This window comes from Billgrantia zhangzhouensis (genome assembly GCF_021404465.1).
Classification (GTDB): Bacteria; Pseudomonadota; Gammaproteobacteria; order Pseudomonadales; family Halomonadaceae; genus Halomonas; species Halomonas zhangzhouensis.
The window spans coordinates 57,672-98,495 of record NZ_JABFTT010000017.1 but is presented as its reverse complement, the minus strand read 5'-3'; the positions used below and the strand labels follow the sequence as shown (position 1 = coordinate 98,495).

At 62.8% G+C, this 40,824-nt stretch carries 31 protein-coding genes (1 of these 31 cut by a window edge); 16 read left to right on the top strand and 15 right to left on the bottom strand.

Going from position 1 to position 40,824, the window contains the following annotated elements; all coding sequences use genetic code 11:
• On the bottom strand, positions 1–1,801 hold a 1,801-nt coding region (locus HOP51_RS19110), incomplete at its 3' end, for a retention module-containing protein (protein ID WP_234275472.1).
• 243 nt (positions 1,802–2,044) lie between these two features.
• On the opposite strand from HOP51_RS19110, the gene HOP51_RS19105 reads away from it, so the two are divergent.
• Together HOP51_RS19105 and HOP51_RS19100 are read left to right on the top strand one after the other, a co-directional pair.
• A complete protein-coding gene (locus tag HOP51_RS19105; RefSeq protein ID WP_234275471.1) occupies positions 2,045–2,380 on the top strand; it encodes a type II toxin-antitoxin system PrlF family antitoxin in 336 nt (111 codons plus the stop codon).
• The gene (locus HOP51_RS19100; protein WP_234275470.1) at positions 2,377–2,874 is read left to right on the top strand and encodes a type II toxin-antitoxin system YhaV family toxin; all 498 of its coding nucleotides are present in this window, start codon (positions 2,377–2,379) and stop codon (positions 2,872–2,874) included. The genes HOP51_RS19105 and HOP51_RS19100 overlap by 4 nt, the downstream gene beginning before the upstream one ends.
• Positions 2,875–2,971: 97 nt before the next feature.
• On the opposite strand, the gene HOP51_RS19095 is transcribed toward HOP51_RS19100, so the two are convergent.
• The 4 genes from HOP51_RS19095 to HOP51_RS19080 form a co-directional block, all read right to left on the bottom strand.
• A complete protein-coding gene (locus tag HOP51_RS19095; RefSeq protein WP_234275469.1) occupies positions 2,972–3,598 on the bottom strand; it encodes a LuxR family transcriptional regulator in 627 nt (208 codons plus the stop codon).
• Positions 3,598–5,040: an HlyD family type I secretion periplasmic adaptor subunit gene (locus tag HOP51_RS19090; protein ID WP_234275468.1), complete on the bottom strand. Its 1,443-nt coding sequence runs from the start codon at positions 5,038–5,040 to the stop codon at positions 3,598–3,600. Before HOP51_RS19090 ends, HOP51_RS19095 begins: the two co-directional genes overlap by 1 nt.
• Positions 5,040–7,211 carry a type I secretion system permease/ATPase gene (locus HOP51_RS19085; protein WP_234275467.1) on the bottom strand — a complete coding sequence of 724 codons (2,172 nt, stop codon included), beginning with the start codon at positions 7,209–7,211 and terminating at the stop codon, positions 5,040–5,042. The genes HOP51_RS19090 and HOP51_RS19085 overlap by 1 nt, the downstream gene beginning before the upstream one ends.
• Before the next feature lie 111 nt (positions 7,212–7,322).
• The gene (locus HOP51_RS19080) at positions 7,323–9,587 is read right to left on the bottom strand and encodes a TolC family outer membrane protein (protein WP_234275466.1); all 2,265 of its coding nucleotides are present in this window, start codon (positions 9,585–9,587) and stop codon (positions 7,323–7,325) included.
• Positions 9,588–10,115: 528 nt separating this feature from the next.
• On the opposite strand from HOP51_RS19080, the gene HOP51_RS19075 reads away from it, so the two are divergent.
• The 3 genes from HOP51_RS19075 (at position 10,116) to HOP51_RS19065 (ending at position 15,322) form a co-directional block, all read left to right on the top strand.
• Positions 10,116–10,400 carry a hypothetical protein gene (locus HOP51_RS19075; RefSeq protein WP_234275465.1) on the top strand — a complete coding sequence of 95 codons (285 nt, stop codon included), beginning with the start codon at positions 10,116–10,118 and terminating at the stop codon, positions 10,398–10,400.
• Positions 10,401–10,508: 108 nt separating this feature from the next.
• The gene (gene thiI, locus HOP51_RS19070; protein WP_234275464.1) at positions 10,509–11,993 is read left to right on the top strand and encodes a tRNA uracil 4-sulfurtransferase ThiI; all 1,485 of its coding nucleotides are present in this window, start codon (positions 10,509–10,511) and stop codon (positions 11,991–11,993) included.
• A gap of 149 nt (positions 11,994–12,142) precedes the next feature.
• Positions 12,143–15,322 carry a transglycosylase domain-containing protein gene (locus HOP51_RS19065; RefSeq protein WP_234275463.1) on the top strand — a complete coding sequence of 1,060 codons (3,180 nt, stop codon included), beginning with the start codon at positions 12,143–12,145 and terminating at the stop codon, positions 15,320–15,322.
• Here the strand turns inward: HOP51_RS19065 and HOP51_RS19060 are convergent.
• The 6 genes from HOP51_RS19060 to HOP51_RS19035 all read right to left on the bottom strand — a co-directional run bounded on the left by HOP51_RS19060 (position 15,319) and on the right by HOP51_RS19035 (position 24,711).
• A complete protein-coding gene (locus HOP51_RS19060) occupies positions 15,319–18,375 on the bottom strand; it encodes an efflux RND transporter permease subunit (protein WP_234275462.1) in 3,057 nt (1,018 codons plus the stop codon). The genes HOP51_RS19065 and HOP51_RS19060 overlap by 4 nt on opposite strands.
• 14 nt (positions 18,376–18,389) lie before the next feature.
• A complete protein-coding gene (locus HOP51_RS19055) occupies positions 18,390–19,430 on the bottom strand; it encodes an efflux RND transporter periplasmic adaptor subunit (protein WP_234275461.1) in 1,041 nt (346 codons plus the stop codon).
• 228 nt (positions 19,431–19,658) lie between these two features.
• Positions 19,659–22,031, bottom strand: a complete 2,373-nt coding sequence (locus HOP51_RS19050; protein WP_234275460.1) for a DNA polymerase II — start codon at positions 22,029–22,031, stop codon at positions 19,659–19,661.
• Between the two features lie 111 nt (positions 22,032–22,142).
• On the bottom strand, positions 22,143–23,000 hold the full coding sequence (gene mepA, locus HOP51_RS19045; protein ID WP_234275459.1) for a penicillin-insensitive murein endopeptidase: 858 nt from the start codon (positions 22,998–23,000) through the stop codon (positions 22,143–22,145).
• A 33-nt stretch (positions 23,001–23,033) separates the two neighbouring features.
• The gene (locus HOP51_RS19040; RefSeq protein ID WP_234275458.1) at positions 23,034–24,269 is read right to left on the bottom strand and encodes an alpha/beta hydrolase family protein; all 1,236 of its coding nucleotides are present in this window, start codon (positions 24,267–24,269) and stop codon (positions 23,034–23,036) included.
• A 172-nt stretch (positions 24,270–24,441) separates the two neighbouring features.
• Positions 24,442–24,711 (bottom strand): hypothetical protein, encoded by a 270-nt coding sequence (locus HOP51_RS19035; protein ID WP_234275457.1) that lies wholly within the window; start codon positions 24,709–24,711, stop codon positions 24,442–24,444.
• A 233-nt stretch (positions 24,712–24,944) separates the two neighbouring features.
• Between HOP51_RS19035 and metG the strand changes: the two genes are divergently transcribed.
• The 5 genes from metG (at position 24,945) to HOP51_RS19010 (ending at position 30,492) form a co-directional block, all read left to right on the top strand.
• On the top strand, positions 24,945–26,987 hold the full coding sequence (gene metG / locus HOP51_RS19030) for a methionine--tRNA ligase (protein ID WP_234275456.1): 2,043 nt from the start codon (positions 24,945–24,947) through the stop codon (positions 26,985–26,987).
• A gap of 152 nt (positions 26,988–27,139) precedes the next feature.
• A complete protein-coding gene (locus tag HOP51_RS19025) occupies positions 27,140–27,925 on the top strand; it encodes an RnfABCDGE type electron transport complex subunit B (protein WP_234275455.1) in 786 nt (261 codons plus the stop codon).
• A 25-nt stretch (positions 27,926–27,950) separates the two neighbouring features.
• The gene (nth, locus tag HOP51_RS19020) at positions 27,951–28,589 is read left to right on the top strand and encodes an endonuclease III (protein ID WP_234275454.1); all 639 of its coding nucleotides are present in this window, start codon (positions 27,951–27,953) and stop codon (positions 28,587–28,589) included.
• An 85-nt stretch (positions 28,590–28,674) separates the two neighbouring features.
• Entirely contained in the window at positions 28,675–29,736 is a 1,062-nt protein-coding gene (locus HOP51_RS19015; RefSeq protein ID WP_234275453.1) for a carboxysome shell carbonic anhydrase, read from the top strand.
• Positions 29,737–29,748: 12 nt separating this feature from the next.
• Complete coding sequence (locus tag HOP51_RS19010) at positions 29,749–30,492, top strand: YdcF family protein (protein ID WP_234275452.1); 744 nt, start codon at positions 29,749–29,751, stop codon at positions 30,490–30,492.
• Between the two features lie 55 nt (positions 30,493–30,547).
• Here the strand turns inward: HOP51_RS19010 and HOP51_RS19005 are convergent, their stop codons facing one another.
• From HOP51_RS19005 to HOP51_RS18990, 4 genes are all read right to left on the bottom strand, one after another.
• Positions 30,548–30,958: a ketosteroid isomerase-related protein gene (locus HOP51_RS19005; RefSeq protein WP_234275451.1), complete on the bottom strand. Its 411-nt coding sequence runs from the start codon at positions 30,956–30,958 to the stop codon at positions 30,548–30,550.
• A gap of 116 nt (positions 30,959–31,074) precedes the next feature.
• The gene (locus HOP51_RS19000) at positions 31,075–32,082 is read right to left on the bottom strand and encodes an ArsA family ATPase (RefSeq protein ID WP_234275450.1); all 1,008 of its coding nucleotides are present in this window, start codon (positions 32,080–32,082) and stop codon (positions 31,075–31,077) included.
• 155 nt (positions 32,083–32,237) lie between these two features.
• A complete protein-coding gene (locus HOP51_RS18995) occupies positions 32,238–32,540 on the bottom strand; it encodes a cory-CC-star protein (RefSeq protein WP_234275449.1) in 303 nt (100 codons plus the stop codon).
• A 14-nt stretch (positions 32,541–32,554) separates the two neighbouring features.
• Entirely contained in the window at positions 32,555–34,228 is a 1,674-nt protein-coding gene (locus tag HOP51_RS18990) for a carbon starvation CstA family protein (protein ID WP_234275448.1), read from the bottom strand.
• 282 nt (positions 34,229–34,510) lie between these two features.
• Here HOP51_RS18990 and HOP51_RS18985 point away from each other — a divergent pair, with 282 nt between their 5' ends.
• From HOP51_RS18985 to HOP51_RS18960, 6 genes are all read left to right on the top strand, one after another.
• Positions 34,511–34,798, top strand: coding sequence for a hypothetical protein (locus HOP51_RS18985; RefSeq protein ID WP_234275447.1), 288 nt, complete (start codon positions 34,511–34,513; stop codon positions 34,796–34,798).
• Positions 34,799–34,903: 105 nt separating this feature from the next.
• Complete coding sequence (locus HOP51_RS18980; protein ID WP_234275446.1) at positions 34,904–35,275, top strand: response regulator transcription factor; 372 nt, start codon at positions 34,904–34,906, stop codon at positions 35,273–35,275.
• A complete protein-coding gene (locus tag HOP51_RS18975; protein ID WP_234275445.1) occupies positions 35,275–37,338 on the top strand; it encodes a 3'-5' exonuclease in 2,064 nt (687 codons plus the stop codon). Before HOP51_RS18980 ends, HOP51_RS18975 begins: the two co-directional genes overlap by 1 nt.
• On the top strand, positions 37,335–37,535 hold the full coding sequence (locus tag HOP51_RS18970) for a hypothetical protein (RefSeq protein WP_201296890.1): 201 nt from the start codon (positions 37,335–37,337) through the stop codon (positions 37,533–37,535). The genes HOP51_RS18975 and HOP51_RS18970 overlap by 4 nt, the downstream gene beginning before the upstream one ends.
• A gap of 4 nt (positions 37,536–37,539) precedes the next feature.
• A complete protein-coding gene (locus HOP51_RS18965) occupies positions 37,540–40,275 on the top strand; it encodes a sensor histidine kinase (RefSeq protein ID WP_234275444.1) in 2,736 nt (911 codons plus the stop codon).
• Positions 40,276–40,493: 218 nt separating this feature from the next.
• Positions 40,494–40,824, top strand: the 5' end (the start) of a protein-coding gene (locus tag HOP51_RS18960; protein ID WP_234275443.1) for an EAL and HDOD domain-containing protein. Its footprint extends 902 nt past the window's final position; 331 of the gene's 1,233 nt are visible here — the first part of the coding sequence; its start codon is at positions 40,494–40,496; the stop codon falls past the right edge of the window.

Sequence of the window (40,824 nt, the reverse complement as noted above, 5' to 3'; positions counted from 1 at the left end):
CGGTGCTGCCGATGATGACGCCGTCCACCTCAGTGAAGGCGATGGCTTCGCCGCCACTGGTCAGGCCGTGCTCGAGAGCGGTATCCACGCTCAGGGCGTAGGCGATGTCGATGCTGCCCGCGCCGTCGGCGCCGTAGCTCGACGTTACGGCATCCTCGAAAGCCGCCGCTACGTTGCCGGTGGCCTTCGAGGTGCCACCATCGGTCTGCTTGTCGTAGAGCTTGAAGGTCACGTCGTCCAGGTCGACCGCGTCCAGTTCCAGCGTCGGGCCGTCGTCGACAAAATTAACCATCTCACCCACATTAATGACGTCACTGGCACTAGCAGTGTTACCGTTGACATCGACAACGGTAACCGTACCATGCAGTTCGACCAAGCCGGCCAGAGTCTCGATGTCGTTGGGGTCATTCGGGTCGCCATGATCGATCGGCAAGTGCTTGGTCAGCGTCAGGCTGTCGCCATCGATCTCAAGCACAAATACTGTTTCACCACCTGCAAGACCGGTCAGGGTATGACCGTCCTCGCTCAAAACCAGCTCGATCGACTGGCCACCACTGCTCAGGCCATGCTGGCCTTGTCCTGCTTCAGTCAAGGCTAGGGCGAAGCTCCAATCCTGAATGCTGCCGTTGGTGGGAGTCGCACTGAAGGCGTCACTAAGCGCCGCATCGTCTTGGCTAACACCCTCCAGAGTCTCGGCATCGTATACCGTAAGGGAGATGGCTTCGGTCACAAGCTCGACGCTGGGCAGCGTATAACCGCTGTCGGCGGTATCGGGTGAGCTGGTGTTGCCGTTGCCGTCGCGGGCGATGACTTCGACGCTGTAGTCACCTTCCGGCAGCTCGAGGTCGGACAGATCGACCGTCCAGTTGCCGTTGGCATCCACCGGCACGTTGCCTACGAAGATCGTCTCGCCGTTGGGGCCGGTCACCGTGACGTCGACGCTTTCGGCGTTCTCGGCGGTGCCGGTCAGTTCGCTGCTGACTTCGTTGTTGGCAGAGCTGACATCGAACTCGGTGATCTCGACCGAAGGCAGGGTGTAGCTGGAGCTGTCTTCCGCCGTGGCAGTGTTGCCGTCGGGAGAGGTGGCGGTCACGTCGACGCTGTATTCGACGCCATCCTGGAAGTCGATACCGGAGAGGTCGATACTCCAGGTGCCGTCGCTCTCGGGGGTGACGGTGAAGGTCTCGTTGAGGCCGCCGCCGGTCAGCACCACGGTGATGGTAGCGGCATTGGTGGAAGTGCCGGTCAGGATCGCCTGGAGCACGTTGTCGCTGGAAACGAGCGTAAAATCGACATCGACAGTGGGAATGATGGACGCAATGCCACCAATGCCATCACCCAAGATTTCCGGTACCTCACTCGCCGATCCTACGCCGAAATCGAACGCCAGCGGGTTGAGTTCCTCGGCGATGCGCGCCAGGCGCACGAAGCTGTGACCACCGTCAGCGGCACCACCGGGACCGGCACCGGCGGCGGTGGCATCGAGCACATCGAGCAGATCGATGCTGTCGTCGTCGAGTGCCGCCAGCAGGGCTTCCAGATCTTCATCCAGTGCACTGAATTCGCCCACGTCCACAGGCTGATCGGCATCCAGCTCAGGCGTCATCGCAACGACCTGACCGCCTTCGATGACGGTGGGGTCGAGATTGTCGGCGAAGTCGAGCTCTACACGCCCGTTATCGGACGTTACGAGCGACTCGCCTTCGAGCAGGGTGTCACCCACACGAAGCTCACGCATGTTGCCATCGGCATCACGCGCCCAGGCCTGACCGGTAATGGAAACGACTGTTGCAATGCTCATGTTGTGACTCCCTGCGTGGGGTGTAGTAATCGATGCCTCGCCGAGTCGCTGCTACACATGAGCAGCCCAGACCCATTGTCGGCTTATGCCGCCACGTTAAGTTACAAGCAGAAACATGGATATTGGACCGATGGACAGGTAGCCGGAGACCTATTGGTTGCTTTCCCTGCCATTGACAATGGCAATGCGATTGCATTACCTTGAGTGCATTACTCTTGCATTACCATTGCGCGGAGGCCAATCATGAACACGGCCGTTGAGGATGACTCCACCCTGACGGATCGCTACCAGACGACCATTCCGGCATCGGTCCGTCGTGCGCTGAAGCTGAAGCGCCGCGATCGGATTCACTACATGATTCGCCCCAATGGGGAAGTGGTGCTCACTCGCGCCCGCGATGCGTCCAGCCAAGACCCCGTGATGACCAGCTTCCTGGCCTTCCTGGAGCGCGATCTGCAGGAGCACCCGGAAAACATTCGCCCTGTCACTGCCAGCACCTTCGCCGAGGCCGAATGCCTGACGGCAGGCATTGAGGTAGACCTTGATGAAGAGCTGCCAGAGGACGACGACGACACATGAGCCCTCTGGAAATAAACGGATGGACGATCTACGCACATCCACTATTTCTGGAACAGGTCGATGCGCTCATCAGTAAGGTGAAGCGTCTTGGGGAAAGGGATCCGCTCGGATATCGCAGCAAACCGGCCACCAAGCGTCTGGCGGCGATTGTGAAGCTGGCCAAGAACGACATTCCACAGGACCCGGCAGGCCCTCAGTATCGCCAAGGAAGCACCCTCGGGGCTGAGCACACCCATTGGTGCCGAGCAAAGTTCTACCAGCAGTACCGGCTGTTCTTTCGCTACGACCTTGCGAGCAAGATCCTCATCTACGCTTGGGTCAACGACGAATCCACCAAACGCGCCTATGACAGCAAACAGGACGCTTACGCTGTCTTCCGCAAGATGCTCAAGAACGGTAATCCACCGGATAGCTGGAATGACTTGTGGAGAGCGGCCAGCAGTGATGGCGAACGCATCAAAGCGCTTCTGGGGGCAGAGGATGATGAGTCTTAATTTCGATATACCGGGGTCGGCCGCCATGCGGCATGGCTGTCGATGCCAAGGCATCGTAGATGTGGTCCCAGGTGATTAGTCACCCGGGACCCGACACCTAACGACCGTTGTCGGCCATATCGACTTCCCGCTGCGAAAGATGCAAGACCAGTTGCATGCGGTCGCGAATGCCCAGCTTGCGGAACACCGCGCCAAGGTGAGCCTTGACGGTACGCTCGGTGATATCGAGTTCCCGGGCGACTTCCTTGTTGGTCTGCCCCTCTGCCACCGCCAGGGCAACGACACGCTCCCTTTCGGTGAGCGCGCCCAACCCATCTTCCGCCTGGTTGCGCGGCCTGCCCCCCAGCGCCTTGAAGGCGCTCCCGGCCACCCAGCTCATCAGTTCCGGCAATACCCAGATTCCCTGGTTGGTCACCACCAGTTCGACCTGCCGCATCAGGGCTGCGGGAGACAGGGCGTGCGTGTAGCCGCGGGCGCCGGCGCTCAACGCCTGGGAGGCCTCCTGCATGCTGGGGAGATAGCTCAACACGACGAGCATGGCACCCCGCTCGGCCAGCTCCCGAACCAGGGCCTCCCAGTCGGTGAGGTTGCTCATCACCCATGCCCGGTCGTCGCGACCGACTCTTGCCAAGGCCTGTTCTGGCCCCACCCAGTGGGCATCGGGGAAGGCCATACGCCAGCGCGGGATCTCACCCTGCCCCTGACCAACGAAGAAATGTGCCATCAACGTTCCCCCATCGAATCACGCCAGGCCCGCAGTACAGGCTTGAGCATAAACTGCATCACGGTGCGCTTGCCGGTCAGGATGTCGACTTGGGCCGTCATGCCCGGAATGACCGAGAGGTCGTTGTCGATCCCCTCGCCCTCAATGGTTCTCACACGCACCAGATAGAAGGTGTTGCCGTCGTCATCGGTAATGGTGTCGGCGCTGATATGATCGAGCTCGGCCATCAGGCCGCCATATATCGTGAAGTCGTATGCCGTCAGCTTGATGGTCGCCGGTTGCCCAGGGCGCAGGAAGGCGATGTCCTGCGGGGCGATACGCGCCTCGACCAGGAGTTGATCGTCGCTGGGTATGATGTCCACCACTTCCTGGCCGGGCTGAACGACACCGCCAAGCGTGGTAATACCCAGACGCTGCACGACGCCGGTAACCGGCGAGCGTACCTCGGCGAGGCGCACGCGGTCCTGCAGGCCGGCACTCGACTCATCGAGCGCACCGAGATCGCCGATGGTTTGTGCCAGATCGTTGCGCCAGTCGCTGCGCCGTTCAGCGCCGAGCTCGCGTAGCTGCGTACGCGCCTCCTCCACGGCAGCCTCGAGTCGAGCGACCGAGGCTGCCGCCTGGTTGCGCTCGCCGGTCGCGCGCGAGACTTCGCGCTCGAGCCGTAGGATGTCGACTTCGGAAACCGCTCCGGACTGCAATAGCGGGCGCGTCAGATTCAGTTCCTGGCTAGCCATGTTGGCCTCGCGCTGGGCGGTATCCCGCCGTGCCTTGGCCTCGTTGAGCTCTTCTTCGCGCTGACGGATGCGGTCGCTCAGAATACTCTCTTGCTCGCGCAACTCCTCGCGCCGGCTCTCGTAGACCTCCCGCTCCTGGAGCACGATGTCCGGCGCTTCGGCGCGCAGCTCATCATCGGGATTGAAGGGCGTGTCGGTGGCCAGGGCACGCAGCCTTTCGGCACGAGCACGCAGCGCCAGCGCCTGGGCCCGGTTTTCGCGGAAGTTGGCAATGAAACGAGTGGGATCGATGCGCATCAGCGCCTGCCCCGCCTCGACCAGCTCGCCTTCGCGGATCAGAATCTCCTGCACCACACCGCCATCGAAAGATTGCACCTTCTGCAGTTGGCTGGAGGGGATCACACGTCCCGTGCCACGGGTGACTTCGTCGATCGAGGCGAAGTAAGACCACACGAGCAATGCGATGACGGCGAGCACAGCGGTATACAGGAATACTCTCGCCCGGATGGGGTCCTGCTGCATGCGCGCCCAGTCGGCATCGCTGGCCCAGTCGCGATTGAGATGGGCAGCCGTGACACGCTTGGAGAACAGGCGGTCAATGAAGGGGCGAAACGGCTTGCCGCCCACTTCGGAAAAGCGCCCGATCGCCTCGAAGCCTTGCTGCTCGGCGCTCTTGCCCTTGGCCTTGGGAGACATGACGGTCATCAGTTGGCCCTCCCGATCTGACCCTTGCGCAGGGCCTCGACCACTTTGTCGCGGGGGCCGTCGGCGACGACCTTGCCGACATCGAGGACGATGATGCGGTCGACCAATGACAATAGCGAGGTACGGTGGGTCACCACGATCAGCGTCTTGCCCTCGCCGTACTGCTTCAGATTGGTCTTGAAGGCTTCTTCGCTGGCGTGATCCATCGAGCTGGTCGGCTCGTCGAGCAGCAGGATCTGCGGGTCGTGGACCATGGCTCGGGCAATGGCCACGGCCTGACGCTGGCCACCGGAGAGCATCTGCCCGCGCTCGCCCACCTGGAGGTCGACACCATGAGGGTGCCCGTTCACCAGGTTCTCCAGCCCGCTGAGCTTGATGGCACGCAGCAGCGAGTCGTCATCGACGCCGTCGCTGCCGCCACCGGCGACGATGTTTTCGCGCAGCGAACCGAAGAACAGGCTCACGTCCTGGGGCACGTAGCCGATATGGCGGCGCAGTTGGATGGGGTCGAACTGGCGCAGATCGACACCATCGAGCATGACCGCCCCCGCCGTGGGCGCATACAGGCCCAGCAACAGCTTGTTGAGCGAGGTCTTGCCACAGCCGACACGCCCCAGCAGCGCCACTTTTTCGCCGGGCTCGATCTTGAGCGAGACATCGCGCAGCGCATCGCGCTCCTCGTCGGGATAGCGCAACGACGCCTTGTCGAAACGGATCTCGCCGCGGACCACCGGGCGCGAGATGAACGATTTCCCATCGGGTCGCTCCACCGGTCGCTGCATGACATCTTCGAGCGACTTGAGCGCGGTGGAAGACTGATGATATTGGGCCAGCAACGCCGCCGCCTGACTGATGGGGGCCATGGCCCGGGACGACAGCATGTAGGCCGCAATGAGCCCACCCTGACTCAGATTGCCGTCGATGATCAGATAGACTCCGATCAGGATGACGCCCACGGCTACGGTGTGCTGGGCCCACATGGCGACGTTGGAGACGGAGGTGCTGACCAGACGCAGTTGGGCGGAAGTGCGCGAGAGAAAGGCGGTCGCCTTCTCCCAGATCGATTGAATACGGCTCTCGGCCCGCAGAGACTTGACCGTTTCCAGGCTCGACAACGATTCCACCAGCGTGGCGTTGCGCTGAGCACTGACCCGCCAAGTGGTTTCAGAAAGTTCATGCAGTTTGCCCTGGGCGGCCAAGGCATAGAGCAACACCAAGACGATACCGGCCAGGACCGGCAAGGCTAGCGGCGCCCCTATCAAGGCAATCACGCCCACGAACAGCAGCACGAAGGGCAAGTCGACCAGCGCCACCACCGTAGCCGAGCCGATGAACGAGCGCACCGACTCGAAGGACTGCAAGGTCGAGGCGAACGACCCGGTAGAGGCAGGTTTGGCCTCCATGCGTAGCCCCAGTACCTGGGACATGATACGCGATGAAAGCTTGACGTCGGCCCGGCTTGCCGCCAGATCGACGAAAGCGCTGCGCATCAAGCGCAGCGCGAGATCGAAACAGAGCACGACGAATATACCCGCGGCAAGCACCCACAGGGTCTCGGTCGCATGGTTGGGCACCACACGGTCATAGACGTTGAGTACGAACAGCGGCATCGCCACCGCGAACAGATTGATGAGCACGGAGCCGGCGATCACGTCGCGATAGAGGCGCCGGTTCTCGCGGATGACGCCCCAGAACCAGTGCCGGGAGCGCTGCTTGCCGACTTCCGGCCCCCGCGTATCGAAGCGGAAGCGTGGGCGCACGTAGATGGCCTGACCGCTGTAACTTTCGGCGAGACCGTCGAGATCGACTTCGGTAACGGCATCGCCGAGTTCGGGAAAGATCACCCGAGCGCGGCGCGCCTTGAGATCCAGCGCGACGAGCACGCAGGCACGCCCCGGTTCCAGCAGCAGCACGGCGGGGAAAAGTGCCGGATTCAGCTGTACCAGGCGGCTCTTGGCGATGCGTGCCGTCATGCCGGCGCGAGTAGCGGCCCGGGGAAAGACCCCGGGAGTGAGACGCCCCTCTTCCAACGGCAGACCTGCCGTCAACGCATCGGGCGTCACCGCATGGTCGTGAGCCAGGGCGATGGATTGCAGGCACTCGAGCAGCTCGTCACGAACTGCCGAGCGCGGTGCTTCCTGAGAGGAATACAATACTTCTTGCTGCGTCACGGGGACCTCGGGGATGAGGCCCGCCCGACTGTCCCGGGCGGGTTGATGCTAGATGACGATCACGGCGTTGTCCGCACAAACGCAGCACGGACAACTTTCACCCCGGGTCGTTCAGCCCTGTACCACATAGCTGTCGGCGTAGCCCAGGTGCTTCAGCTCGCCACGCAGCGCCGCCAGTTCGCCCGGATCGCCGATGGGGCCGAGCTGGATCCGATGCAGTGCGGCAGAGCTGACCAGACGCATCGGCTTGGCCAAGGCATCGCTGAGCTGGCTGCCGAGCTGTTGGGCACGCTGAGCATCGCTCAACGCCGCTACCTGCAGGTAGGCGCCCTGCTCGACACCCACCGCCTGCGGCTCTGCCTGAGCGGCAGCTGACAGCTCGCCAAGGGCCACCTCACCATGAACCTCGACCTGAACTTCGCGATAGACGCTGGCGACGGGGCGCTGCGCCGCCCAGACATCAGCCACGCTGGGCTCCACTGCCTGGGTCGCTTCCTGATGAGCGTCGGCCGGCCACTGCTGCACCGAGGTCATGTCGAGGTTCTCGCCTACCCGCTCGAGCGTGACTTCCACACGACGGTTCTGGCGACGTCCTTCCACGGTATCGTTGCTGGCCACCGGCTGACGCGAGCCGTAGCCGCGAGTCTCGATCAAGTCGCGATCCACTCCCTGGCTGGCCAGATAGTCGCCCACGCTGTCGGCCCGGCGCTGCGACAGTGGATCGTTGATGGCATCGCTGCCGGTACTGTCGGCGTGACCGGCGATGAACACCCGTGCCAGGTCGGTTCGACTGCGGATCTGCTCCGCCAGGCTCGCGAGCTCCTGACGCGAATCGGGCCCCAGCTCGGCGCTATTGACCGCGAACAGGGCGTCGGCGGAGAGCGTCACATCGGGCGCGCGCTCAGGCTCACCGATGCCGCCGGTGAAGTCGGCCAGCGTGAAACCTGCGGGCCCCTCCACCGGACAGAGTGCCTGGGGGTCGAGCGCCACGCCGTCGCTGCCGAGTTCCGCCAGGGTCGGCATGTCGTCGCGCATCACGCCCAGGCTCTGCATCAGTTGCCCCATCGCCGCCAGGGTGCGCGCATCGGCTAGCATGATGTCGTATTCGGCATTGACGTAGGCGCGGCTGGCCTCGAAGTATTCGTTCTCGCTGTCGAGCACGTCGAGCAGGGTGCGCTGGCCGATGTCGAACTGCTGCTGGTAGGCGCCGCGTACCCGATCGATCGACTGGCGGTGTTCATTGAGATAGCGGATCTGCTCGCGCAAGCGCTGGGTGTCGTTGAAGGCGATCTGGGTGGTCTGGCGTACATCGGTACACGCCTTGTCACGCAGGTTGACCGCCTGCTCGACACGGTCGCTGGCGGCGCGGAACGAGGCCAGGTCGCTGCCGCCGCGATAGAGGTTCATGCTGGCCACCAGCTCGATGCTGTGGCGGTCACGACGGCCATAGTCATCGTAGCCGTTATCGTTGTTGTTGGTGCCGGTGCGGCCGCGCAGGTCCAGACGCGGCTGGAAGCCTGCCCGGGTGCCAGCCTGCTCGGCCCTGGCTGCCTCGATGTTCTCGATGGCGGCGTGGAACTCGGGGTTGCCCTGGAACGCCAGGTTGACCGCCTCGGCCACGGAGGGCGGCAGGCGGTCGTCGAGCTGGGGCGCCGGCGCCAGATGCTCTGCCGGCAAGCCACCGACGATACGCTGATAGCGCGCCGTGACGTCATGGAGGTTCGACGCCTCGGTCATCAGATTGGACTCGGCCAGGGCCAGACGGCCACTGATCTGCTCGAGATCAACACCACGCCCGGCGCCGCTGCGCACACGATCCTCGATCTGGTTGAACACGCGCATGTGGTCGCCGTAGTTTTCCTGGGCCAGGCGCACCAGTTCACGGTAGCGGCTGACGTCGAGGTAGGCGCGCGCGGCTTCCAGTGCTACGTTCTCGCTGGCACCGAGCAGTTCGTAGTAGCGCACCAGCTTGGCACGGTCGAGCCGCTCGACTTCGCTGCGTGTGGCAAAGCCGTCGTAGATCATCTGATTAAGGCTGAGTTCAGCGAAATCGGTGCCGTAGCTGCCGCGTGAGTCCCCTTCGCGCGCCTCACGCCCGATGCCTGCAGTCACGTCGATACTGGGCAAATAGTTGCCGCGTGCCACGCTTACGTCATTGCCTGCCGCGTTCAATCCGTTCCATGCCGCCAGCACTTCGGGATTGGTGGCAAGCGCCTGACGCACCACCTGTTGGATGTCGGAGGAGCCCGGTGACGCAAGGCCTGGCGGCAATGCCTGGGCTACGGCAGCGTTAAGCGGCAACAATGCCAGGGAGGCTCCCAGCACAGTGGCTTGAGCCAGGCGATGGGTACGCGAAAGTTCGGTAGCGAGTTTCATGGGATTCCCTTTTCATGAGATCGGATGCACCGTATCGGTTTGGCGACGCAACCGATCAGGAGGTTAAGGCGTTTTTTCTTGTTCTTGCGGGGCGCATCCGGCCTGGGCCGGATGGTGCATCCATTCCCGATTCCCTGTTCAAGGAAACGCTGCATAAATAACTGTGCGGGCGCTTGTCGCGCCCACCGCTCCATTCAGCGCTTCCTTGGCAGCATGGCGCCGTGGTATCGGCTCATGCTTTTTGGCGACTACCTCGCCATGTCTCTTTCGGCTGATCCTCCCGCTTTGTAACCGAAAGAGAAGTATAGAAACCCAACTTTATCATGAGTACCAATGTGTAATCTATTGTAAGCGAGATCGTGACATTATCCAACCGGATTTCCATCGACTTTTGTCGCTTTTCCGACATCGCCCCGTTCCATCGAGTCCACTTTCCTCACGCATCACACTCGGACCTCCCGAACGACGCCAAACATGCTATCGTCGCCCCATCATCGACATGGGCCATCAGCAACAGGGAGAGACGTCATGTCAGCCTCATCCGAAATTCAGAAAACGCGTGTCATCAACGAATTGCGCGGTTTCATCAAGAAGCTGCTTCAGGACCCCCGCATTCTCGAGCAGTCGCTCGATATCGCACGCCGACACTCCGGCGAAGGCAGCCCCGAAGACGTCCTGACTCGTATCGCCAACGAGATCTCGGACACCACGAGCGTGCATATCCCCGAAGACCCGCAGGAACACTCCGAAGCCGACAAACTGTTCCTGGAACTGCTCAAGGAAGTGGTCAGTGAGGAGCAGGCGCTCTACTAAGCCGTATCCCCGGGCGCCCTTGGCGCCCTCCTTTCCCCCGCATGCCTGGGTGTCCTCTGGTATAATGGCAAGCAGTTGTTTTTCAAATTTTTTACAAGTGCGTTGCCAATGTATTACTTGCTGAAGCTATTCCCCGAGATCACCATCAAGTCACGCTCCGTACGGCGCCAGATGACACGCTGCCTGGTCGGCAACATTCGCAACGTGCTACGCCCGCTAGGCGATATGCTTCACGTTCAAGGGGGCTGGGATGAGTTGAAGGTTCGCATTGCGGACGATGTGGCTTCCGAATGGCGCCATCGGTTGGAAGAGATGCTGTGCCGTATTCCAGGTATCCACGAGATACAGTGTGTCGAGGAGATTCCCTTCATCTCCTTCGAGGACACCGCCGAACGTTTGCTGCCGGTATGGCGGGATGCGATCGCTGGACGTTCCTTTCGCATAACGGCGAAACGCCGCGGTGAGCACGAATTCTCTTCCGAACAGCTCGAGCGTTACCTTGGCCAGATACTGCTCGACGCCGCTCCCGGCGCCCGGGTTCGGCTCAAGGCTCCTGACGTGGACGTTCGAGTCGAGGTGATAGAGGACCGCCTGCGTCTCGTGCGCCAGCGCTGGAGTGGGCTCGGCGGTTATCCCATGGGACTGCAGGGTCAGGCCCTGACGCTGATCTCGGGTGGCTACGACTCCCCCGTTGCGGCGTGGAAGATGATGCGTCGCGGAATCAAGTCCCACTTTTTGTTTTTCGAACTGGGTGGCGCCGGCCACGAGGCAGCCGTGCGCGAGGTGGCATACCATCTGTGGGAGACTTACTCACGCTCCCATCGGGTCAGATTCATCTCGGTGCCCTTCGAGGGCGTCGTGGCGGAGCTACAGCGCAGCATTCCCGACGGCCTCATCGGCGTCGTACTCAAGCGCATGATGGTACGGGCAGCCAGCCGTATTGCAGTACGCTCGCGTATTCCCATGCTTGTGACCGGCGATGCCATCGCCCAGGTTTCGAGCCAGAGTCTCACTAATCTCGTGCTCATCGACGAGGCCAGTGAAGTGCCGATCCTGCGCCCACTAATTGCCGAGGACAAGCAGACGATCATCGATACCGCTCGCCAGATCGGCACGGCTCCGTTCGCTGAAGGCATGCCGGAAGTGTGCGGTGCCGTATCCCAACGGCCCAACACCCAGGCCCGCCATGACAAGGTCGTCGAGGCCGAGTCAAACTTCGACTTCAGCGTGCTCGATGCCGCCTTGGAGCATGCCGTACAAACCCGTTCCGACCGCCTATTGGACGCTCTGCCAGTTGAAGAGCCCGGCAACGAACCGTATCTGGAGGTGGTGACCGACCTTTCCATGACCGGCGGAACGGAGGTCAGCGTGATCGACATTCGTCCTCCAACTGAGCGCGAAGCCGCGCCGCTCATGCTCGAAGAAGTGGAGTGCCTGGAAATTCCCTTCTTCGAGCTCCAGTCGCGCGCCGAAACGCTACCCGACGACCGCCGCTACCTGCTCTATTGCGATCAGGGCGTGATGAGCCGCATGCAGGCCCTGCATCTGCACGACAGGGGGTTGAGGCACTTCGGCATCTATCGCGTCGGCTAAGGAAACGTCCCCGTCCTGTTACAAATTCTTTTTTAGCAACCACTTTATCGCTCCGTCGGACTGGGCTAAAACAAAATCAACAGGTCGCGGTCGGGTGGGAGTGACGTATGGGTGCGCGCAGTTCTTCGTCACGCCGGAATTCGTCTACCGTGGCGTGGCTCGACAACGGTGAGTCACTCGAGCAGCGCTCGCCACTCATTCAGGAACCAAAGCTCGCGCCAGCGCCGCGAGAGGCACCGTCCCCTCGCTATCTGTACATGGGCCTGGGGATTCTGCTGTTCCTGTTCGGCGTGTCGCTCGTCACGCTGCTGGTGGCTGAAGCCAAGACCTCGCATTTCCAGGCTCAGGAATTCTCACGCTATGCCGCGACGCTGCGTTATTCGGTAGAACCCGGTCGCAGCCAGCAGATACAGTTCCCCAGCCACGGCCCCTTCGATCAGCGTCTGGGCTATACCCTGCTTCCCGAGTTCGAGTCACGCCTGCTGGCTCGCGGCTATGAGGTCACCGAGCAGGCACGCTTCTCGCTAGCCCTGCTCGACTACACTCGTCGCGGCTTCTTCCCGCCCTATGCAGAGAAGACCCAGGGCGGCCTGCTCATCGAGGAGTGTCGGGGCGATACGCTCTATCACTTCCGCTATCCACGGCGCCAGTACCCCAGCTTCGACTCGATTCCACCGCTCGTGTTGGACGTTCTGCTGTTCATCGAGAACCGCCAGTTGCTGAATGAAAGCACGCCCTACGCCAACCCTGCCGTCGACTGGCCGCGCTTCACCAAAGCGGCCCTGTCGCAGGTGGGTCGTGCCCTGGATCTGCCCGGCCAGGCCGCCGGCGGCAGCACGCTTGCCACTCAGCTCGAGAAATATCGCCACTCTCCCCAAGGGCTGACCTACTCGCCCCGGGAGAAATTGCGCCAGATGGTGTCGGCCAGCGTACGCAGCTACCGGCATGGCCCCCAGACCATGACGGCTCGCCAGGACGTGGCGCTCGACTACCTCAACACCGTGCCGCTATCGGCCGCCCCCGGTTATGGCGAAGTACATGGTATCGGCGATGGCCTGTGGGCCTGGTTCGGGGCCGATTTCGATACCTTCAATCGTCGTCTGGCCATCGGCTTCGACGCGGTCGACGAGCGTACCGAGCAGGGATTTGCCCTTCGTCAGGTCGTGGCGCTGATGATCGCGCAGCGGCGTCCCTCATGGTATCTCGCCGGCGGTCGGCGGGCGCTGGAGGACCTGACCGACAGCTACTTGCGACTGCTGCGACAGGAAGGCGTGGTACCGGATACGCTCGCCCAGGCAGCGCTGGAGCAACGCCTGACATTTCGTGATTACACCGAAGCGCCCGTCAGCCTGCGTGTGGAAGCCGACAAGGCGATCCAAGTCGCACGCCAGCGCCTGGGCGGCATGCTGGGCATGTCGCTCTACGATCTCGATCGCCTCGACCTCAGCGCTCGCACCACTCTCGACGCCAGTCTTCAGCGGGAAGTGACCCGTTATCTGCATCGCCTGGCGGACCCCGGGTTCGCCGGTGAAGTCGGCCTGTTGGGAGACCGCTTGCTGTCACCCGACCGGACACAGGACGTGCGCTACAGCTTCACCCTTTTCGAGCGCAGCGAAGAAGGCTTCATGGTTCGCGTGCAGACCGACAATACCGATCAGCCATTCGACATCAACGAGGGCAGCAAGCTGGAGCTCGGCTCCACCGCCAAGCTGAGGGTACTGGCCACCTATCTGGAAGTGATCGCCGAGTTGCACGCACGCCATGCGGGAAAGAGCCATGAAACGCTACGTGCGATCGAGACCGATCGTCAGGATGTGCTCAGCCGCTGGGTACTGGATCGGCTCATCGAGTCCCCTGAGCTCAGGCTCGACGAACTCTTGCACATGGCCATGGAGCGACGCTACTCGGCAAGCCCGGGGGAAGCTTTCTTCACCGGCGGCGGGCGACACACGTTCAACAACTTCCGTCGTGAGGACAACGGGCGCAACCCGACCCTGGCCGAAGCCATGCGCGAATCGCTCAACCTGCCTTTCATACGCCTGATGCGCGACCTGGTACGCTACAGCACTCATCGCAACGAACCGCGCAGTCAATTGCTGGAGGACGATGGCGATCCACGGCGCATGGAGTATCTGCGCCGGTTCGCCGATCGCGAGGGACGCACCTACCTGCAGCGTTTCTGGCGCAAGTACCGGCATATGGAGAACGACCAGCGACTCGTTACCTTCCTCGAAGGACTCAACGTCTCGGCGCCACGGCTGGCCGCCGTCCATCGCTACCTGTTTCCCGAAGCCAGCCGCGATAATTTCGCCGCCTTTCTTACCGCCTGGCTACCCGATGCCATCCGCCTGAACGAACGCGAGGTAGATACGCTTTACGAGCGCTACGCACCAGGAAACCATTCGCTCACCGACCAGGGCTATATCGCCAAGGTGCATCCACTGGAGCTGTGGCTGTTGGGCTATCTGCTCGACTACCCCGATGCGAGTTTCGGCGAGGCTGCTTCCGCCAGCGCGGACGAGCGTCAGGAGGTCTACCAATGGCTGTTCAGGACGCGCCATCGCAGCGCCCGTGATGTGCGTATCCGCACCATGCTAGAGGTCGAGGCGTTCAGTGATATTCATGAGCGTTGGCAGCGCCTGGGCTACCCCTTCGACCACCTGGTGCCTTCGCTGGCCACTGCCATAGGCTCATCGGGCGATCGTCCGGCGGCGTTGGCGGAGCTGATGGGCATCATTCTCAACGACGGTGTGAGGCTACCCACCCTGCGCATCGACGAACTGCACTTCGCCGCCAATACCCCTTACGAGACACGCTTCCTGCCAGCCGGCGGGCGAGCCCAGCGCGTCATGGCTCCCGAAGTGGCCGCGGTGCTGCGCGAAACGCTGTCGCAGGTGGTCGAAGGCGGTACCGCCAGACGCCTTCAGGGCAGCTTCACGCTCGAGGATGGTTCATCGCTGGTGCTGGGCGGCAAGACCGGCACCGGCAACAACCGGATCCAAACGGTAGGTCGCGGCGGCCAGGTCACTAGTTCCCGGGCGCGCAACCGCACGGCGACCTTCGTGTTCTATCTCGGCGAGAACCATTTCGGCACCCTTACTGCCTATGTTCCCGGTAGCGCCTCGGACAACTTCCGCTTCACTTCGGCTCTGCCGGTCCAGGTGCTCAAGGGCATGGAGCCGATCTTGCACCCCTATTTGTCAACGGGCAGCGGCGCCTGCCGCTCCGCTCCGAGCGGTGAGTATCATTTCGCCGAGGGTGAAGTCGATCATTCTCCCCATGCCTCGAGCGAGGATCCCGCCGTGTCGTCCGGCCTGGCCCTGCGCTAGTTCTCGTGCCGTCCGCCTTGCAGGGAGATGGCGAAAAACAGCGAGTAGAATACCGGTACCGCAATCAGCGTGAGCAACGAGGCGAAGGCCAACCCACCCATGATCGTCACGGCCATGCTGTTGAAGAATGCGTCGAACAATAGCGGCAGCATGCCCAGGATGGTGGTGCCGGCAGCCAGCATCACCGGACGCAGACGGCTGACGCTGGCATCCAACAGCGCGCTCAGACGCTCCTTGCCGGTCTTGATCTGAGCATCGATCTCGTCGACCAGCACGATGGCGTTCTTCATCAACATGCCGGAAAGGCTGAGCATGCCCAGCAGAGCGGTAAATGAAAACGGCAATCCGGTGAGCAGCAGGCCGATCACCACACCACAGATTGACATGGGTACCACCAGCCAGATGATCAAGGGTTGGCGCAGCTTGCCGAACAGCAGAATCGAGACCACCAGCATGGCAACGAAGCTCAACGGCAACTGCCGGGCCAGGGATTCCTGGGCATCGCTGGAATTTTCATACTCGCCTCCCCAGGTGAGCGCATAGCCGGGCGGAAGCGTCATGTCCTCGATTGCCCCGCGTACGGTCGAGAAAGCCGCATTGGCGGTGTATCCTTCGGCCGGGTCGGCCTGAACCGTCAAGGTCCGTACACGATTTCGTCGATGGATCAGCGCCTCCTGACTTTCGGTCGCGAAGCCATCCACGATCTGGGTGATGGGTATGAAGCGCTGCTCGGCGCTGCTCCATACCATGCGATCGGCCAGCCGCGAGACGTTCCGCCGCTCGTTTTCCGGCGGGCGGGCGATGATGGGAATCAAACTGTCGCCTTCGCGGTAGGTCCCCGCACGCACCCCCGATGAGGCGAACTGCAGGGTCTGAGCCAGCTCGTCACGGCTCACGCCGGCGATCCGTGCCCGCTCCTCGTTGAACTGCGGCGCCACGACGGTTTCCTGCTCGCGCCAATCCTGACGAATGTCGATCAGCGCAGTATTGTTACGCATGACTTGCTTGGCCTCATCCGCCAAGCGGCGCAGTACGGCCGGGTCGCTGCCGTGGAAACGCGCCTCGATCTGAGCGCCGGTACCGGGACCGAACTGGATACGCTGGGTACGCACCCGGGCTTCGGGAAAAGCCGCCTGTAGTTCGGCGTAGACTTCGCTATCGAGTTCAGCAATGCGCTCGAGGCTCTCAGCCCGCACGATGAACTGGGCATAGGCGGGATCGGGCTGCTCCGGAGCATAGGTCAGCATGAAACGCGTCGCCCCGCGACCGATGAAGGTCGACACCGTCTCGACGCCGGCCTTGTCCAGCAGATAAGACTCGATACGCTCTGCATCGTGCCGGGTGGTGCGGATGTCGCTACCCTGGGGCAACTCGTAGTTGACGTAAAACATCGGTGTGTTCGAGTCGGGAAAGAACGACTGCGAAACGAAGGTGAACCCCCAGGCACAGGCGGCCGTCACTCCCACCAACAAGGCCACGGTCAGCCCGCGCAGGCGCAGCGTCAGCGACAGGAAGCGGGCATAGAGGCGATAGATCAGCCCACCATGCGGATCCTTGTCGCTGCCAAGCCGTGCGTGACGAAACAGATAGTAGCCGAACAGCGGCGTGACGGTGATGGCCAGCGCCCAGCTCAGCAGTAACGAGACCGCTATTACCGCGAACAGAGAGAACAGGAACTCGCCGGTCACGTCATCCGACAGGCCGATACCCGAGAAGGCCAGAATGCCGATGACCGTGGCACCAAGCAGCGGTATTTGGGTACGGCCGGCGGCCTCGCTGGCAGCCTCCTTGACCGCCCTGCCACGCTGCATGTTGATCAGCATCCCTTCGGCCACCACGATGGCATTGTCCACCAGCATGCCCATGGCAATGATCAGGGCGCCAAGCGAAACCCGCTCCATCTCGATATCGAACACCCACATGAAGAACAGCGTGCCGAGTACGGTGAGCAGCAGCGTTGCGCCGACCACCATGCCGACCCGCCAGCCCATGAACAGGCACAGCACACCGATGACGATGGACACCGACATGGCCAGGTTGATCAGGAAATCGTTGATCGCTTCGTCGACGACACGATGTTGTTCGTAGATGGGATGCAGCTCGACGCCAAGCGGTATGCGTCCTTCCAGCGCATGGAGATGCCGCTCCACGGCTTCGCCCACCTCGACGATGTTGGCCTCGGTCACACCGGCCACGGCCAGGGTGAAAGCAGGCTCGCCATTGTGCCGGATCAAATGGCCAGGCACCTCGACGGCTTGACGCGTTACCGTGGCGATATCGATCAGGGAGATCTGCTCGGTGGTACCGGGGCGGCCGATACGAATCGATTCGATATTGGCCACGCTGTCGACCCCGGCACGCACGACGATGCGTACGTGGTCGTCGCCGATGCGCATCGAGCCGGCATCGGCGACCTGGTTTTCGGTCTGGATGGTATTGATCACGTGATCGACGGGAATTCCGAGGGTAGTGAGCCGCTCGTTGGGAATCTCGATATAGATCGCCTCTTCGCGCTCGCCGGCCGTGGCAACCCGCGCCACGTTGGGCACCGTGAGGATCTCCCGTTGGAGAAAGCGCGACACGTCGCGAATTTCACTCTCGCTGTAGCCAGGTGCCGTCACGGCGTAAAAGATGCCGTAGACTTCACCGAAATCGTCATTGACCTGCGAGGGCGAGGCACCTTCGGGCAATGCCGCCTGGGTATCGTTGATCTTGCGCCTGAGTTCGTCCCAGATCTGCGGTAGCTGGTGGCTGCGGTAGGTGGAAGCGACCTCGACCTCGATCTCCGAGCGTCCAGGCATGGAGAGCGACTCGATCACGTCGATCTGCTGCAGCTCCTGAATGGCCGTTTCCAGGCGCTCGGTCACCTCCTCTTCCACTTCCTGGGCGGTCGCGCCGGGGTAAGGCGTGTTGATGATGGCATTGGGTATGGTGAACGAAGGGTCCTCGAGCTTGCCGAGGTTATTGAAGCCCCAAATGCCACCGACCAGGCAGATGACGACGATGAGCCAGGTCACGACCGGCCGTTCGATGGACGACTTGGCGATATCCATATCCTGCTCCCGGGCTAAAGAGTCGCTTCCATGGGACGCACCCGCGCATTCTCATGCAGCAGATGCGCGCCGGCGGCGACGATGCTCTCCCCCGCTTGCAGGCCAGCCAAAACCGGCACCGACTCGCCCTGTATCTCACCGATCAGTACGCTGCGCTGCGCTACCCGCTGGTCGTCGGCATGGTACACCCAAACCCGAAAGCCGCCTTCGCTGTCCTTGTCGAGCGCCGTGAGCGGGATACTCAGCGCCCCATGGTCGATGGCATCGATCAGCGAGACGGCCACTGACACCGTCATGCCCGGCAACGCCCCGACCTCGGCGGGCTCGGTGATGGCGAAATCCACCTCGTAGGTCTGCGCCACCACATCGGGTTCGGTGACGTGTTCGCGGTACTCGAGCGGAAAGCGCTCGCCGGGCACGGCGAGCAGTTCGGCCTCGACCTGGAAGCGCTCGGGGTCGCTGACATGGCGCACCAGGGTTTCGGGCACGTTGATCTTGACCCGCAACTCGGTCACGTCCTGTACACGCACGATGGCCGTATTGGGCTGCACGTTGCTATGGTTCTCGATCAGCCGCCGTGTCACCAGCGCATCGAAGGGTGCCTCGATGGTGGTATAGGAGAGATCCTGCCGGGCGCTGTCGCGTTGAACTTCGGCAAGCTCGTAGCGGGTGCGCACCTCGTCGAATGCCGACTGGGAAATGGAGTTGTTGTCGAGCAGGTGCCGGGTACGCTCCATCTCGCGCCTCGCCAGCTGATATTCAGCTTCGGCGCGCCGCACGGCCAGCTCGTAATCGGCCGGATCCAGCCGGGAAACCGTTTCGCCCTGCTCGATCACTTCCCCCTGACGCGGCGGCATCTCGGTCAATTGCCCGCCCACGCGAAATGACAAGTCGACCGTACGTACGGCCTCCACGCGACCGACGAAGCGTCGGCTCGGCACGAGACTGTGCTCGCCCACCTCGACGAGCTTTACCACCCGCACAGCAGACTCTTCCTCATCGACTTGCTGCCGGTCGCAACCGGCCAGAGTCAGGATGAGAAGCGTTATGAGCATCACAGCTCGCTTCATCGACCAACCTCCCTGTGAACCCGCTCACCATGTAGAGGCAGAGATCCATGCAAAGACTGCCTGAACGACTAACCATAGACCATACACCGGCGTAGGTAAGCCGTATCCGCCAGCAATTAAAGCATACGTTTGAAACATGGTGTTTGTCGAAGGGAATAAGGATGCCTCCGTGATACCGACTGCTGCGCCGCGTGCCGGTGCGGGATGCCTTGCTCAGAACAGGCCAAGCTGCTTGTCGACCAAGCTGGCGAAATCATCCCCCAGGAAAGGCAGGATGGCATCGGCGACCGGCTGTAGCTGCCGCGAAAGATAGTGTTGGTAGTCGATGGTGGAGCGGCGTGCCTCGAGCGGCTCGGGTCCGGCCACGGTGATGACATAGCGAATCCAGCCGCCATGCTGGTACTGCCGAGGGCGTCCCAGCCGGTCGTTGAGTTCGTCGGCCAGGCGGGCGGCGCGTACGTGGGGCGGTACGTTGCGGCGGTACTCGTCGAGCCGACGACGCAGCCGCTTGTGGTAGACCAGTTGCTCGTCGAATTCGCCGGCCAGGGTCCGACTGACGTAGTCGCGCACATAGTCCCGGTAGGCCTCGCCGACGAAGATGCGGCGATAGAGCTCCTGCTGAAAGGTCTTGGCCAGCGGCGACCAGTCGGCACGCACCGTCTCCAGTCCCTTGAACACGACATGCTCAACGCCCCTCTCGTTGCGAACCAGTCCCGCGTAGCGCTTCTTGCTGCCCTCCTCGGTCCCGCGGATGGTCGGCATCAGGAAGCGCCGAAAATGGGTTTCGAACTGCAGTTCCAGTGCGCTCGTCAGACCAAGTTTACTGTCGAGGTGTTGTGCCCACCAGCGGTTGACCCGCTCCGCCAGGTGCCGACCGATGGCATGGGCTTCATCCTCCTCATGGGCGCTCCCCAGCCAGACGAAGGTGGAATCGGTATCGCCATAGATCACGGTAAAGCCTTCGGCCTCGATCAGCTCACGGGTGCGCCGCATGATTTCATGACCGCGCAGCGTGATCGACGAGGCCAGGCGCGGGTCGAAAAAGCGGCAGCCACGCGAGCCGAGAACGCCGTAGAACGAGTTCATGATGATCTTGAGCGCCTGGGAGAGTGGTCCATTGCCCTCGCGCTTGGCGGCTTCTCGCCCCTGCCATACCCGCTCCACCATGTCGGGTAGCGCGTGTCGGGTACGCGAGAAGCGTGCGCCGCGAAAGCCCGGGACCGCCTGCACCTCGGGCTCGCTCAGGCCCACCACCAGACCGACCGGATCGACCAGGAAGGTGCGGATGATGGAGGGATAGAGACTCTTGAAATCGAGCACCAGCACCGAGTCGTAGAGTCCCGGCCGGGAATCCATGACGAAGCCGCCCGGGCTGTCCTCTCCGCCGCGCCCTTGCGCAAGGCTCGGCGCCACGAACCCCAGCCGGTGCATGCGCGGCAGATAGAGGTGCGAGAAGGCCGCGACCGAACCACCGCTGCGGTCAGCCGGCAGCCCGGTGACGCTGGCACGCTCGAGTAGGAAATCGATGAGCTCGGTCTTGACGAAGATCCGTGTGACCAGTTCACAATCCTTGAGGTTGTAGCGTGCCAGGGCCGGCTTGTCCTCGGCGAACATGCGCTCGATCTCATCCATGCGCTGGTAGGGGTTGTCGATGGCCTTGCCCTCGCCCAGCAGCTCCTGGGCGACGTGCTCGAGACTGAACGAGGCAAAGCGCCAGGTGGCCTGGCGCAAGGCTTCGATACCGTCGATGATCAACCGCCCCGCCGCCGAGGCAAAGAAATGGTTGGGATTGCTGCCATGAACACGCCACCCTAGCGGCTCGCCACCCCGCCCCAGGCGCAAAGGCATTTCCAACTGCTCGGCATGACGCTGCAACAGGCGCAGGTCGAACTGCACCAGGTTCCAGCCGATGATCGCATCGGGATCGTGCCGGGCGAACCAGGCGTTGAGCCGTTCCAGCAGCGCACGCCGACTGTCACAGTATTCGAGCGCGAAATCGGGCGAGCCCTCGGCCTCGCCATCCTCACCGGCCGGCGAGCCCAGCATGAACACCTGGCGTTGCTCGCCACACGCAATCGCAATGGAGTAGAGATCGCCCTGCGCACTGGTCTCGATATCCAGCGAGGCCAGCCTGAGCCGGGGGCGATACCCCTCCTTAGGGCGGAGCTGAGCATCATGCAGGGAACCATCATCGGCTTGCCGTCCGGTAAACGACACTGGCGCGGTAATGAAGCGTTCCATGAGGTAGCGCTCCGGCGGACGTACGTCTGCCTCGAGTACCTCGATACCGGCCTCATCGAGGCGCCGAGCCAGCTGCTGCAACCGGCGATATTGCGTGCAATAGAGCCCCACTACCGGCCGCTGACGGAAATCGCGCAAGGCCAGGGGTTTGAGTTCAACACCCATCTCGCCCTGCAGGATACGCTGTGCGCGTCGGCGCTGCTCGGCGGGGAGAAAAGCCACCACTGGCTGCGGTGGCAGGCGCAGGTAGCGTGGTCCTCCTTCGGTCGCCAGCCAGAACGCCACCTCACAACCCGCGGGGGTGTCCCGCCAGTGCCGTGTCAGCACGAACCCCTGCTCTTCCACCGCCGTCTCTCTCAACCTGCCGGACCGGCTGATATGTTACCTGGCGGGATCGAGACTGTCGCTGTCGTCCATGCCTTGCGACGCATGGGAAGCGTTTACGCGGGTTTTAGCCTATGGGTTCAGCACTGCCCGGCAGGCTGGCGGCAGGGTACGGCTCGGCAGTGGGTAGCTCTCGGGACGAGGCGTCGGCGCCAGTGCCTGACAGCCATCGCCGGGCGGCGGCGGAGGCTGGTTGACGCACTCCGCCTGACCCGGCGGGCAGCGCAGGCGTACATGCAAGTGCTCGTCGTGAGAATGCCAGGGGCGAATCACACGCAACCAGGTGCGGTCGTCCCACTCCCGTTCGCACAGATCACGCTTCACGGCGGAGTCGACGAAAATTCGTGTTACCCGCGGGTCGTCGGCCGCCAAGCGAATGAGTTCAGCATGCCGATCCGTCCAACGCTCATCCAGTCGCTGGGTGCGCGGATCGACCAGAATTGGCTGCTCGAGCGCCTCGCGCTCGCTACGTTCGAGAAACGGGAGGTCGAGGCGAAACCAGACGTCGGCATCGAGTCCGGTCTGATGGCTGACATGGCCATACGGCATCGGCCCACCGCGCGGCTGGGCCATGTCACCCACCAGGATCGGGCCGAAGCCGGCCCGATTGACGCGCTCGCCCAAGCGCTCGACGTAATCGATGAGCGAGGGGTGTCCATAGTGGCGGTTGCGTTCGAGATCCACCGCCTGGTAACCGATGCCTTCTTCGGGCAGTCGTACCGCACCAGCGATACAGCCTCCATCGTATGGGCCAATCACGCGCGGCGGGCCGGCCAGTGGCTCGCCGACCTCCGACCAGTCCGCCGGCGTGGTGGGCGCCGCCGAGGCGCTGGGTTGCGCACTGGCGGCCAGCGTGCCGCTGGCCATGAAAGTCGCCGACAACATGACGCCCACTAAGCGTGGGCGTCGGGTGAAATAACGTAACGACATCGAAGATTCATCCTTGCCAAACGGTGGATTTCCTCAATCGCGTTCTTGCAGGGCAAGCCATTCGAGGCCGGGCCGATAGAGCATGTCGTGTTCACCATCGAACAGTGCCAGCTCGGCCAGACCCGACTGCAGATGCAGCAGGACCGGTGCCTCGGCTTCGTCGAAGAACGGGTAATCGCGCTGCTCGTGCAGCGACGACTCGAGCAGCGCCTCGGGTATTTCACCGTGCGCCGTGATCGCCTCGATCTGCTCCCGGGAGATGCGCGCGTCCTCCGCAACCAGATCGTTGTAGGCATGCAGCGCCTGATCGACCGGCACGGTCTCGTCGTCGATGCCGTGAGCGATGAGCACACGGATCTCGCCGGCCGCATCGGGCACGTGCGCCCTGGGGCTACGCTGCATGCATTCGTCATGGGCTTCGCTACCCTCCTCCGGCACGCCACCACAGGCGCCCGCTATCTCTTCGGCGTAATCCTCTCCGCGCTCGTCGTTCCACTCATGCCAGCTGACGAGATCGTAGACCGGCACCCAGGCGGCCACCCCGGCGAACGTATCGGGATGACGGCTGGCCAGGTGCAGCGCATTCATGGCACCACCCGAGTTCATGGCACCACCCGAGTAGCCCAGCAGATAGATGCGGGATTCATCGACATTGGCATGCTCGCGGGCATATTCCAGTGCGTCCTCCATGTCCGAGATGACCGGATCCGAAGCCATCGACTCGGGCCGGCCATCGTTGGCGCCACGAAAGTCGGGGTGCATGAAGACCCAGTCGTTGGCGACGGCAAACTGCGCGAGGGGAATGTCGATGTTCTGCCGGTAATCGGTACTCCAACTGTGCAGCACCAGCAGCAAAGGACGCTCTTCATCGCTATCCGGCGCATGGAACAGCGCTGGCTGCTCGGCATCGTCGGCGGAAGAGTCGATCTCGATCTCTTCGACCTCGGGTACATGCTCCTGCCACGCCTCCAGATCGGCATCAATGAGTTCACCGGGAAAGTCGGTCACGACCAAGTGCTCGCTGGGATGCTCCAGTCCGCTCTCCTCGGTCTCGCCTTCCGCTTCGATACCCATCAAGCGTTTCGATTCGGGCTCCTGCGCTTGCGCCAGGCCAATGCCGATCTGCACGGACAGCGCTGCCAGCAGCAATGCCAAACTACCCGTTTGCGCAGCGGTAGCAGACCGACAAGATAGATAGCGAGCGGTCGAGGCCGAACCGAGGGGATGGAGCAACATGCGGGAAGGGGAAGTGGCGCCTTTGTGTTCCATGGCATACCTCCTGACAGCGGCAGGTTCCTTGGCGTTGTCTCCTCCAGTCTAGTCGCCAAGCCAGGTGTTGCCAGGCGCCCTTGACGAACCGGCCCATGCCGAGGCATGGGCCGGTCGGTCTTCCGCCGTGCCGCCGGTCGCTCGGCCAGCACGGCACATCGGTGTCGGGTATTCAGTCACAGGGTACCACGGCACGACTGGTGTCCTTGGCCCACAGGGTCTGGCCATCGGGCGTGCTACCGTGCGAATTCCAGGTTTCCGTCACCTCGACACAGTAGGAGCCAAGGTCCTCGACGCTGCGCTCCGGATCGGCGGGACGATCGTTGCCGATCCGCATGATATCGGGGTTCTCGCTACTATAACGCGGAGCGACGGCATTGGCGCCACAACCTACCAGCAGCGCGGAGATGAGTAGCAGGGGCAGAGTGAGTCGCAGTTTCATCGTATCATCCTCACGAAAGTTTCAGTCATTCGTTCGTTTTTCGGATGATGCGTAACGGGCTTTGCGTTGAGTCCTGCCGCGACGGTCCATCCCTTTGACCAATCGTCAGCGGATGACCTCATCTTACCCCAACCTCCCTACAAGGTGCCAACCTTCCCCCCACGGCAGATGCAGCGAGCGGGGAAGACGGATACAATCGAGAGTCTGTTTTTCTTGGGAATTCCAGAGCCGATATGTCGAACTCCACCAGCGCCCCGCGCAAGATCCTGGTCACCAGCGCCCTGCCCTACGCCAACGGCTCGATCCACCTTGGCCATCTGCTGGAGTACATCCAGACCGACATCTGGGTGCGTTTCCAGAAGAGCCGCGGCCACGAGTGCCATTACGTATGTGCCGACGACGCCCACGGCACCGCGATCATGCTGCGCGCCGAGCAGGAAGGCATCAGCTCCGAGGCACTGATCGAGCGTGTCTCGAAGGAGCACCAGGCGGATTTCGCCACCTTCGGGGTCGCCTTCGACAACTATCACTCGACACATTCCGAAGAGAACCGCTACTACAGTGAACTCATCTACACTCGCTTGCGCGACGCTGGCCACATTGCCACCCGCGACATCGAGCAGATGTACGATCCGGTGAAAGGGTTGTTCCTGGCTGACCGCTTCATCAAGGGCACCTGCCCCAAGTGCAAGACTCCCGACCAGTATGGCGACAACTGCGAGGCCTGCGGTGCCACCTACACGCCGGCGGAGTTGATCGACCCCGTATCGGCGATCTCGGGTGCCACTCCGGAAGTGCGCAGCTCCACGCACTATTTCTTCAAGCTGCCGGACTTTACCGACTTCCTGAAACAGTGGACCCGTGGCGGCCACGTGCAGTCCCAGATCGGTAACAAGCTGCAGGAGTGGTTCGAATCGGGGCTCAACGAGTGGGACATCTCCCGCGATGCCCCCTACTTCGGCTTCGAGATTCCCGATGCACCGGGCAAGTACTTCTATGTCTGGCTCGATGCACCGATCGGGTACCTGGCGAGCTTCAAGAACCTCTGTGAACGTACCGGCATCGACTTCGACGCCTACTGGAGAAAGGACTCCGAGGCCGAGGTCTATCACTTCATCGGCAAGGACATCGTCTATTTCCACGCCCTGTTCTGGCCCGCCATGCTGCATGGCGCCGATTTCCGCACCCCCACGGCAGTGAACTGCCACGGCTTCGTCACGGTAAACGGAGCCAAGATGTCGAAGTCACGTGGCACCTTCATCAAGGCCGCCACCTATGCGGAATTCCTCAACCCGGAATATCTACGCTACTACTTCGCCGCCAAACTCACCTCACGGGTCGACGATCTGGATCTCAATCTGGAAGACTTCGCCGCCCGGGTAAACGCTGACCTGGTCGGCAAGGTGGTCAACATCGCCAGTCGCTGCGCCGGCTTCGTCAAGAAGCTGGGCGACGGTAGGCTCTCGACCCATTGCGTCGAGCCGGAACTGGTGGCGCGCTTCATCGCCGCCGGCGACGCCATTGCCGAGGACTTCGAGGCGCGCGAGTTCGGTCGCGCCGTGCGCAAGATCATGGAACTGGCCGATGAGGCCAATACCTACATTGCCGACAAGGAACCCTGGGCACTGGCCAAACAGGAAGGACGCGAGCAGGAGGTACTGGAAATCTGCTCGGTGGGTATCAACCTGTTCCGCCAGCTGATGGTCTATCTGGCTCCGGTGGTACCGGCCATGGCCGAGCAGGCGCGTCAGTTCCTGCAGTTGGAATCGCTCGCCTGGGAGAGCCGCCAGGACGCGCTGCTAGGCCACGAAATCGCCAAGTTCAAGCCCTTGATGACCCGCGTCGAGCGGGACAAGATCGATGCCATGATCGAGGCATCGAAGGAGGATCTGGTGGAAGAACGGAAGCTCAAGGAAGCGGCTAAGGGGCCGCTTGCCGACGATCCCATCGAAGAACGTATCTCCTTCGACGACTTCGCCAAGGTCGACCTGCGCATTGCCCGCATCGCCAAGGCCGAGTACGTCGAGGGCGCCAACAAGCTACTGCAACTGACCCTGGACCTGGGCGGCGAAACGCGCAACGTGTTTGCCGGCATTCGCTCCGCCTACGCTCCGGAGGCTCTGGAAGGACGCTTGACCGTGATGGTTGCCAACCTGGCGCCGCGCAAGATGCGCTTCGGCGTATCCGAGGGCATGGTGCTAGCTGCCGGCAACGACGACGGCATCTACCTGCTCTCCCCAGACTCCGGCGCCGAACCTGGCCAGCGCATCAGGTAAAGGCTTCAGCAAGGACTATAGCGCGGCTTAGGTCGCGCTTTTCATTGTCTTATGGCTACAACAAGCCAACTCGTAACGCAGCGGGGGGCGCGTATAATGCCGGGTCGCCAACCGCTTGCCGACGGCCAATCCGTGCCCTCCCAGGAGACGATGTGACAACGGGCCACAGCACACTGATCGATGCCATCGATGCCCTGCTGCCACAGACTCAGTGCGGCAAGTGCGGGCACCCCGGCTGCCGACCCTACGCCGAGGCCATTGCCGAGGGCGAACCGATCAATCGCTGCCCTCCTGGTGGCGAGGAGACCATCGCGCGCCTTTCCGAGCTGACCGGAGAACCATCCCTGCCGCTCGAGCAACCGGCCCAGATGCCTTTGGCGGCGATCATACGCGAAGCAGAGTGCATCGGCTGCACCAAATGCATTCAGGCGTGCCCGGTGGATGCCATTCTTGGGGCCAGCAAACGCATGCATACCGTGATCGCCGCCGAGTGCACCGGTTGTGAGCTGTGCGTGGCACCCTGCCCGGTCGACTGCATCGATCTCGTGCCCCACCCCGATTGGCAGGCCGCCACCGATGCAGCCGAACGCCACGCCTATCTGGCACGCCGGGCCCGGCTGGGACGCCGGCGCCACCAGGCGCGCCAACAGCGGCTGGCTCGCTTGGAGCGGGAAAAGCGCCTGGAGCGGCAGCGTCGTCTGATCCGGCAAGGTACGCGCGGCTCGCGTGGCGGTCCTGGCCCGACACCGCCTCAGCGTCAGTGGCACATGGCGGTGAAAGCGGCCGAGCAGGCAGTACGCAGGGCACGCATGCAATTCGAGAGCGCCCAGCGTCGCAATGACCAGGAAGCTTGCCGCCTGGCCGAAGCCCAGTTGGAACGTGCCACCGCCCTGCTCGAAGAAGCCCGTGCCGCCCTGACTTCGAACCCGTCGCCATGACTCGACCGTTGAGCCCAATAGACCCATGAATGCCGAAAAACGCTACGAAATCTTCGCTCGCCTACGCGAGCACAACCCCGAGCCGACGACGGAGCTGGACTGGAACACGCCGTTCGAGCTACTCACCGCCGTACTGCTCTCCGCCCAGGCCACCGATGTCGGCGTCAACAAAGCCACCGCGCGGCTGTTCCCGGTAGCCAACACCCCCCAGGCCATCCTCGACCTAGGCCTCGAGCCTCTCAAGGAGCACATCAAGACCATCGGACTCTACAATACCAAGGCCGAAAACCTGATGAAGACCTGCCGTATGCTGGTCGACCAGCACGGCGGCGAGGTACCGCGCACCCGGGAGGCGCTCGAGGCATTACCGGGGGTCGGGCGCAAGACTGCCAACGTGATTCTCAATACCGCCTTTGGCGAACCCACCATCGCCGTGGACACTCATATCTTTCGCGTCTCCAATCGCACCCGCATGGCTCCCGGCAAGAACGTGAACGAGGTCGAACAGAAACTGCTGCGCCACGTACCCAGGGAATTTCGTCGCGATGCGCACCATTGGCTGATCCTGCACGGGCGCTATACCTGCGTAGCGCGCCGGCCGCGCTGCGGCAGCTGCGTGATAGAGGATCTCTGCGAATACAAGGAGAAGGTGGACCTGGCCTGAGGCAAACGCCTGAGACTAATGATGACTTTGCATGACTCGGCACAGTCAGGGAGGATAACAACACAACAATAACCAGAGCCGTACCATGCCATTGCACGATCATCCCATCGACAAGCGCGTCGACGCCCTGCTCGCGCTGTCGCACGAGCATGCCGAGATCTATTGCAGCCCCTCGGCCTGGCTGGCTCGCGAGCGTTACCTGGCCAACCACCCCACGCGCATCCTGGCCATGAAGTGCATGGACGGCCGCATCCACCTTCCCCATGTCACGCGCACGCCGCTGGGTATCATCACGCCCTTTCGCAACCTGGGCGGCATCTTCCATCTGGGCTGGCCGTACCTCGGCGAGATGCTCACCGACGCCGTCGATGAGGCCATCCATAGCGGCAGCGGCGTACTGCTGATCATCAGTTACCATTTCTCCCGCGGCGATCGGAACCGCGGCTGTGCCGGCTTCGCCTGTGATGTGGCTGCCGCCCTGGCCCACGCTCATGAGATACGCCGTCAGGCCGAGAGTATCTTTGGCCGTGACCACCGCCACGTCTATCCCCTGGTATGCGGCTTCGAGACGGATAGCGACGCGCTCATCGTACACGGTATCGATGACGCCACACTCGACATCGGCACGCTGCAGCCCAGCCAGGAGGGTGAACTCGAGCGCCGTATTGCCAGCCTGTGTCCCGACATGCCAAGCGACATACGCCGTGACCTGCTGCCGCTACTGAAGGGCAACCTGCAGCATGTCGACTCCCTGCGCGGCATCACCCGTGATCTCGATATCGAACACCGCGAATGGGTGATCTGCGTCGGTCGCGGCTTCGATTTTCTGCACCTGCCCAATACCGCGCTGATCGTCGGGCCCTACAGCCCCGACCTGTCCCAGCCCATCAGTACGGCCGCAGCGATCATCGATGCCAATATGAAGGCGGGGCGTGTCCCCGACGACGGCTTCCTCCTGCTTGCCTCGACGCCCTATGAAGCGATCGGCGTCGACCGCGCGCGCGCCGAACTCAAGTCCCGCTTCCTGTCGAAGTTCGCGGCCCAGGTCATCGCTCGCGAACACTCCAGGCTGGTGGCCGGCATGATATCTCGCACAGCTGTCGTCCATTGGCCCAGCCGCAGACTGGAACTTCTCGATCACGTTTGACGGAATGCAACGATGACACTGCTCAAGATCCTACTCCTGCCGCCCACCTTGAACGTGCTGCTGGTGCTCCTGGGGCTGTTGCTGAGCCCAAAGCGCTTTCTCGGCGCCCTGTTGATCATGCTGGGTCTGTTCGGGTTGCTGCTGTTTGCCACGCCAATGGCCAGCCATACCCTGCGCCAGGGGCTGGAGCCCTATACCACTCCGTCCACTGCGCAGTTGGAAAGCGTCGAGGCAATCGTCATTCTCGGCGGCGGACGTGACTACGAGGCCCCCGAATTCGGCTGGGGCGACGCGCCAGCGAATCCCACCTGGCGCCGACTGGCCTACGCGGCCCATCTCCATCGTCAAACCGAACTGCCGCTGCTAGTCAGCGGCGGGCGGGTACATAACGAGGAAAGCGCCGAAGCCAATCTGATGGCCGTCGCCCTGCGCGACGTCTTCGACGTACCGGTACGCTGGCTGGAAGGCGAGAGCCGCAGCACGGCGGAGAACGCTCGTTTCAGTGCCGACATGCTGCGCGCCGAGGATATCGCCCGGGTGGCGCTGGTGTCTCAGGCCTGGCATCTGCCGCGTGCCGTGGCGGAGTTCGAAGCCCAGGGTCTAGCCGTGGTACCCGCCCCGACCGAATTCACCAGCCCGCCGCCCGAAGGGCTCCAGGCCTGGCTACCCCGGGCCTATCACCTTAACCAGAGCACACGCGCCTTGAACGAGTGGCTGGGGCGTGCCGGCCAGTCGCTACGCGGCCTGCTGCCGTAGCACCGTTCGCCCCTTGGCCGCACCAAGGGGCGCTCACCGCCTCATCAATGTCGCCTTATGCTTCGGCGCCCACCTGACGCAGCCACTCCTCAAGGTTGTAGTAGTTGGTCACTCGGGTGATCCGTCCCTCGGCCACTTCGAAGAAGGCACCGCCGGGCAGCACGTAGCGCTGTCCAGTCGCCGGTGGCAATCCCTCATCGGTGGCACGGTACTCGCCGTGTACCGTGTACTCGGCGGCTACCCGGTGACCGTCTGCACTGGGCAGGATCACGATGTCTTCCAGCCGCTCCACATAGCTGCGATCCATGCGCTCCAGGAACTGGCGGAATGCGTCACGTCCCGTTTCGCGTGGCCCCTGGTTCAGGTCATGTGCCACTTCGGCATCGAGACATTCGAGCATGGCGGCCCAGTCGCCACGGTTGAAGGCGTCATAGTATCGCTGGATCAGTCGTCCACTCTCGGACATCGTCGGGCTCTCCTGGAAAATTCAGGCGCCAGTGTAAACGCCCCGGCAACGAGGCATTAGCCGGTGAGAATGGATTTGTTCATTGCCATACAGCAATGACGGCCCAACGGACGCGATCAGAAGCCAACACTCTCCAGCCGGCTGGCAAGCGTCTCCAGGATGGCAATGCCCTGCACGTCGCTCGGCAGTAGCGCCAACCGTGGACGGGGCAAATGGGCGAACTGTTCGTCGATGCGGGCCAGGTACGTGGTCTCCTGCTCGCGTCGGGCACGCAGGAATTCACCGTCGGCATCGTCGGGGAGCACCCGATTGACCAAGGTACCTGCCACCGGAATCTTGACTGCTTCGAGAGCCTGCACGGCACGTGCCGTCTCGAGAATCGGCAGTCGTTCGGGAGCCATCACGAATAGGAAGCCGCTCTCCTGTGCGTTCTCGATGCGTCTCCGGGCACGATGGAACAGACGCCGTCGCTCGAGCAGCGTGCGCGCCACGTCACGCGTGCGCTCGTCGAGGTCGTCCAAGGGGTCTTCCTGGGGGTCGTCGAAGGGTGTGGCCACGTCACGGCCACGCTTGGGCGTCAGATGCGAGAGCACCTTGCCCCACTCCTCGGACTTGCGATTGTGCGCCAGCAGGCCGTCGGTCCAGGCCGCCATGGCTTCGGGCAGGGTCAGCAGACGCAAAGTGTGCCCGGTGGGCGCGGTATCGAAGATCACCAGGTCGTAGGGCGCCGTATCGTCGCTGACGATACGTGAAAGCCGTTCCAGCAGCGCGGCCTCCTGCGCGCCAGGAGACTGCCGCGTCAGGCGCATCTGACGCTCCAGCTCGGCCATCATTTCCGGTGCGGCGTAACGGCGCATCTGTTCGGTCACCCGGGCCAGGTGCGCATCGACCTCGGCGTCCGGGTCGATCTCCATGGCGTCCAGGTTGGGCAGCAGGCGCCGCGGCGCATCGTTCAGTTCGCGGTCGAAGACGTCGCCGAGGCTATGAGCCGGGTCGGTGGAGACGACCAGCACCCGGCGCCCGCGTCGAGCGGCCAGCACCGCCAGCGATGCAGCTACCGTGGTCTTGCCCACGCCGCCTTTTCCACCCACCCAGAGCAGGCGTTTGTCGAGTAACTCTCTCATGTCACATCCTATGAAGCATGGTGGCTTCGCGGCCAATCCGGCGACAGGCCTATGCGGGGGCGCTGTAAACCCTTCCCTGGGCAATACTTCTTCCCCCCTGGAAGAAGCCCCCCGCTGCGGCCTGTCCCCGGCGCCGCTCGCTCGAGGTCCGGACGCTAACAGCACCTGAAATGCTCCAAGGGCGAGCGCTCCATGCCCATGCGCCGATGCCACTCGTGGAAGCGCTCGAGCAACAACGGCTGCAGCTCCAGCGTGTAATAGGCGGCCGGGTTGGGAACGCCCATCATCTCCGAGAATACCAGCAGCATGAACAGGTCGTCCTCGTCGCGCTTGGCGCGGGCGATGGCGCCGCGATAGCGCGCGCTGTAGAACTCTTCGGCGACGAATCGGGCCTGGCTCAGCCAGGCCCGAACCCGCTCGCGACGAGAGTCATGCTCCTTGTCATGATCGTCGCTCATTGCATGCCTCCGGTTCACTCCTGACGGGCCACTTCCGCCCGCGAGCGCTTCAGCGCCGAGGCGCATTCCATGGCCACCAGGATCGCGGCAATCAGCACCACGATGTCCACGAAGAGCAGGAAGTAATTGCCCTCGTTGAAGAAGGTGCGCAACTGGATGAGCAGCGCGGCGATGGTCATCACCAGCAGGAAGCACAGCGGCGCCAGGGTGTACCACATGGGACGGCGCAGGCGTACCAGCATCACCGTGACCACCAGCAGAGTCAGACCCGCCAGCAGTTGGTTGGTGGTGCCGAACAGCGGCCAGATGATCATGCCGCCGGTTCCACCGGCCCCTCCGGCGCCAAAGGCCAACAGCAAGCAGCTGCCCACGGCGAGCAGCGTGGCCGGTACGTTTTTGGTCATCCACTTGAGGTTATAGATCACGCCCCACTCCTGGAAAATGTAGCGCTGCAGGCGCAGGCCGGTATCCATGGTGGTACCGGCAAACAGCGCCGCCATCACGGTCAGTAGTGTCGCTGCGGTCACCTCGGGCAGGCCCAGGCCGTTGTGAATCATGTAGGCGCCGCCTTCGACGAAGGCGTTGACACCCCCGGCCCCGAAGGCCGTATAAACCGCCTGCCAGTCGGCGAAGGTAGCGAAACCGGCCGTGGCAGCCAAGATAGCCGCCAGTGCCAGCATGCCCTCGCCCACGGCGCCGAAATAGCCGACGAAACGCGCGTCGGTTTCGCGGTTGAGCTGCTTGGAGGTGGTGCCGGAGGAAACCAGACCGTGGAAGCCGGAAATGGCACCGCAAGCGATGGTGACGAACAGCAGCGGCAGCATTGATGGCGTGCCTGCCGGCAGGTCGCCATTGATCATCGGCGCCACTACGCTAGGGTTGAGCAGCAGAATGGCGCCGTAGAGTACGATCAGGCCGATGAACAGCTGCAGACCATTGATATAGTCACGCGGCTGCAGCAGCACCCATACCGGCAGCATCGAGGCGATGGCGGCATAGCCGAACAGGATCAGAATCCACACCGCATTACCGGAAAGTCCCCCTACCTCGGCCGGCATCTGGATGGGTACCGAGGGGCCGATGAAGATCAGCACGTACAGGGCGATGACGCCGAGAATCGATACCACCGGCAGGCTTAGAATGCGGCGATAAATCAGTTGGCCGATGATCAGCGCGACCAGAATGGCCCCCCATACCGGTACCACGGCGCTGGAGAAGTTCATCATCAACCCGGCGATGACCACGGCGAACACGGCGTTGACCATCAGCAGCACCAGGAAGATGACGATCATGAAGATGCTGCGGGCCCGGGCGCCGACCACGTCGCCGGTCAGCGCACCGACGGACTTGGCCTTGTTGCGCACGCTGGCCCAGATGGCACCGGAATCATGCACGCCGGCGAAGAACACGGTTCCCAGAACTACCCACAGGAAGGCCGGCAGCCAACCCCAGATGACCGCGATGGCCGGCCCGACGATGGGGGCAGCCCCTGCCACTGAGGTGAAATGGTGGCCCCAGAGGATATAGCGATTAGTCGGCACGAAGTCGACCCCATCCTCGTACTCATGGGCTGGCGTTCTGAAATCGGGATCGAGACGATAGATCTTGGTGGCTATGAAACGGGAATAGAGAAAGTACCCCGCTGCCATACCCCCAAGACCAAGAATCAGCAAGATGATGGCACTCATTCTGGTCAGCTCCTGTTTGAGGATTATCTTTTATCTTTCTTGCCGGCTCGCCTGTTACGCGACGCGCCAGGTCCGGCAGTACGCCTGACTCTGCCAAGGAAGTCTGCCAGGGAAAGAATGCGCAGAGCGAGACCCTAAGTCCAATTCGCGGCCTTCTCGCGTCAACGATTTACAGCTAAAGTCGTATGGCTCCTTCCAACCGATCAAAAGTCTTACAGCACCGACAGAACGCGCACGTTACGCTGCCGGAAGGAAGTCCGCCCGTGGAAAGACGAGACGCTCATGCAAGAGACACTGCTCCAACTCGCCATGGCCGGCGCCTTTGGCGCCTTCATTGGCATGCTTTTTCGTGTGACCCGCCAGCCAGGCCAGGCACGTGCCTTCCTGTTCACGCTGGTGGGGCTTGCCGCCGGCGTAACCGCCTACTTGATCTATTACGTCCTGATCCGCACCACCGGCGCACCAGCCTGGCTGTTACCGGTGCTGGTGCTGCTGCAGGTGTGGCTATGGCTCGGCCCGCTGGGACCCAAACGCTGGCGACTCGAGAAGGGCAGCGACGAACCGCGCTAGCCCATGCGCTGACGGCCGTCTCTTCTGCCAAGGTCGTCTTTGCCGCTCCCCACACGCGCACTAGGCTAATGATCAATAACATACAAGACTCTCGAGGAGTGATGCATGGCCAAGGTGCTAGTGGTGGACGATGAGCCCAATATCGTCCTTTCGCTGGAGTTCCTGATGCAGCAGGCCGGTTTCGAGGTGGCAACGGCCGAGGATGGCGAAGGCGCCCTGGCCGAGGTCGAGCAATCGCCGCCCGATCTGATCCTGCTCGACATCAGCCTCCCCGGCCTGAGCGGCTTCGACGTGCTGGAGCAACTGCGCCACGACCCCCGGCATGCCAGGCTCCCCATCATCATGCTCACCGCCCATGGGCGCGAAGTCGAACGGGAGAAGGGGCTGGCACTGGGTGCCGACGACTACGTGACCAAGCCCTTCTCGACCCAGGCCCTGGTCGAGAAGGTGAAAGCCCTGCTCGCTGAGGACGCCTGATGTTCGGGCGCAAGCTACCCAAGCGCCAGCGCCTGATCGGCCTGTGGCTACTGCTCAGCGGTATCAGCCTGTTGGGAGGCGCCATCTTTGCGGCCTGGCTGGACAGCTTGTTCCAGCCCCAAGGCTTCGCTCGCCTGGTCCTGTGGCTGGGCTGTTTTTCCGGCGGCGGCACCATCTTCCTGGTCGGCCTGCTGCTCGAACGCATGCTTTTCACTCCACTGCGCCATCTTCAGGTGCAGCTCGCACGACTGGTCGCCAATCCCGACGCCCGTGACGACTATCCGCCCGAAGGCTGGCTGCGCGGCCTTGGCCCCGACCTGGTGCGGGTGCGCGAGGCCTGGCGCAGCGATCGCGCGCGCCTGGCCACGGCGCATGCCGAAGGGGCACGCAGTGCGGCGCGCATACGCCAGGAACTCGAAACGCTGCTGCAGGTGCTCGACATACCACTGCTGCTCTGCGATTACCACCGCCGCCTGCTGCTATTCAACCAGGCCGCCGAGAATCTGTTCGCAAATCACCCGGGGCTTGGGCTAGGCAAGCGTCTGGATGCCTTGCTGCCAATCTCAAGCCTGCAGGACTCCCTGGGCCAACTGCCCGACGACGGCTCCCCTCGCGAGCTGTTGGTGCCCTGCAATGAGCGCTGGCTGCACGTAATCTTGCGCCGGGTACCTCAAAGCAATGGGGAAACGCTGCTGACACTGACCGATGCCACTTCCGTATGGAACAGCGAGATGGGGGCTCGTGCCAACCTCGCCGACCGAGTCGCCCCGCTGCGCCGGCACGGCGCTAGCCTGGCCAGCGCCGCCGAAGCGCTGGGCAGCGCACGCCATACCCGGCATATCGACGACACCTTGCGTCGACGCCTGGAAGCGGTCATCGATGAGGAAAGCCGCGCATTGGGCAACGAGATCGAAGACCTCGGGCGTCTGATCGAGGACATGCAGCAGCAAGGCGAGCGGCTGGTGCCACTGTGGTCCAACGACCTCTGGCAATCGCTCAATGAGCGACTGGGCGACAGGCCCCTCGAGGTTCTGCCCATCGGTATGCCGGCTTGGTTCAAGGGCGATGCTCCCGCCCTGCTGGTGATGCTCGAGGCACTGCTGGAGCGCCTGAGCGAGCATACCGGCACCACGCATTTCGAGGGCGAGATCCTGCTCGGCAATCGCCGTGTCTATCTCGACCTGATCTGGCCCGGCAGTCCATTACCGCAACGCACACTGGCCACATGGTGCGAACAGAATCTCGCCGCATTGCCGCTTTCCCCCCGGATCGGCGACCTGCTGCGCCAGCACGCCAGCGATGCCTGGAGTCTGGCTGACGACGATGGTCGGCACGCCCGCCTGCGCCTGCCGCTGCCCGCCGTGGACCGCGTCGGCGCCCCGCCCAGCCAGTTGCCGCCGCGCCCTGAGTTCCATGATTTCGGCATCGCCGATCTGCCGCCGCCCGATGCCGAGCTGGCCCGCTGCCCACTGCGTGCCTTGGAGATCGTCGCCTTCGATACCGAGACTACCGGCTTGGAGCTGCGGCGCGGCGACACGGTGATCAGCATCGGCGCATGCCGAATCGTCAATTCACGCCTGCTGGCCAGCGACATCTTCGACGCACGGATCGACCCCGGCAAAACGATCCCTCCCACCAGCTCGGCGATTCATGGTATCACCGACGACGATGTCGCCGGCGCCCCGCCATTGCCGGTCATTCTGCCGCGTTTTCGCGACTACATCGGCGATGCCGTGATACTGGCCCACAATGCGGCATTCGACCTGCTGGCCCTGCAGACTCCCAGCACCGGCGTCATCCTCGAGATGCCGGTGCTGGACACGCTGTTGATCTCACGTGCCTTGGACGAAAGCTTGGATGGCCATGATCTGGACACTCTCGCCGAACGCTACGACCTGAGCTTTCCGCCCGGCACCCGCCACACCGCCCTGGGAGACGCGCGCATGACGGCCGAGCTGTGGCTGGCACTGTTACCGCGACTGGAGGCACGCGGCATCGAGACCCTGGAGCAAACGCTGGCGCTGCAGGCCACCGCATTCGACCGGGAGGACGCGTGCACATGAGCGCCTCCGGCCCCCAGGCACGGCTGGTCGCATTGATCGGCCTGGCCACGCTGCTCTTCTCACCGCCCCTGGTACTGATCTTCGACCGGCCTTCCACCGCCGGGCTGTCATGGCTGCCGCTCTATCTGTTCGTGGCCTGGCTACTGGTCATTGGCCTGGCCGCCTGGCTGATGGAGCATCGTCGGGAGGATAGCTGACGCGATGAGGACCGACCCGGTCGTACTGACGGTCGCCTTCGGCTACCTGGCGCTGCTGTTCGTGATAGCCGCCTGGGGTGACCGACGCGCCGAACAGGGCCGCTCGGTAATTGGTTCGCCCACCGTTTATGCCCTCTCCATTGCGGTCTACTGTACCGCCTGGACCTTCTACGGCAGCGTGGGTCGTGCGGCGGAGTTCGGCCCCAGTTTCCTGCTGATCTACCTGGGTCCGACGCTGGCGATGCTGATGGCGCCGCTGCTGATTCGCAAGATGGTGCGTATCGCCAGTACCCAGCGCATTACCTCCATTGCCGACTTCATCAGCGCCCGCTACGGCAAGAGTTCCAGTCTCGGTGCGCTGGTGGCGCTCATCGCCCTGATCGGTGTCACGCCCTATATCGCCTTGCAGCTCAAGGCGATTACCCTGAGCCATGCGGTGCTGGTCAACTACCCGGAGGCCGCCGAGTTTCGCCTGGTCGAGGAGAGCTTCTGGGTCGACAAGTCATTCTGGGTCGCACTGGTGCTGGCGGTCTTCATCATCCTGTTCGGCACCCGGCACCTGGACGCCAGCGAGCGCCACGAAGGCATGGTGGCGGCCATTGCCTTCGAATCTCTGGTCAAGCTGGTGGCCTTCCTCACCGTCGGCATATTCGTCGTATTCGTGCTCTTCAACGGCCCCTTCGACCTGTTCCGTCAGGTTGCCGACAGCCCTCATATCAGCGGAGCGCTAGGGCTCGAGGCGGTACCCGGCGGCGCCATCGGCTGGGCCGGCACCCTGGTGCTCGCCTTTCTCGCCTTCCTGACACTGCCGCGCCAGTTCCAGGTGCTGGTGGTGGAGAACGTCGACGAGCGCCACCTGGCGCGTGCCAGTTGGCTGTTTCCCCTTTACCTTGTAGCGATCAACCTGTTCGTGATTCCCATCGCCATGGCCGGCCTGCTGCTACCGGCGGGCAACAGCGACCCCGACAGTTTCGTCCTGACCCTGCCGCTATCGGCCGGTATCGAGGGCATTCCGCTGTTGGTGTTCATCGGCGGGCTCTCGGCGGCCACCGGCATGGTGATAGTCGAAACCATCGCGCTCTCCACCATGGTAAGTAACCAGCTGATCATGCCGCTATTGCTGCGCTCCAAACGGCTCCACCTAAGCTCCCAGGGCGAGCTGGCCGGCTGGCTGCTGGGCATCCGCCGTGTGGCAATCGTGCTGATCTTGCTGCTGGGCTATCTCTACCATGCCTTGATCGGCGACTCCTACAGCCTGGTGACCATCGGGCTGGTGTCGTTCGTCGGCACGGCCCAGTTTGCCCCGGCCATGCTGATCGGCATGTACTGGCGCGGCGCAACCCGATCCGGTGCCAGCCTGGGGCTGCTGGCAGGCTTCATTACCTGGATCTATACCCTGCTGCTGCCAGGCTTCGCTCAGTCGGGCTGGCTCGATGCCACCTTCCTGGTGCAGGGTCCCTTTGGCCTGGAGTGGCTGCGCCCCTATGCCCTGTTCGGCCTCGAGGGCTTCGATATCTATAGCCATGCCCTGCTATGGAGCCTGCTGGTAAACATTGGCCTGCTGGTCGGCATTTCACTGTTCACCCGCCAGAGCCCGGTGGAGCAGACCCAGGCGGCACTGTTCACCGAAGCCATGAATCCCGGACTGCAGCACACTTCGCTTTGGCGTGGCCAAACCACCCGCGGCGAACTCAAGAGCCTGCTGAACCGCTACCTGGGCGCCAGCGCCACGGCTCGCATCCTGGCCGACCCACAGGGCACCCAGGCTGACGATGCGCCCGCACCACCAACCCTGATCGCACGTGCTGAACAAGCCTTGTCGGGTGCGCTGGGCAGCGCGTCGGCGCGGGTGCTGATCAATTCCGTCGTACGTGGCGAGGCACTTGACCTGGAATCGATTCTCAGCATCCTCGATACCACCTCGCAGACGCTGGAATACAACCGGCGCCTCGAGCAGAAATCCAACGAGCTGGCCAAGATCGGCGAGGAACTGCGTGCCGCCAACGAGCGGCTGCGCGAACTCGACCGGCTCAAGGACGAATTCGTCGCCATGGTCAGCCACGAGCTGCGCACACCGCTCACCTCGATTCGCGCCTTCGCCGAGATCCTGCGCGACGGCAAGGACCTGCCGGAAGAGAAACGCATCCACTTCCTCGAGGTGGTGGTACTGGAGAGCCAACGGCTCTCGCGTCTGATAGAGGAAATCCTCGACTTGGCACGCCTGGAGAGCGGCCGTCTGACCCTGACACCGCAGCGGCTCGACCTGGTGGCACTGGTACGCCACAGCGTGGACGCGGTGCATCGGCTGCAGGAGGATCGCGGCGTAGAACTGAAGGTCGACCTGGAACTCGACCAAGCTCCGGTGATCGGCGATTCCGACCGCCTGGAGCAGGTGATCATCAATCTGCTCGACAATGCCGGCAAGTTCGCCGCCGACGAGAATCCGCGGGTAAGGCTCCACCTGTCCCGCCATCAGCAGAACTTCCGCTTGAGCGTGGAAGACAACGGCCCAGGCATCGTTCAGGAGGAGCGCGAGAGAGTGTTCGAGAAATTCCATCAGATCAAGCGCTACGGCGGCGCCAGCGGCAAGGCCCGCGGCCGCCCCCGCGGCAGCGGCCTGGGTCTGCCAATCAGCCGTGGGATCGTCACTCATCTGGGCGGCCGGCTCTGGGTCGATGATGCCCCGACGCTGAACGGTGCCTGCCTAATAATGGAGCTGCCTGAGGCACCGACAGCATAAACGGTCACACGCCCAGGGCATGACGCAGCCCAGCCTCTTCTCGCCGACGAGCGAAGAAGCAGAGTGAATTACGCACTTTTTGCCAAACTTAAGAAAAGAAAGATATTGCCAAGAATGGAAGAAACAAGCTAGGTTGTCATGCATGGAGCTGCCCGATCCATGCACCTGGACGGCAAGCCGGCGAAAGGAGTAGCAGGGGAGCATAAGGGGCAGCCAGCATGACACCAGCATCAAAGGGGGTAGGCAACCTCTTACTGGCAGTACAGCCGATCTTCGACCGTCAGGAAACCACTCATGGGGTCGAGTTGCTCTACCGCAATGACGCTGGCGAAAGCGCACTCGATGTCGGTGAGGATGTCGCCACCTCGGAGCTGATCTACCATCTCAACACTGCCATCATCGACAGGACCGAACTGCTTCGAGTACCGGCGTTTATCAATGTCTCCACCGAGTTCCTGCTCGCCCAGCCCTTTCTTCCGTTGCCACCCGACCGGGTCGTCATCGAGCTTGTCGAGCGCATCACCCCCACCCCGAGAGTGGTCGACGCCG

What these genes read in the sequence shown, in the direction of transcription:
- HOP51_RS19055 (WP_234275461.1), bottom strand. Translation starts at nt 19,430, where the DNA reads ATGCTCATAACGCTTCTCATCCTGACTCTGGCCGGTTGCGACCGGCAG.
- thiI (WP_234275464.1), top strand. Translation starts at nt 10,509, where the DNA reads ATGTATTACTTGCTGAAGCTATTCCCCGAGATCACCATCAAGTCACGC.
- HOP51_RS19040 (WP_234275458.1), bottom strand. Translation starts at nt 24,269, where the DNA reads ATGGAACACAAAGGCGCCACTTCCCCTTCCCGCATGTTGCTCCATCCC.
- HOP51_RS18965 (WP_234275444.1), top strand. Translation starts at nt 37,540, where the DNA reads ATGAGGACCGACCCGGTCGTACTGACGGTCGCCTTCGGCTACCTGGCG.
- HOP51_RS18995 (WP_234275449.1), bottom strand. Translation starts at nt 32,540, where the DNA reads ATGAGCGACGATCATGACAAGGAGCATGACTCTCGTCGCGAGCGGGTT.
- HOP51_RS19060 (WP_234275462.1), bottom strand. Translation starts at nt 18,375, where the DNA reads ATGGATATCGCCAAGTCGTCCATCGAACGGCCGGTCGTGACCTGGCTC.
- HOP51_RS19075 (WP_234275465.1), top strand. Translation starts at nt 10,116, where the DNA reads ATGTCAGCCTCATCCGAAATTCAGAAAACGCGTGTCATCAACGAATTG.
- HOP51_RS18970 (WP_201296890.1), top strand. Translation starts at nt 37,335, where the DNA reads ATGAGCGCCTCCGGCCCCCAGGCACGGCTGGTCGCATTGATCGGCCTG.
- HOP51_RS19000 (WP_234275450.1), bottom strand. Translation starts at nt 32,082, where the DNA reads ATGAGAGAGTTACTCGACAAACGCCTGCTCTGGGTGGGTGGAAAAGGC.
- HOP51_RS19015 (WP_234275453.1), top strand. Translation starts at nt 28,675, where the DNA reads ATGCCATTGCACGATCATCCCATCGACAAGCGCGTCGACGCCCTGCTC.
- HOP51_RS18990 (WP_234275448.1), bottom strand. Translation starts at nt 34,228, where the DNA reads ATGAGTGCCATCATCTTGCTGATTCTTGGTCTTGGGGGTATGGCAGCG.
- HOP51_RS19080 (WP_234275466.1), bottom strand. Translation starts at nt 9,587, where the DNA reads ATGAAACTCGCTACCGAACTTTCGCGTACCCATCGCCTGGCTCAAGCC.
- HOP51_RS19010 (WP_234275452.1), top strand. Translation starts at nt 29,749, where the DNA reads ATGACACTGCTCAAGATCCTACTCCTGCCGCCCACCTTGAACGTGCTG.
- HOP51_RS18975 (WP_234275445.1), top strand. Translation starts at nt 35,275, where the DNA reads ATGTTCGGGCGCAAGCTACCCAAGCGCCAGCGCCTGATCGGCCTGTGG.
- HOP51_RS19090 (WP_234275468.1), bottom strand. Translation starts at nt 5,040, where the DNA reads ATGACCGTCATGTCTCCCAAGGCCAAGGGCAAGAGCGCCGAGCAGCAA.
- HOP51_RS19100 (WP_234275470.1), top strand. Translation starts at nt 2,377, where the DNA reads ATGAGCCCTCTGGAAATAAACGGATGGACGATCTACGCACATCCACTA.
- HOP51_RS18980 (WP_234275446.1), top strand. Translation starts at nt 34,904, where the DNA reads ATGGCCAAGGTGCTAGTGGTGGACGATGAGCCCAATATCGTCCTTTCG.
- HOP51_RS18985 (WP_234275447.1), top strand. Translation starts at nt 34,511, where the DNA reads ATGCAAGAGACACTGCTCCAACTCGCCATGGCCGGCGCCTTTGGCGCC.
- HOP51_RS19035 (WP_234275457.1), bottom strand. Translation starts at nt 24,711, where the DNA reads ATGAAACTGCGACTCACTCTGCCCCTGCTACTCATCTCCGCGCTGCTG.
- mepA (WP_234275459.1), bottom strand. Translation starts at nt 23,000, where the DNA reads ATGTCGTTACGTTATTTCACCCGACGCCCACGCTTAGTGGGCGTCATG.
- nth (WP_234275454.1), top strand. Translation starts at nt 27,951, where the DNA reads ATGAATGCCGAAAAACGCTACGAAATCTTCGCTCGCCTACGCGAGCAC.
- HOP51_RS19105 (WP_234275471.1), top strand. Translation starts at nt 2,045, where the DNA reads ATGAACACGGCCGTTGAGGATGACTCCACCCTGACGGATCGCTACCAG.
- HOP51_RS19005 (WP_234275451.1), bottom strand. Translation starts at nt 30,958, where the DNA reads ATGTCCGAGAGTGGACGACTGATCCAGCGATACTATGACGCCTTCAAC.
- metG (WP_234275456.1), top strand. Translation starts at nt 24,945, where the DNA reads ATGTCGAACTCCACCAGCGCCCCGCGCAAGATCCTGGTCACCAGCGCC.
- HOP51_RS19095 (WP_234275469.1), bottom strand. Translation starts at nt 3,598, where the DNA reads ATGGCACATTTCTTCGTTGGTCAGGGGCAGGGTGAGATCCCGCGCTGG.